General features: G+C 45.6%; 45 protein-coding genes, 1 pseudogene and 1 riboswitch (2 of these 47 running past the window's edge). Of the genes and pseudogenes, 16 read left to right on the top strand and 30 right to left on the bottom strand.

Going from position 1 to position 57671, the window contains the following annotated elements; genetic code table 11:
• From NO352_RS00780 to NO352_RS00765, 4 genes are all read right to left on the bottom strand, one after another.
• On the bottom strand, positions 1 to 320 hold the 5' end (the start) of the coding sequence (locus NO352_RS00780) for a hypothetical protein (protein WP_289354729.1). The gene continues 748 nt to the left of window position 1, outside the view; only the first 320 of its 1068 coding nucleotides appear in the window; the start codon lies at positions 318 to 320; its stop codon lies beyond the left edge, outside the window.
• A gap of 98 nt (positions 321 to 418) precedes the next feature.
• Positions 419 to 1411: a hypothetical protein gene (locus NO352_RS00775; RefSeq protein ID WP_289354728.1), complete on the bottom strand. Its 993-nt coding sequence runs from the start codon at positions 1409 to 1411 to the stop codon at positions 419 to 421.
• Positions 1412 to 1462: 51 nt separating this feature from the next.
• A complete protein-coding gene (locus NO352_RS00770) occupies positions 1463 to 2887 on the bottom strand; it encodes a DUF4179 domain-containing protein (protein ID WP_289354727.1) in 1425 nt (474 codons plus the stop codon).
• Positions 2874 to 3416, bottom strand: a complete 543-nt coding sequence (locus NO352_RS00765) for a sigma-70 family RNA polymerase sigma factor (protein ID WP_005542936.1) — start codon at positions 3414 to 3416, stop codon at positions 2874 to 2876. Before NO352_RS00765 ends, NO352_RS00770 begins: the two co-directional genes overlap by 14 nt.
• A gap of 215 nt (positions 3417 to 3631) precedes the next feature.
• On the opposite strand from NO352_RS00765, the gene NO352_RS00760 reads away from it, so the two are divergent.
• Complete coding sequence (locus tag NO352_RS00760) at positions 3632 to 4201, top strand: TetR/AcrR family transcriptional regulator (RefSeq protein ID WP_289354726.1); 570 nt, start codon at positions 3632 to 3634, stop codon at positions 4199 to 4201.
• A complete protein-coding gene (locus tag NO352_RS00755; RefSeq protein WP_289354725.1) occupies positions 4198 to 5283 on the top strand; it encodes a serine hydrolase domain-containing protein in 1086 nt (361 codons plus the stop codon). The genes NO352_RS00760 and NO352_RS00755 overlap by 4 nt, the downstream gene beginning before the upstream one ends.
• Before the next feature lie 86 nt (positions 5284 to 5369).
• Here the strand turns inward: NO352_RS00755 and htpG are convergent, their stop codons facing one another.
• Together htpG and NO352_RS00745 are read right to left on the bottom strand one after the other, a co-directional pair.
• Positions 5370 to 7247: a molecular chaperone HtpG gene (htpG, locus tag NO352_RS00750; protein ID WP_005542941.1), complete on the bottom strand. Its 1878-nt coding sequence runs from the start codon at positions 7245 to 7247 to the stop codon at positions 5370 to 5372.
• Positions 7248 to 7482: 235 nt separating this feature from the next.
• Positions 7483 to 7875 carry a hypothetical protein gene (locus tag NO352_RS00745; RefSeq protein WP_289354724.1) on the bottom strand — a complete coding sequence of 131 codons (393 nt, stop codon included), beginning with the start codon at positions 7873 to 7875 and terminating at the stop codon, positions 7483 to 7485.
• Between the two features lie 314 nt (positions 7876 to 8189).
• Here NO352_RS00745 and NO352_RS00740 point away from each other — a divergent pair, with 314 nt between their 5' ends.
• The 3 genes from NO352_RS00740 to NO352_RS00730 all read left to right on the top strand — a co-directional run bounded on the left by NO352_RS00740 (position 8190) and on the right by NO352_RS00730 (position 14667).
• Entirely contained in the window at positions 8190 to 9641 is a 1452-nt protein-coding gene (locus tag NO352_RS00740) for an esterase-like activity of phytase family protein (protein WP_289354723.1), read from the top strand.
• Positions 9642 to 9816: 175 nt separating this feature from the next.
• The gene (locus NO352_RS00735) at positions 9817 to 12156 is read left to right on the top strand and encodes a S9 family peptidase (RefSeq protein ID WP_289354722.1); all 2340 of its coding nucleotides are present in this window, start codon (positions 9817 to 9819) and stop codon (positions 12154 to 12156) included.
• A 180-nt stretch (positions 12157 to 12336) separates the two neighbouring features.
• The gene (locus NO352_RS00730; RefSeq protein WP_289354721.1) at positions 12337 to 14667 is read left to right on the top strand and encodes a S9 family peptidase; all 2331 of its coding nucleotides are present in this window, start codon (positions 12337 to 12339) and stop codon (positions 14665 to 14667) included.
• Positions 14668 to 14931: 264 nt separating this feature from the next.
• On the opposite strand, the gene NO352_RS00725 is transcribed toward NO352_RS00730, so the two are convergent.
• The 5 genes from NO352_RS00725 to NO352_RS00705 form a co-directional block, all read right to left on the bottom strand.
• Positions 14932 to 15882 (bottom strand): AraC family transcriptional regulator, encoded by a 951-nt coding sequence (locus NO352_RS00725; protein ID WP_197267344.1) that lies wholly within the window; start codon positions 15880 to 15882, stop codon positions 14932 to 14934.
• 214 nt (positions 15883 to 16096) lie between these two features.
• Entirely contained in the window at positions 16097 to 17512 is a 1416-nt protein-coding gene (locus tag NO352_RS00720) for an erythromycin esterase family protein (protein WP_289354720.1), read from the bottom strand.
• A gap of 108 nt (positions 17513 to 17620) precedes the next feature.
• Positions 17621 to 19111 carry a glycosyltransferase family 39 protein gene (locus tag NO352_RS00715; protein ID WP_268620153.1) on the bottom strand — a complete coding sequence of 497 codons (1491 nt, stop codon included), beginning with the start codon at positions 19109 to 19111 and terminating at the stop codon, positions 17621 to 17623.
• A 303-nt stretch (positions 19112 to 19414) separates the two neighbouring features.
• On the bottom strand, positions 19415 to 20161 hold the full coding sequence (locus tag NO352_RS00710) for a hypothetical protein (protein ID WP_268620079.1): 747 nt from the start codon (positions 20159 to 20161) through the stop codon (positions 19415 to 19417).
• Positions 20158 to 21471 (bottom strand): SPFH domain-containing protein, encoded by a 1314-nt coding sequence (locus NO352_RS00705; protein ID WP_005542953.1) that lies wholly within the window; start codon positions 21469 to 21471, stop codon positions 20158 to 20160. Before NO352_RS00705 ends, NO352_RS00710 begins: the two co-directional genes overlap by 4 nt.
• Before the next feature lie 797 nt (positions 21472 to 22268).
• Between NO352_RS00705 and NO352_RS00700 the strand changes: the two genes are divergently transcribed.
• Positions 22269 to 24299, top strand: a complete 2031-nt coding sequence (locus tag NO352_RS00700; RefSeq protein ID WP_289354775.1) for a glycosyl hydrolase family 18 protein — start codon at positions 22269 to 22271, stop codon at positions 24297 to 24299.
• A gap of 231 nt (positions 24300 to 24530) precedes the next feature.
• Here NO352_RS00700 and NO352_RS00695 read toward each other — a convergent pair whose 3' ends face one another.
• Entirely contained in the window at positions 24531 to 27203 is a 2673-nt protein-coding gene (locus NO352_RS00695; RefSeq protein WP_289354719.1) for a CAP-associated domain-containing protein, read from the bottom strand.
• Between the two features lie 128 nt (positions 27204 to 27331).
• A riboswitch (cyclic di-GMP riboswitch) is annotated at positions 27332 to 27421 on the bottom strand.
• 325 nt (positions 27422 to 27746) lie between these two features.
• On the opposite strand from NO352_RS00695, the gene NO352_RS00690 reads away from it, so the two are divergent.
• Positions 27747 to 27872, top strand: a complete 126-nt coding sequence (locus NO352_RS00690; RefSeq protein ID WP_262866354.1) for a hypothetical protein — start codon at positions 27747 to 27749, stop codon at positions 27870 to 27872.
• 72 nt (positions 27873 to 27944) lie between these two features.
• Positions 27945 to 28204, top strand: a pseudogene (locus tag NO352_RS00685) (endonuclease V); the annotation flags it as partial.
• 151 nt (positions 28205 to 28355) lie between these two features.
• Here the strand turns inward: NO352_RS00685 and NO352_RS00680 are convergent.
• Positions 28356 to 29267, bottom strand: a complete 912-nt coding sequence (locus tag NO352_RS00680; RefSeq protein WP_289354718.1) for a serine/threonine protein kinase — start codon at positions 29265 to 29267, stop codon at positions 28356 to 28358.
• A gap of 389 nt (positions 29268 to 29656) precedes the next feature.
• Between NO352_RS00680 and NO352_RS00675 the strand changes: the two genes are divergently transcribed.
• Positions 29657 to 30409, top strand: coding sequence for a class I SAM-dependent methyltransferase (locus tag NO352_RS00675; protein WP_289354717.1), 753 nt, complete (start codon positions 29657 to 29659; stop codon positions 30407 to 30409).
• Between the two features lie 82 nt (positions 30410 to 30491).
• Here NO352_RS00675 and NO352_RS00670 read toward each other — a convergent pair whose 3' ends face one another.
• Positions 30492 to 31199: a hypothetical protein gene (locus NO352_RS00670; RefSeq protein ID WP_289354716.1), complete on the bottom strand. Its 708-nt coding sequence runs from the start codon at positions 31197 to 31199 to the stop codon at positions 30492 to 30494.
• Positions 31200 to 31511: 312 nt separating this feature from the next.
• Here NO352_RS00670 and NO352_RS00665 point away from each other — a divergent pair, with 312 nt between their 5' ends.
• Complete coding sequence (locus tag NO352_RS00665) at positions 31512 to 32207, top strand: hypothetical protein (protein WP_289354715.1); 696 nt, start codon at positions 31512 to 31514, stop codon at positions 32205 to 32207.
• 298 nt (positions 32208 to 32505) lie between these two features.
• Here the strand turns inward: NO352_RS00665 and NO352_RS00660 are convergent, their stop codons facing one another.
• The 8 genes from NO352_RS00660 to NO352_RS00625 form a co-directional block, all read right to left on the bottom strand.
• The gene (locus tag NO352_RS00660) at positions 32506 to 34245 is read right to left on the bottom strand and encodes a response regulator transcription factor (RefSeq protein WP_268620084.1); all 1740 of its coding nucleotides are present in this window, start codon (positions 34243 to 34245) and stop codon (positions 32506 to 32508) included.
• Positions 34246 to 34259: 14 nt separating this feature from the next.
• A complete protein-coding gene (locus tag NO352_RS00655; protein WP_289354714.1) occupies positions 34260 to 35990 on the bottom strand; it encodes a sensor histidine kinase in 1731 nt (576 codons plus the stop codon).
• Between the two features lie 38 nt (positions 35991 to 36028).
• Positions 36029 to 36907, bottom strand: coding sequence for a carbohydrate ABC transporter permease (locus NO352_RS00650; RefSeq protein ID WP_005542969.1), 879 nt, complete (start codon positions 36905 to 36907; stop codon positions 36029 to 36031).
• Positions 36908 to 36926: 19 nt separating this feature from the next.
• The gene (locus tag NO352_RS00645) at positions 36927 to 37832 is read right to left on the bottom strand and encodes an ABC transporter permease (RefSeq protein WP_289354713.1); all 906 of its coding nucleotides are present in this window, start codon (positions 37830 to 37832) and stop codon (positions 36927 to 36929) included.
• A 204-nt stretch (positions 37833 to 38036) separates the two neighbouring features.
• Positions 38037 to 39716 (bottom strand): extracellular solute-binding protein, encoded by a 1680-nt coding sequence (locus NO352_RS00640; RefSeq protein ID WP_289354712.1) that lies wholly within the window; start codon positions 39714 to 39716, stop codon positions 38037 to 38039.
• Between the two features lie 118 nt (positions 39717 to 39834).
• A complete protein-coding gene (locus tag NO352_RS00635; protein WP_289354711.1) occupies positions 39835 to 40326 on the bottom strand; it encodes a GNAT family N-acetyltransferase in 492 nt (163 codons plus the stop codon).
• A gap of 184 nt (positions 40327 to 40510) precedes the next feature.
• Complete coding sequence (locus NO352_RS00630; RefSeq protein ID WP_289354710.1) at positions 40511 to 41893, bottom strand: S41 family peptidase; 1383 nt, start codon at positions 41891 to 41893, stop codon at positions 40511 to 40513.
• Between the two features lie 423 nt (positions 41894 to 42316).
• On the bottom strand, positions 42317 to 43960 hold the full coding sequence (locus NO352_RS00625) for a glycoside hydrolase family 19 protein (protein ID WP_268620088.1): 1644 nt from the start codon (positions 43958 to 43960) through the stop codon (positions 42317 to 42319).
• Positions 43961 to 44167: 207 nt separating this feature from the next.
• On the opposite strand from NO352_RS00625, the gene NO352_RS00620 reads away from it, so the two are divergent.
• Both NO352_RS00620 and NO352_RS00615 read left to right on the top strand, forming a co-directional pair.
• Positions 44168 to 45448 carry a hypothetical protein gene (locus NO352_RS00620; protein WP_289354709.1) on the top strand — a complete coding sequence of 427 codons (1281 nt, stop codon included), beginning with the start codon at positions 44168 to 44170 and terminating at the stop codon, positions 45446 to 45448.
• A gap of 157 nt (positions 45449 to 45605) precedes the next feature.
• Positions 45606 to 47000 carry a tryptophanase gene (locus NO352_RS00615; protein ID WP_289354708.1) on the top strand — a complete coding sequence of 465 codons (1395 nt, stop codon included), beginning with the start codon at positions 45606 to 45608 and terminating at the stop codon, positions 46998 to 47000.
• Between the two features lie 238 nt (positions 47001 to 47238).
• Here the strand turns inward: NO352_RS00615 and bcaP are convergent, their stop codons facing one another.
• The 6 genes from bcaP to NO352_RS00585 form a co-directional block, all read right to left on the bottom strand.
• A complete protein-coding gene (bcaP, locus tag NO352_RS00610) occupies positions 47239 to 48624 on the bottom strand; it encodes a branched-chain amino acid transporter BcaP (protein WP_268620091.1) in 1386 nt (461 codons plus the stop codon).
• Positions 48625 to 49193: 569 nt separating this feature from the next.
• The gene (locus tag NO352_RS00605) at positions 49194 to 50048 is read right to left on the bottom strand and encodes a hypothetical protein (protein WP_171415270.1); all 855 of its coding nucleotides are present in this window, start codon (positions 50046 to 50048) and stop codon (positions 49194 to 49196) included.
• Between the two features lie 119 nt (positions 50049 to 50167).
• Positions 50168 to 50764 carry a GNAT family N-acetyltransferase gene (locus NO352_RS00600; protein WP_289354774.1) on the bottom strand — a complete coding sequence of 199 codons (597 nt, stop codon included), beginning with the start codon at positions 50762 to 50764 and terminating at the stop codon, positions 50168 to 50170.
• A gap of 94 nt (positions 50765 to 50858) precedes the next feature.
• A complete protein-coding gene (locus tag NO352_RS00595; protein WP_289354707.1) occupies positions 50859 to 51740 on the bottom strand; it encodes a phosphotransferase family protein in 882 nt (293 codons plus the stop codon).
• A complete protein-coding gene (locus NO352_RS00590) occupies positions 51737 to 52702 on the bottom strand; it encodes an AraC family transcriptional regulator (RefSeq protein WP_289354706.1) in 966 nt (321 codons plus the stop codon). Before NO352_RS00590 ends, NO352_RS00595 begins: the two co-directional genes overlap by 4 nt.
• 75 nt (positions 52703 to 52777) lie before the next feature.
• Entirely contained in the window at positions 52778 to 53380 is a 603-nt protein-coding gene (locus NO352_RS00585; RefSeq protein WP_289354705.1) for a TetR/AcrR family transcriptional regulator, read from the bottom strand.
• A gap of 186 nt (positions 53381 to 53566) precedes the next feature.
• Between NO352_RS00585 and NO352_RS00580 the strand changes: the two genes are divergently transcribed.
• The 4 genes from NO352_RS00580 to NO352_RS00565 all read left to right on the top strand — a co-directional run bounded on the left by NO352_RS00580 (position 53567) and on the right by NO352_RS00565 (position 56563).
• Positions 53567 to 54136, top strand: a complete 570-nt coding sequence (locus NO352_RS00580) for a hypothetical protein (protein ID WP_289354704.1) — start codon at positions 53567 to 53569, stop codon at positions 54134 to 54136.
• Positions 54133 to 54777, top strand: a complete 645-nt coding sequence (locus tag NO352_RS00575; protein WP_289354703.1) for a GNAT family N-acetyltransferase — start codon at positions 54133 to 54135, stop codon at positions 54775 to 54777. Before NO352_RS00580 ends, NO352_RS00575 begins: the two co-directional genes overlap by 4 nt.
• Before the next feature lie 240 nt (positions 54778 to 55017).
• Positions 55018 to 56373, top strand: a complete 1356-nt coding sequence (locus NO352_RS00570) for a helix-turn-helix domain-containing protein (protein ID WP_289354702.1) — start codon at positions 55018 to 55020, stop codon at positions 56371 to 56373.
• Positions 56291 to 56563 (top strand): hypothetical protein, encoded by a 273-nt coding sequence (locus tag NO352_RS00565; protein ID WP_268620095.1) that lies wholly within the window; start codon positions 56291 to 56293, stop codon positions 56561 to 56563. The genes NO352_RS00570 and NO352_RS00565 overlap by 83 nt, the downstream gene beginning before the upstream one ends.
• A gap of 208 nt (positions 56564 to 56771) precedes the next feature.
• Here the strand turns inward: NO352_RS00565 and NO352_RS00560 are convergent, their stop codons facing one another.
• Positions 56772 to 57149: a hypothetical protein gene (locus tag NO352_RS00560; RefSeq protein WP_268599354.1), complete on the bottom strand. Its 378-nt coding sequence runs from the start codon at positions 57147 to 57149 to the stop codon at positions 56772 to 56774.
• Between the two features lie 215 nt (positions 57150 to 57364).
• Positions 57365 to 57671: the 3' portion of a hypothetical protein gene (locus NO352_RS00555; RefSeq protein WP_268599355.1), read on the bottom strand. The gene runs 719 nt beyond the window's last position; only the last 307 of its 1026 coding nucleotides appear in the window; its start codon lies off the right edge, out of view — the gene reads right to left on this strand; the stop codon is at positions 57365 to 57367.

Raw genomic sequence — 57671 nt, 5'->3', positions numbered from 1 at the left:
AATATTTTCTCCTCTCCCTTTACGGGATACGTTACGGTTCGATAGGCTTTCGAATAAAGAGTAGGCTCTTTTTTCCCATCGATTTTATACGAATACCGAACGCCCTCAAAATCGATTTCTCCATTTACGAACGGCTTCAAAGCTTCCTTCGCCTTCTCCACCAACTCCTTGTCCAAATCCTTAACGGTCTGTGTGAATCCCGGCTCGCCTTGTTGTTTGGAGTTGGCCGCTGCTGCCGCAGCGGATGTCGGTGCCGGAATAGAGGCCATAAACAGCGCCGCCGCGGTTACGGATAAAAGAAATACGTTCCATCGTTTCATGAATAAATCCTCCTATATCAACTTCCTAAATTAGTTTCACCCAAAATTTTATTCGGCGCTTTACCTTGAGCCTATATCCGGAGCTTTTCCGGCTTCCATTAGTTCCTCTTGCCATTCTCAGGTAACAGACTGATGCCGAAGCAATTCCCTTTCAAGTCCACTCTTGCTTCTATCGCAGGACTGCCTTTTTTCGTAAAGGAAAATTTATTTCCGTATTTCGACTCCTGCTTCACCCCGTACCCACTCAAGCTTATATTGAATAAAGACTTTGATTTGGCTTCTACCGCAGCTTTCACCTTCTTGATGTCTAAATCCGCATATGCTTTGTCTTTGTCAGGAACATCTATTTTCTTTAAGAGAACATCATAGATTTTGCCCGTAACAGCACCGATCTCCAGACCTACCCACTGCTCTTCATTGCCGCCGTCAATTCGCCATACGTAGGAATTCTCTTTCATTTTCGGATCTTTGTTCACGAACTTGTGCAGTTGAGCTTTCGTTAATACTGGATTTCCGCCATTCGAAAACTTCTTCAAGGCTGCTTCTGCATTTTTCCGTATCGAAGCATCTATGTTCTTATAGGCGTAGTCAATATAAGCGGTATGATCCTGATCCGTCATGGACGCGGCAAAATCCTCACCCAGCATCGAAATACGGGTTTGACCCGAGGACTTATGTATATCTACCTGTTTCGGTGCATACTTCCGTTTATGATTCAATTCATTAAGCAAGCCCAACATCTTGTTCTGCTTGGTCTTATCTAATTGAGCGAAGGTGAGGCGCAGGTTCAAAAATATAATTTCCTTCGTGTTCTTGCTCATCATCATATTCCCTAAATTGTCTTTGAAAGTAATCGTCAAGTTCGATCCTTCCATGATCACATCGGCCTCAGCGATAGACAAGCCTGACAAATCACGAACCTCTTTTTTAATTTTCTCTTGGATTTCCTTATCCAAATCTTTTAGCTTTATCGTTTTTTGCTCACTTGCCTGTGTGACCTTCTTCGTCGCATAGGATTCCGTTTCCGGTAAGGCTGTCAGCACAAGCGCTGCTGCCGCCATGCACATCCATACTTTATTCCATGATTTCATTTGAAATTGCTCCCTTCGCATTGTCTGTTTGCGTTCAGCTATTTTGTGTACCTATTCCGTTACAGGGATTGTCATTTCCAAGTCCTTGATATAATCCACGAGTGGAATATCCTCCGTCACGAATGTCAGCTTCTGATCGGGCGATACTTGGTCAAATTCCGCGACAAAGCCATAATTCTCGGGATCGACCACCCGAATTTGCTTTTTGTTGAGCAAATGCCCTTGCTCGTCTTCCACATGTAAATAACGACCGTTACCAAACGGATTGTCGCCAACCTTGTTGTAATAGACAAATAATCTGTCGCCCTTCCATTTCATGCGCGTCACTTCCAAACTTCCGGCCGCTCCTTGGCTGAGAATCAGTGGCTTATCTTCGCTTGGCATCTCGGTAACCGTAGTTTTATTCTGAGACAATGGATTCTTGGAGATTCTTATGAAATATGGCTTTACCGTAATTGATTTCGGTGGATGTTGAAACGGTGCGAAATTGAAATCCAACGTGCTGTGCATAACCTCATTAATCAGCGTCCCCGTCCCTCCGCCTCCATTAACAAGTTCAAGCTCAATTCCACGATCATCTATAATGGCAACGTGAGACTCGATGTACATCAACGACTCCTCCTTCATGAAGTGTTGTGGATATGTATATTTCAATATCACTTGAGTTGAAGCTTCCGACATCACGATTTTGTCTACTTTCATCGTCGTCTCTCCGTACTTTCTAACCATGTCAGATGTGATGGTTCGCGAAGGGACTTTTTTCACAGGAAAGCTGAATTCAAATCGCTCCTGCTCCATTCCCTCCAAGAACACAAACAGCTTCAATTCAAACTCATCGGGCAGGTTCCAGTTAGGCCTAAAATTAATGACACTGTTTACCGTCTTGCCGTCTTCCGACAGGATGCGATCCCGTAAACTGTTCGCAAAATGATCGAGTTCTCCGTCAATCGCCAGCTTTACTTGTTCAATTCTTCGCCCTGGCGCCGGCTGAACAAAGCCCACGGATAATCTCGTCCCATCGTAGATGACCTTGGATACTTTCAGCGTTTCTCCGTTAAGCGTCATGCTTTGATTGACATCTTCGACGAGCCCCTTTTCATCCGCTGCCTGCAATCCTAAATCTCCAGCAATCGTGAACACGGTATTCAGAAGTGGAATCTTCTTCAAGGTCTGCGCCATCACCGGCGACACGAACCCAGAGCCGATAATGCCCATGCCGATAAAAGACACCGCTGCCGTAATGATGGCGACTTGGCGCATGCGTCTCTTTTTTCGGCTTGCCGCATTCGATCGCAGTGCTTGAACGGACTGCTCTACACTCTGCTTTACAACATCAGGCACAGCGTCCTTCTTAGCTGCAAGCTCTCGAAGCTTCGCATAGGTAGCGTCGTATTGCTGCCGCACCACACCTGGAACCTCGCGAGGCTTATTGGCAGCCGCCTGCTTGAGCACATGCTCCATATCAACATGTTTCATAGTCGCCCTTCCTTTCAAAAGGATTGTCCATCACCTTCGCCAACGCTGCACGGGCCCGATGCAAGCGCGACTTAATCGTTCCTTCCGACGTATCAAGCAGCTCCGCTATATCTTTCACAGACATGTCCTCAAAATAATGCAGCGAAATAACGATACGATGATTATCCTCCAACCGATCAATCTCCGCGATCAGATCCAAATACTCGATATGCTCATCATCCGCAGCAGTTGCCGACTTCATTGGAAGATCAGCCATAACGACAACCCGCTTCTGCTTGTTGACTAATTGGTGACATTCATTCATCAAAATACGAAACATCCATGTCTGGAAGTAAGCAGGCTCTCGCAAGGTATGTATCGCGCGAAACGCCTTGAATATCGCCTCTTGAATCACGTCGGCGCAATCCTCATCCCGCTTCAAGATGGAACGTGCTACCCGATATAAACTGCGCTCCATCCCAGTAATAAGCCGAATAAATGCTTCGCAATCTCCCTGCTGTGCCAGCCTTACTTCGTCTACCGTTAGCACATTTATAATCCTCCTCTAGATTTGAATAAGCTTATTCTATTTCGTTAGATTGGCTATGAAGGAAGTTGGTTCCATCTACACGATATTTAATTTTGGAATCTCATTTTTTCTGAGTAATGGAAAATTCACCTGCCACATATATACTGAATATATAAATATCAATTGATATGTATCAGACGATATTTCATTGGATACCCACTGGGGAGGAACGAGCTATGCCGCCTAAGACTAAATTTTCGCGGGATACGATCATTGATGCCGCCTTCAGCATTGCCATGCGAGAAGGAATTTACAGCATTACAATCCGCAAGGTCGCGGAACATCTGGGAAGCTCAATTGCGCCTATTTATGTCAACTTCACAGATGTCGGAGAGCTCATTCAAGAGGTCGTAAAGCGTATTTTTGCTTTGAGCGACGAATATCTTCTCAGTCAGGATACGGGACAGCCTTTCCACGACATTGGTGTTGCCACTCTCCGCTTCGCTCGCGAATACCCGCTGCTGTTCCGCGATATGGTCATGAGACCGAACCCCTATTTGCAGCATGAGCCTAACGAAATGAATGGATTTATCGACAGAATGAAAACCGATCCGGAGCTTACCGATTTCACAGATGAAGAGCTTATACCTATCCTGCTTAAAATGCGAATATTCACGTTAGGTCTGTCCGTCATGACCGCAAATGGCCTGCTGCCGGAAGGCTTCAACGACATTGAGGTCATGGACAGTACATCCGCCGATATCATCGCTGCCGCCCGCATGCGGCAGAAAGGGGAACGAATATGAATCGTCAGGAAGCAATGAAACAAATTGAGCGGCAGTTTAGAGGCGTTATACAACGCAATCGCAAGCTTCACAATGCCTATTTCCTCGTGCATTGCGAGCCCTTGGGCATTCATTTGAACATTGCGGAAGGCAAGACACGAGACCAGTCAGCCCTTCCACAGCAACGCTATTATATTGCCAGCATAAGCAAGCTGTTTACCTCAGTACTTATCGCGATGCTCGCAGAAGAAGGCAAGCTCTCCTACGAAGACCCTATCCATCGTTACCTTCCCCCTGATCTGATGCACAAGCTGCATATTTACAAGGGAACTGATTACTCCAATCAAATCCAAATCAAGCATCTGCTCAGTCATACCTCCGGATTACATGATTACTTCGAGGATCGACCTAAGCAAGGCCCACGAATGCTCGATCTGTTCACCTCGGAGCCTTCGCGCCAATGGATGCCGCAAGAGGTCATCCAATGGTCCAAGGAGCATTTAAAGTCGCATTTCCCTCCCGGTCAGGGAATTCATTATTCGGACACCGGATACCACTTATTAGGCCTACTCATTGAAAGCATTACATCCACTCCGCTCCATGAGGCGTTTCGGCATTACCTCTTTGAACCGCTGCAGCTCCATCATACGCATATGGCTTTTTATTCAATGCCGGCTGAAGAAGATCCTTACCCCATAGCCGACTTATACGCCGATCAGACCGTTATCACCGATTACAAAAGCATCAGTATGGAGTACGCAGGCGGTGCCTTGATTTCGACCTCCGATAATTTGCTGACATTTATGAAGGCCCTTACGGGCGGAAAACTGATATCCGCGGACAGCTTCCAGCGGATGCAAGTATGGACGAAGTTCAGACCGGGTGTGGACTATGGCTACGGCATTGTCCGTTTTCGGACTGTCCCACTCTTTCTCCCTGCAAAGTATAATGTGTGGGGCGCATGGGGCTATTCTGGAACCTTTATGTTCTACCACCCTGCTCTTGATGCCTATCTGATTGGCAGCTTAAATCAACTGCGATCCACCGCCAAGGCAGTTCGCATCATGTTCAAAGCCATCGACGTCCTTCTGAGATGCAAATAACAAACGCAAAAACCCGCTGCCAGCGTTAAGGCCGACAGCGGGTTATCATCCATCATGTTTCATTGTTATCGAAGAAGACCTCTTCGTTACACCATAATTTTGCACATATCGTTCGTGAATTCTACCGGATCCTGCAGCGGCAAGCCTTCAATCAAGAGCGCTTGGCTGTACAGCAGGTTCGTATACAGACTCAGCTTCTCTTGATCAGATGCATGAGCGTTCTTCAGGGATTGGAATACCTCATGGTTGACGTTGATTTCGAGCACCTTGTCGGCTTTCACCGCTTGGTTGTTCGGCATTGCGTTCAACACTTTTTCCATCTCGATGGAGACTTCCCCTTCCGCAGACAGGCATACTGGATGGGACTTCAAGCGCTTGGAAGCTTTAACGCTCTTCACCTTGTCCTTCAAGATGTCCTTCATCGCCTCGAACAGTTCCTTGTTCTCGTCTTGTTCGTCAGCAGACTTGTCATCGCCATCGGACTCGATACCGAGATCGCCGCTCGATACGTTCTTGAATTCTTTCTCCTTGTACTTCATGAGCATCTTAATTGCGAACTCATCAATGTCGTCTGTGAAGTACAGAATCTCATAGCCCTTATCCAACACAAGCTCAGTTTGCGGCAGCTTCTCGATGCGTTCGATTGATTCGCCAACTGCGTAGTAAATGTATTTCTGATCTTCTGGCATTCTTGCTACGTACTCATCAAGCGATACCAGCTTCTTCTCCTTGGAGGAGTAGAACATGATCAGGTCTTGCAGCACATCCTTGTTCATGCCATACTCGCTGTACACACCATACTTTAACTGTCTGCCGAACGATTGGAAGAACTGTTCATACTTCTCTCTTTCGTCCTTCATCAAGGATTGCAACTGGCTCTTGATCTTGTTCTTGATGTTCTTCGCGATCAAGCTCAATTGACGATCATGCTGGAGCATTTCGCGCGAGATGTTCAAGGACAAATCTTCGGAGTCGACCATCCCTTTCACGAAGCTGAAATAGTCAGGAAGCAGCTCCGCACATTTGTTCATAATCAAGACACCGTTTGAGTATAGCTCCAGCCCTTTTTCATACTCCTTCGTGTAATAGTCGAATGGTGTATTTTCTGGAATGTACAAGATCGCGTTATATACAACGGCGCCGTCTGCGCTGATATGAATGTGCTTGAGCGGCTTGTCGAAGCCGTAGCGTTTCTCATTATAAAAATTCTCATAGTCCTCTGTCGTCAGTTCGTTCTTGTTTTTGCGCCAGATTGGAACCATGCTGTTGATCGTTTCTTCTTCCTGATACTCCTCAAGCTCCTTGTCATCGTCTTCCTTCGGACGATGCTTCTTCACGTCCATCTTAATCGGATAACGGATGAAGTCCGAATATTTCTTAATGATCGATCTCAGACGATATTCTTCCAAATATTCGTCGTACTGATCTTCCTCCGTGTTAGGCTTGATTTTCAAAATGATGACGGTACCCGGCTCATCCTTTTCGCTCGGCGTAATCGTGTATCCGTCCACGCCCTTCGATTCCCATTTAAACGCCTCATCGCTGCCGAACGCCTTACTAATAACGGTTACGACATCAGCAACCATGAATGCGGAATAGAAGCCTACACCGAATTGACCGATAATGTTATGGCCGTCCTTCGCTTCGTTCTCCGTCTTAAAGGCAAGGGAACCGCTCTTCGCGATGATACCAAGGTTGTTCTCCAGCTCTTCCTTCGTCATCCCGATCCCTGTATCGGCTATTGTCAACGTACGACTCTCTTTATCTACCGATACTTTGATGAAGTAATCTTCTTTATTGAATACCACACTGTCATCGGACAAGGCCTTATAGTACATTTTGTCGATCGCGTCGCTTGCGTTGGAGATAAGCTCTCTAAGGAAGATTTCGCGCTGCGTGTAGATCGAGTTAATCATCATTTCCAACAAACGCTTGGATTCTGCTTTGAATTGCTTCTTAGCCATGAATAAAAATCTCCTCTCGTATTTTCATTTCTTTGCATATTAGGCATTTGTCATAGTAGGTTATGAATTAGCACTCCACCACATAGAGTGCTAACAATATATTTAGTGTACCTAGTCTATTTTTTGCTGTCAACTATATTACGGGTGTTTTCATATCACTTTTTGCAACAGAAAGAAGACGGGCCTTTTCGTCCCGTCCTTTTTATATATTCTGCAGTGCACAATTATATCCGTTTTATTTTGTTGCTATTAATTGTAAGGTTAAATTCACGTAATAATTAGAATTATTGTGAAGTCCTTTAACCCATACATTTGAACTCCTAATATGATCCTCATACGTATAAACGGGATAAGCTCCACTTATAGAGTATGCAGCACTGATTACATTTTGTGATCCTTCAGCATAAAGTCTGCAGAGCAAGTACTCTTGTGGATTTATTCTATAATCCCAGCTGTAAAGTACAAAATTATCCCCATGTTTGTCAACACTGGCGGATCGAACTTCAAAATTAATATCTCTGTTGGGAGTAGGCAAAGGTTGTCTCTCTAACATCTGTTGTTGGTAACCACTATATTGCCAAGTTGGATATGAATAATCATGGTTGTAAGAATAATACTGACTATACATTTTACACCTCCAAAATTCAATTAATTACATTATAGATTTTCTGGGCGGTTTGGTACTTTGTCTTATATAAATTCACCATTTCCCCATTGCAATTGCCCGCGCACCGGCCGTTAAGCTGCTTTCCCTTCCTTAAAGATTTTAATAATAACTCCGAACTGATAGCATGCTCAATTATGCTGATCACAATATTTACAAACTCTCAATCTTTCCTTTATATAAGCTTAACACCTGGCTGCTATACTCTCTAAGAAAATACTCGAACGATTCGCAGGGTAATAGAAATTATGACCTACTTAGAAGGGGGATTTTTACGAATGAAAAAAAAATCGGTAATTGCCCTAACAACAGCACTTTTGCTAACTGCCGGCACCTGGATTCCATCCGTGCATGCCGCTGGCGGCACGATCGCCGACCACATCAAATATTCCAATAACGGACAAGCCGTAACTCCTGCCTCGCCTGCCATCGAAGTCGACTCTCGCTTATATATGCCTCTACGTGCACTTGGTGAAGTCACTGGAAAATATGTAGATTGGGATGAATTCAGAGGCAGTGTTGCCTTGACGGACAAGCCTGAACTGACTGGAAAATATAAGCTCAATGCAGCGAACTTGGCTGAAGGCATTAAGATGGGCATTGGCTCTTCCTTGACGCATGTGCCCGGCGATCCTGACAATGTGTTCTACTCCACTGCCGACCGTGGACCGAACGGTCAAGTCGAAGCAGGCGGCAAAACTCGCCGGACGTTCCCGTTAGCAAGCTATACGCCGAGCTTATACAAGATTCAAATCGATCAAAGTGAAATTAAAATTTTGGGGCAAATCCCGCTCAAGGTGAATGGCAAAAATCCGACGACCGGAAATGCGCATGTTACAGGACTCCCCAATATTAAAGGTCGTGATGAAGCCCCATTCGATGCAAAAGGGGAAAAAGGCCTCGCTTATGATCCTTACGGACTCGATATCGAGGGACTCGCCTATAATGCCAAGGATGACACGTTCTGGATTTCAGATGAATACGGTCCATCGATCGTGCATGTAAAGCGTGACGGTACGATTATTGAGCGCATTGTCCCGAAGGGATGGGCGGCTCAAGTATCTGCGCCGCTCGTTCCAGCTAGAGAAGTGCTGCCTGCTGTGTACAATAAGCTTCGTCAAAATCGCGGTGCTGAAGGTGTTGGCATCACGCCAGACGGCAAATATATGTTCATGTCGATGCAGAGCCCGCTTCGCAATCCAGACAAGTCTGCAGACAACTCGCGTCAACTGCGCATCATCAAGCTAGACCTAGCTACGTTACAGCCTGTTGCTGAGTATGTATACATGACGGAGGATGCCAAGCAGTTCACTGGCCTAGAGCAAGCGGACATTGTAATCTCCGACTTGGTAGCTGTCAACGAGAATACACTGTTGATTGATGAGCGTGACAAAAATGCAGGCGATAAAGCTCAATTGAAGCGCATCTATGCCGTCGATCTCACTACGGCTACAAACATTCTGGGCAAGTATGACGACGAGAAGGCTGGCGAAACGCTGGAGCAAATGTCTCTTGCCGATTTGAAGTTAAGCAATATTTTACCGCTGGCCAAGCGTACCGTGCTGGATGCTGTTGAACATAGGTACCCTTATGAAAAAATAGAAGGCGTGTCCCTTGTCAATGGAAATACGCTGGTCATCGTCAACGACAATGACTTCGGTGTAGACAGCCCAACAGCCGATAATGGTACGGAGCTGTGGACGTTCAAGCTTCCTTATACCATTCGATAATATTTCCACCAATTGCAGCACCTCGGAACCGACACTTTCGTCGATCCGGGGTGTTAATGTATATTTCACACGATTCCAAGTAAGCTACCTCTTATATGCAAATGATCCAATACTAAACAGGTAACTCTAACATATACATATATGGGTCTGTACATATAAGGAGGTTATTCAAGCAATGAGAAAGCAAATCCTATCCGCCACGCTTGCTGCACTGCTCGCTGCATCATTCCCGCTCACCGTTATCGCACAAGAGAAAACCGCTGCTGCAACATGGTACACAGAAGGGATCCAATCCCTCATCTCCAAAGACATCCTTTCCGATCAGGCAAAGCCAACATCCACCGTCCCGGTTAAGGATTTCATACGCTACGCTGCACTATCGTTCACCTACCAGCATGGAATTGATCCGCTGAAGGCAGCTGAGAATGAAGGCTGGATCACAGCTGATGAGTTCACATCCCCCGATGCTCCGATTACACGCGGAGAGCTCGCCCGTATCCTCGTGCGCGCCTATGATTCCGAGGCACAGGAACACAGCGAAAAGACATTGGCCGAATATACGCAGCGTGCGAAAGCTCTAGGCTTGCTTATCGGGTATCCGGATGGCAGCCTGCACGAAAATAAAAATGCAACGATTGGCGAGGCCGCCTCAGCACTAAGCAATCTGCGTAAGCTCCGGCTAGCTCAAATCGACAACAAGGGTGTGCCGCTCATTTCTGTTGAGGATTTCATGCGCAACCCAGGCAATTTCTCGTATCAGTTGTCCACAGACGGCAACCATATCTCCTACGCAGCGCCATGGGAGAGCCGGATGAATGTATTTGTGAAGAAGATGGATGGCTCCAGCGAGCCTACTCGTGTCACAAGCTCCAAAGACCGCGATATTGCCGGCTTCTTCTGGAAGGGCGATCACATTCTTTATTTGAAGGATAAGGGCGGAGATGAGAACTACCATTTATATTCGGCAGCCTTCAATGGCAATGCGGAAAAGGATCTGACACCATTCAATAAGGTTCGAGTCGGCATAGTCAACATACTTTCCAATGTGAAGGACGAAATTCTGATTACGATGAACAAGGATAATGCGAAAGCATTCGATGTATATAAGCTGAACGTGAAGACAGGGGCAACCAAGCTTGTAGCGAAAAACCCTGGCAACATTCAAGCCTGGATTGCCGATCATAATGACGCCATCCGTATGGCGGTAGCTTCTGACGGACTTGAAGGAGCCATACTGTATCGCGATTCTGAGGATGCTGAATTTAAACCGTTTATCAAAATCGATTCAGGGGATACGGTCAATCCGCTTGGCTTCACGAAAGACAATAAACACATTTATGCGATTACGAATAAGGGGCGCGATAAAACTGCGCTCGTCCAATACGACCTGCAAGGCAAGGAACAGCTTATCTATTCCCATCCTGAGGTTGATCTGGATCGTGCGGTGTATGACGACAAGCAGGATAAGCTGCTCATGGCTTCTTATGTGACAGACAAGACGCATCTTAACTTCTTCGATGCCGGTTTCGAAGCTCTGCACCACAAGCTCCAAACCAAATTACATGCATCGGAAAGCGAAGTTCATATTACGGATTACAACGAGGACAGAACGAAATTTATCGTCGCTGTATCCACTGACAAGGTTCAAGGCAAATACTATTACTACAATTCGACAACCGATCAACTGACCTTGCTTACGACATTAAGCGACTGGCTGAAGCCTAAAAATCTGGCCGACATGTACCCAATCTCCTATAAGAGCAGAGATGGCTTAACCATTCATGGCTATTTGACATTGCCTAAAAATAAACGCCCTGAGAATCTGCCGCTGATCGTCAATCCACACGGAGGGCCTTGGGCACGTGACAAGTGGGGCTTCAATCCGGAAGTCCAACTGCTCGCGAACCGGGGCTATGCCGTGCTTCAGATGAATTTCCGTTCGTCCACCGGCTACGGGAAAGCATTTATCGACGCAGGTGATAAGCAATGGGGACGCGATATTCAAAATGACATTACAGACGGCGTCAAATGGGCAATCAAGCAAGGCATTGCAGATCCAAACCGCGTCGGCATTTACGGCGCGTCATTCGGCGGATACGCTACACTTGCCGGCATTACCTTCACGCCTAACCTCTATGCAGCAGCCGTCGATTATGTGGGGGTGTCCAACATCTTCACTCTACTGAATACGCTGCCCCCTTATTGGGAAGCGAACCGCAATATGTTCTATGCACGGATCGGGCATCCTGAAAAGGATAAGGAGCTGCTTAAGGCTGCATCTCCTGTATTCCATGCAGATAAGATCATTACACCGCTCTTCGTCGCACAAGGAGCAAATGATCCGCGCGTGAATAAAGCTGAATCCGATCAGATTGTAGACGCACTCAAGAAAAGAGGCATCGATGTACAGTACATGGTGAAAGACAATGAAGGCCACGGCTTCCAGAATGAAGAGAACCGCATCGACTTTTACAATGCCATGATCAGGTTCTTGGATACCCATTTAAAAAAATAGTCCCCATTCATAAAAGGGCTCTTTCAAATAAGAAAGGGCCTTTTTATGAATAAATGACGATGAATAAAAACAATATCTCCTTTCTAACTGTTATATTTTACATGAATCCTGCAATCCCAATATTTACGTATATATTTGGAGTAGTTTAAATTATGAACATATACAAAGGGGTTCAGGTCATTGAAAAAGAAATGGATTGCTGCCTCACTTGCAGCTGTACTTGCTGCATCACTGCCGGCGTCTGTCATGGCGCAGAAGCCAACCGAAGCTACCATTTGGTACCAGAATGGGATTCATGCGCTTACGTCCAAAGGAATTTTGGATGAACATGCAAAGCTGACGTCTACGGTCTCCGTAGACGAATTTGTCCGCCTTGCCGTCTTGACGCTCACGTACCAACACGGCATCGAGCCGATGAAGGCTGCTAAAAATGCAGGTTTGGTAGCTGACGGGGATTTCACATCTCTTGATGCGCCGATTAAGCGCGGCGAGATTGCCCGCATTCTCGTTCGTGCGCTTGGCAAGGAGCAAGACGAGAAGAGCTTGACCGATTACGCGGAACGCGCCAAGACGCTGGGCTTACTCAAGGGATTCCCTGATGGGAAACTGCATGAGAATAACGCTGCAACGCTGCGCGAGGCTGCATCCGCACTTGAGAACGTTGTAAAGCTGAGCCGATCCGGTATCGACAATAAGGGGGTGCCGCAAATTTACGTCGAGGATTTCATGCGCAACCCTGGAAGCTTTTCCTATCAGCTTTCTCCGGACGGCAATTATATTTCCTATGCAGCGGCGTGGGAAAATCGCGCGAATGTCTTCGTACAGAAGATGGACGGTTCCAGTGAACCGGTGCGCGTAACGAGCTCCAAGGATCGCGATATTTCCGGCTTCTTCTGGAAAGGCGATCATATCCTCTACTTGAAGGATAAGGGCGGAGACGAGAACTTCCACCTGTACTCGGCGGCGTTCAACGGCAATGAAGAAAAGGATTTAACGCCATTCGATAAAGTTCGTGTCGGCGTAGTCAGCACACTGTCCGGCGTTAAGGACGAGATTCTCGTCTCTATGAACAAGGAAAACGCCAAGGCATTTGACGTGTACAAGCTGAACATCAAGACAGGCGAAACGAAGCTTGTCGCGAAAAATCCGGGCGACATTCAAGAATGGATTGCCGACCATGACGGCAAAATTCGTCTTGCCGTTGCTTCAGACGGCATCGAAGGTGTCGTATTGTACCGGGCTACAGAGGAAGAAGAATTCAAGCCATTCATTACGACATCAGGCGGCGACACCGTTAGCCCGCTCGGCTTCACCAAGGACGACAAAACGATCTATGCCGTTTCGAATAAAGGACGCGACAAATCCGCGCTCGTCAAGTACGATCTTCAGGGCAACGAGCAGTTGATCTATTCCCATCCGGACGTTGATTTGGCAGGAGCGGTGTATGACCATAAGCAGGATAAACTGCTCATGACTGCCTATATAACGGATAAAGTACATGCGAAATTCTTTGATGAATCATTCGAGGCTTTGCATAAAAAGCTGCAGCACAAGCTGCAAGCAACAGAAAGCGAAATCGGCATCAACGACTACAATGAAGACAAAACAAAGCTCATCGTCAGCCTATCCAATGATAAGGTGCAGGGCAAATACTATTACTATGATTCTACAACGGATCAATTGACGCTGCTCGCCAACCTGAGTGACTGGCTCAATCCAGAACAGATGGCGGACATGCACCCGATCTCCTATAAGAGCAGAGACGGCTTGACGATTCATGGCTACTTAACATTGCCGAAGAATAAGACGCCGGAGAATCTCCCTCTGATCGTGAATCCGCATGGCGGTCCATGGACCCGCGACATGTGGGGCTTCAATACGGAGGCTCAGCTGCTGGCTAATCGCGGATATGCCGTTCTGCAAGTCAATTTCCGCTCCTCTACGGGTTACGGAAAAGCATTCATCGACGCCGGCAACAAGCAGTGGGGCCGCAACATTCAAAATGACATCACGGATGGCGTACAATGGGCAATCAAGCAAGGCATCGCCGATCCGAAGCGCGTCGGCATTTACGGTGCATCATTCGGCGGATATGCGACATTAGCCGGCATCACGTTTACGCCAGACATGTATGCAGCCGCCGTCGATTATGTCGGGGTATCCAACATCTTCACCCTGCTCGATACATTACCGCCTTATTGGGAAGCGAACCGCAACATGTTCTATGAGCGCATCGGTCATCCGGAGAAGGACAAAGACATGCTGAAGGCCGCATCTCCTGTATTCCATGCGGACAAAATCGTGACACCGCTCTTTGTTGCGCAGGGCGCCAATGATCCGCGCGTGAACAAAGCAGAGTCCGATCAAATCGTCGAGGCCCTCAAGAAGAGAGGCGTAGACGTTGAATATATGGTGAAGGACAACGAAGGCCACGGCTTCAACAATGAGGAAAATCGCATCGAATTCTACAATGCCATGGTGAAGTTTTTGAATACACATCTGAAACCTTGATTCGTATCACCTGGACGTATTTGCCATCAATAATGTAAAAAAGATCGGGTTTCAGCAGTCAGATGTCTCTGATGCGCTGAACCCGATCTTTCTTATTTTCACTATCCATATCTCTCCATACGATGCAGCTATAGCTGCTCACTACTTACTAGGAGCTATTCCCTCCCTATTTGCTGCTCATCCCATCTATCTACTGAGGGCAAGGGTTCACAATTTTTTCTATCATTTCACATGGCATCATACACACTCTGAGTCTGAGTTCATCTACGTATGCTGCCACACAGACAAAGCGTTCTTTTTGAAATGACTCGGTGTGACTCCTGTCTTGCGCTTAAAAACTCGGGAAAAATACGGAACGTCATTAAAACCCACTTGGAAACATATATCCGTTACCGACATATCGGTATCGAGCAGCATGGCGGCCGCCTTGTGAATCCGAAAATCGACCAAATAATCATTATATGTTTTGCCAGTGAAGCGCTTAAATAAATCACAGAAGTACGTCTTCGAAATATTAAATCTGCGGCATATCAGTTCCAAGCGAAGCTCCTCATTATAATGCTCATGAATATAATGAATCGCTGCCGTCATTAATTCCTTAAATTTGCCCAACCGGTCATCTGCATCATCGGAATGGCGCTGTCGATCCATCTCTCGTACTAGCAGTGTCATCAGCTTCAGCAAGTCCGCCTTGAGCACCAGTTCATAATAACGGTTGCCCTGTTGATACTCGTCCAGCATATCATGTAAAATCTTCGATACTTCCATATCGGTTGCGCCAGACAGCGCCACCTTCGGGGTCACATGCTCCTCATCCAGCATGAACTGCTCCAGATAGGAGTAGTCGAACTTGCCCCTGCTGCCATTGTGCGGCTGGTACTGCTCATCAATGAAATGCGGGAGGAACTCAAGACCGATAATATCAATTCCCTGACCAGGCACCAATGTCACACGATGAACAGCATAAGGAGGAATAACAAAAATATTGCCCTTCACCATTCGGTACGTACGATTATTAATCGTATGCATGAACTCGCCCTTCACCACATACCAAATTTGAAAATAGTCATGCGTATGATCACGTATGCTGCCGCCAGCTTGGTTCCATCGATAAATTTTAAAAGGCAGCGGTGTTCCGATCTCGCTCTCAGCACGATAAAATTGGACTTCCTGTGGCATGGGCTTCTGCATCAACTCACGACGCTCGAGCATCATCGGTTCCCCCTCCTTCTTCAGCCTCTGCTTCATGTCCTTCCCATCCAAGTCAGACTGGAAAAGAATACTCTCCTATCATATCATGATTGGCTGAACAGGAGATAACGCAAGTGGAATGCGAAGGGAATGCGAGGGGAAATAGCAGGAAAATCCCCTTTCTCAGATTATGCAAAAAAAGGAGCTGCATCCCCTATGCAGCCCCTCATTTCCAGCCTTATTTCGCTATTCGCTGTGACGGGTGAATCGTATCAACGAATAATATACCGTCATATTGCTCACGAACGATCATCGTTTCTTCAAGCATGCCCCACGCCTTGGCAATACGAGGGGTGAACATCCATGATGTACGCGGGTCAAGCTTAACTTGCATGAGATCAAGGAACTGATAGGCATGACCTCCCGCCTTCAGCAGCTCTTCTATACTTCCTTCATTGTGAGGTTGTGAAATTCGCTCGGTTTCCTTGCTGTTCTTGCTGGAGCTTCCCTGATAAGCATACAGACCGATCACATAATTGTCCTTCCGCAGCGAGAACGGCAGCATCTCTCCCATCGTTGGATAAGGATTATTGTCGAAGCCGAAGCCATTATGCTCAGTCACCATCGTCGAGTTATGCTTCCGTACATGATAATTGTGTCCCCATACGATGATCTTCTTATCTGGATACAGTTGCTCCGCAAGCCATGCCGCATTGCTCGCCATCTGCTGATCCCGTATATAACTTGCTTCTTTCATTTGGCGCTCAGGTTCAATACCGGCGAACAGTTTCACCATTCGTCCACAGTACGTTTCCAGCATATCGATCCGGTTCTGCAACACACGTTCCGTGACTGTCACCAGCTCTGGATGCTCTGGATACACAGCCTGCAGCTTCACTTTGTTTTCCCTTAGAAACATCTGAAACAGGCGATACTTCGCAATCAGTTGAGGTTGTTCTCGATTGAAGCGATCCATGTCGTTATAAGTATGTACTTTCAAATACCAACGTTCCGTTTGCACAAACGATACCGCTTTACTCTTGTCTGCATGCGCGAACCATTTCTCCATGAAGGTAATAAACGGCTCTGTAGTACCTTGCACATCAATCCCCGTCAATATGAGCGGTCGTGTTGTCTTGCTTTGCTCTACGATATATTCAAAGAGCGGCAAGTTCTCCTCGACCTGCCATACGCCAAAAATGGAGTTCTTCATCATTTCAGCAGGTGTATGATTGCGGGCTTGTACAAATGCGGCAGTCGCCTCGCCCAGATTCGATTCAAAAGCGAGGACATCGTACCCAAGCTGCTCATGCAAAAATTGAACCAGCCGAACCTTCACCGAATTATATTCCGCTGCACCATGCGATGCTTCTCCTAAGCTGATCAGGCGTTTATGCTGCAATAGCGGCTTCAGAAATTGTAAATCCTTGAATCGTTCAGCAGCCTTCCGATCTTTATCAAAGTTTACAACGCCCCCTGCAATCGGCTTCACATGTTCCTTCACCCACTGCTTCCATTGTGCGATTGCGATTGCACTTGCCTTTCCTGCTTCTTCCGTGTCCGCACTGCTGGCTGCTGCATTGCTGCTTATAGAGGCGCCAGCAATTATGCAAGCTGCTGCTCCGATTGCGAACACTCGCTTCCATCCTATCATTCGCTCCACCTTCCGGTTAGGTCTAGTTGTTCTCACATGGACAGCATATCTCGGGAAGGTTAAATTCATGGATGGATCTCGTTTAATTCTTGTTTAAAGGAAGAAATGTTACGCTTCCTCCGCCATATTTGCTCGTGCTTCCTTCGTTCGCATCCGCAGCAGCCTATGGATTGGATAGCGTTTTTTCCAACTGGACATCACGGTAGCCAGCATATAGGCTCCATAGCCTTCAATCAGAATCATAGACGGCATAATAAAATACCGATATCGCTGCTGAACCTCAATCAGCAAATGAACTCCCATATAACCCAATATCAATATTATAAAGAACAAATATTTCTGATCCATATCCTGACGGGAGATGATAAGAAGATCGACTGAGATGAATAGGATCAACATGATTACAAAATATGTGATGTATGAATACGTATGAATCATACTGAACAGATGGCTAACACTGGCCGTATTTAAGCTCCAATACAGCGCATCGACTTCGCTCCACATGAGCCTGATCTTACTTAGAAATAGACCTGATAATTTTCCAAGATCGGATAGACGCTCCTGCACCATTTCCTTTTCAATTCGGGTTCGTTCTTCCCCAAGCGGATATTGGGTAACCTTCTTAAAGTCTTCCTCCGAGAAGGCTCCCTCTGTATCATGATTGAAGCCCAATACGAATTTCCACATCGGATCATGATTCACTAATGGAGCATGAGAGATGCCCGTGCTAACCGCCAGAAGGCTGACGAAATAGAATACCGCAAAATAGGTGGTGAAGAAAATAACGACGAACCCGATCCCTTTTTTGATGGATTGCTTCTTCAGGACGATCAAATAGATCACGACATACAGTAGGATGCTTAAAAGAATGACTGCGCCCAGCGGTCTGATCAGATTGCCGAGTGAGACGAGTACCGCCGTACAAATACTCACCTTCCAGCCCGGAGTAAGATTTTTGAGCAAATAGTAAAACGCAAGATAAAACAGAAAAGTGGCCAAATGTTGATTGGTGAGCACCGAGCTCATCACAATGCTTGGCACGAAGAAGCAGTACGTAATACTGGCGAATTTAGCCGCGAATTCATTGAAGATCATTCGCCCGATTTTATATACAAGCACCGTGATGCCCGTGCACCAAAGTACGTTTAGGATTTTCAATGGCAGCAAGCTTGTGCCGAATAATTTAATCATAAGCGCCTGATACATGGTGAAGCCCAATTGATATGTCCATGCCTGAAAATAATCGCTGTCGTTATAAGAGAAATCCCCCACCGACATTTTCACCGCCGCATCATACATAATATGAAAGTCCGACACCGGATTCGTATCAACTAGTAACACCCACATAAACCGTATACCGAATGCTATACATGCGATAAAGAAGACAAATGCCTGTTCCTCTTGCAAATGCCGATAGGCAAAATAGGCGAGCATAAATACAAAACATGTGTAGCCTGCCATGATAAACGGTACCTGAATAAGCATATCGGGACTGTATCCCATGAAGATGCCAATCATAAAAAAGAGAATGATGCACAAAAAAGAAAGCAAAATAAAAAGCAACGGTTTCTTGCAAATCCGCGCTTTACGTAACGACATCTCCAAGGATATCCCACCTGTTTCATTCAAATTGACAAAATCCATTGTACCATCATTTTTTCAAAATGATAGACCATCCATAATGTGACAACCACCACAACCAGTGCCGTGGACAGTCACCCTATACATAACAAAGCTGCACCTTAAGAAACGTATGCTTCCATTGCGCAGCTATGTCCTATTTTATTTATATATATGGAGTCGTAGACCCTCAATATTCGCAGGTTGCCGTTAAATAAGGAGATACTTTACTCTGGGCATCGCAATTCGAGCGAGTCCTACAACAAGTAGTAATACGACACTCTATTTCAAATTTGCCAACTGTTCATTGCGAAGCTTAATTCCATTCGACAACTTGCGAATCATGTCACGCAGCTCATCTGCGGAATATACCGTATTGCGTTCACGTACGACTGACTGTACGCCAGCTTCCAGACGATCCGCCTGTTCCATGAGCTGCCCTTCCTCTAACACCATAGCGGGAACAGACATCGGGTCGCTATACTTTACCTGCTCCTCCAGCTTGCGCATCAACTCTACAAGCCCATCGCGCTCAGCATCTTTCCAGCCTTCCAGCTCCAGGCGTGCTCCTTGCACGACAAGAAGTAGCCGCTTCATTGCCTGCACCCGATAGCTTTCCTCCCTCTGCAAGCGTCCGACAGATACTCGGGTAAGGCCAATTAAAAGGGCTAAAATAAACGCCGCTGCAAAGGTAATAATATGGATCCACATATACATCTTCTCCGGCACGTCCATCACAAGCCAAAAGAGTACGATATGAATCAGAACAGCGATATTATACATGAAAGCAATTGCCATTATGGATAAATTCAGCGGAACCTCATCCTTATGCTTCGAGAGATGGAATAATACATTCATGCAAAATAAGTAGCTGATCAAACCCGCCAGCATCAGTGAAGCAAGAGATAGCCACCATGAGAAGCCTCGGGAATCCGCCTCACTAAGTCCAAAAAACAGGCCGGCTGTAACTGCTGCTAGGATGAAAAAGATCGCAGTCGTTATCCACTTCAATTGTAATACCCGCTTCATGATGATCCCTCCTGCACCAGCTTATTGCCGCATTCTACGCAAAATTTTTGGCCAGGCCTAACCTCAGATCCGCACTCCTTGCAAGTAAGTGCTGTCTCCTCGCCACAGTGCGGACAGAACTTGACCTTGCTCGTCACAGGCTTGCCGCAATGGCGACAAGGAACAGGCAGCGCTTGTCCGCATTCGATACAAGCACCTTGATCCGGCGGATTGTCTGCACCGCATTCTGGGCAGGGATGATACGGATCCCCGCAGTTCGGGCAGAACTTGGTCGTACGCGGCATCTGTTCCCCGCACGCCGAGCACTTCACCAGGATTGGCTTCTCTGCTCCGCCTGATGCAGCAAGCGATGTACCGCAGCCTGTGCAGAAGGATGCATCATGCTGATTGCTCCGATGACATTTCGGGCATACCATGTCCTGCCCATCAACTCGAAGCTCGCCTGCCAGTTGAGTCATAACGCCACCCACAGCTCCGCCGACGCCATATCCCATGCCAAGCCCCATTCCAGCCCCCATCAGATCCGACTTGACGCTGCTATCATTCTTCGCCACTTGTCCAAGCGTATCGAAGGTGCGCTCCTGCTGATAGGTGAAGCCGATAATGTTCATTTCAGCGCGCTTCGCAAGTGCTTCGCGCAGCCGCAGCGTTGCTGGATCATCCTCCGGTGTATTGACGGAGTCCACATAGAAATTAAGCAGTCGAATGCCGTATTCCTCGAACACCGGTGCAACCAACTCTTGAATATGCTTGGAAATATCCGATATGTAAGCATTAATTTCTAAAATACTAATCTTGCGATGAACAAAATAGGAAGAGATCAACTGATGGATATTCATCATCAATACGCCGCGGAAATATTCGGATAACGTCTCTTGATTGAATACCGGCAGCGTGCCGACAAGCTTGCCCACAAACTTGCGCGCATCTTCGATTTGAATGCCGAACTGACCGAAGGAGCGCACCTTCACGAACAGCTGGTATTTCGGATCCTGCAGCTGAAGCGGCGTTCTTGTTCCCCATTTCACATTGAGAGAATGCACCTTATTCACATACCAGACTTCTGCCGTGAAGGGAGAATCTCCACCGAACGGTAAGTTTACAATATGATTCAAGATCGGAATATTTGCGGTACTAAGCGTATATCTGCCTGCTGTGAAGCTGTCTAGTACCTGACCGCCTTTAAACAGGATCGCTTCCTGCGATTCATTTACAATTAGCTGCGACCATGTCGCAAGCTCCTGATTTGGAAATTTCCATGCAAATACATCCGGTGAACCGTCATATTTAATAACATCAATAATTGCCATCCCGTTGTAGTACCTCCGTATATAAAGTATGGAATTCTGCCACTGCCTTTAATAATGGAGCTTATACGCCCCTCTATCCATAAACTATGAAATAAGCGCTACATTACGAGTACGAAAAAGCTCGCATAATGTATCGTTAATGAAGTCCCCATTCCTAATCTTTCTTCTATCTGCTCCCGTTTCTATTATATAAGCCAGCCGCGTGGGACACCATCCTAATGATGGAAATCCAAAAGGACCTTCCCCTGATTCATGCTTGTCGAAATTATAAAGTTCATACACCTTTCTCATTGTGCATATATTTATTTTCGTGTTAAAATGTTTAGTGTTAAAACGTTTATCTTGCTGATCGATCATTTCAATTTCCCTCAACTCAACCCAGTATTGATTACCATATTTCAAGCACAGCATTAAACGATAATTGCAAATTTGTTAAAGCGATTCGCTTTTATTCTGCCTCTCTCCTCATCTCATTCATACATGGATTCATAGGATACAACGCCTTCTTCGTTCACATGCTTCACCACACACAAAACTACTATGCCGTACCTAGTTTTTCTTCAATATATAGCCTATTTGAGCTTTACAACCCTGCCTAGCTTGTAATTTCGCATTCTGCGCCACATTGTGTCCATCTATCATTCTCAGAGGTATGAATGCGGTTACATAGATTTGTTAGTGAAAGGAGATGTTTCCCTATTCCTCAGGTTCGATGAACTAATCCAATATGAAGCGGAGTGTGATTGAAATTGAAAAGGGCCAAAAAAGTTTGTACAATCTTGCTTTTTGTCTTTATTATGGTATTCACAGCCGTACCCTTGACTTCTGCCTTCGGCGCTTCACCTTGGGCACCTAATACTGCCTATCAAGCAGATGATCTCGTCACCTATGGAACCGATACCTACCAATGTGTACAAGGACATACCTCTATTGTTGGATGGGAACCGCCAAACGTTCCGGCACTGTGGATCAAACAAACAGCTTCTCCCGATACGGAGCCGCCATCTGTCCCAACAAATGTTACAGCCAGCAATATAACAACTGAATCCGTAACCCTTGGTTGGACGGCATCTACCGACAATGCCGGTGTTACAGGCTATGACGTCTATAATGGAACGACACTCGCGGGTTCGACTGCGACGACTACGTTCGCCGTTTCAGGCTTAACGCCAAATACAACCTATACCTTCACCGTTAAAGCAAAAGACGCTGCTGGCAACCTTTCCCCAGCCAGCTCGCCTGTAAGCGCAACAACATTGGCCGTTATTCCGGATACCCAACCTCCTACAGCACCTGCTAATGTAACCGCTGCCAACGTGACCAGCAGCTCCGTTACATTAACTTGGACCGCTTCAACAGATAATGTGGGTGTTACAGGTTATGATGTATACAATGGTTCCACACTTGCCGGTTCTTCGAATACAACTTCCTACACCGTTACAGGCTTAACTGCGAACACCGCTTACACGTTTACGGCGAAAGCAAAAGATGCAGCGGGCAATGTGTCAGCCGCTAGTAATGCAATCACCGTTACTACAAATCCCCAACCTTCATCACAATACGAAATTATCGGCTACTTCCCAAGCTGGGCTGCATACGATACACCGTCCTTTACCCCTGCCAATATTGACCCGAAAAAAGTAACGGTCATCAACTATGCATTCCTTGATATTTGCTGGAACGGCAAACATGGCAATCCTTCCAAGAGCCCCGATAATCCCAATCCAAACACATGGACCTGTCAAAACGGCGATGGCACTCCAAATCAAGCACCGAACGGCTCTATCGTGATTGGAGATTCATTTACCGACGGTACAGCCGATGGCGGATACAACCAATTGGTTACGATCAGACAGCTTAAGAACACCAATCCGAATCTTAAATTATTCGCCTCTGTCGGAGGATGGACGTGGTCAAACCAGTTCTCCAACACCGCGAATGACCCTGTAACAAGAGGCAACTTCGCCACTTCCGCCGTCAATTTCTTGCGTCAATATCAATTCGATGGTATCGACATCGATTGGGAATATCCGAACAGCATTGGCGTACCTTGCGCATCAGGCCAAACCTGTCAGCGTACAGCCGACAAAGCAAACTACATCCTGCTTCTGCAAACACTTCGCCAAGCCCTTGATAAAGCCGGACAACAAGACGGCAAGCACTACTACATTACGATCGCTTCCAGCGCAAACTCCAGCTTTCTTGCCGATGCAGGCGGCACCAGCAACTGGTTGTCCAACGCAGCTCAGTATTTGGACTGGATCAACATCATGACCTACGACTACTACGGTCCATGGGATGCCACAAGCGGCATCGTATCGCCATTGTATAACGACCCAGCCAACACAAACGGCAGCAGTCAATTCAACATCAACTCCACCGTAACCAACTATTTGAATAAAGGCATTCCTGCCAATAAAATAACCATAGGCGAACCATTCTATGGATATGGTTGGAAAGGATGTAACGCAGGTCCAAATAACAACGGATTGTATCAAAGCTGTACCGGAGAAGCTGCTGGCGGTTCGAGCGGCTCGACGTATGACTTTGCCCACATGCAAAACACAGGCCTGCTGTCTGCTGATTCCACAGGTAAATATACAGTTGCCGGCCAAGGTTATACCCGCTACTGGAACAGTGCGACGCAAACTCCGTTCCTCTACAATCCGTCTACGAAAATCTTTATTTCGTATGATGACGAGCAGTCCATTCATTTGAAAAATGAGTTTATCAAAAACAAAGGATTACGCGGCGCGATGTTCTGGGAATTAAACGCGGACAGAAACCGCACCCTGCAATCCGTCGTATCCAATGACTTGCCGCATTAATCCGATCAAGATGATACTTTAGCGATGAGGATGTAAAAGGTAAGAAGTTTCACGCAATTCAAATTAGAGCTTCCCGAAAGCAGAATCTCTGCTTTTTGAGGAAACAACAATCGTAACCCTTATCCGACGGCATTACCGCTATCACGCGGTACACCCCGTAAAAGGAAAAAAAGAAGCAGAGACCCTATGTAATAATCTAGGATCTCTGCTTTTTGTGCCATGATGAATATCTTATTGCTCGTTTATCACGCGGTACAAAACGATTGCCGCCTGCGCTCGAGTGAGTGTTCCCGCCGGATCAAATTTGTTATCGGTGGTTCCTTTGATAAGTCCTTTGCTCACCGCGTACACAACGGCTGTCTTTGCATCCTGTGAGATGAGTGCTTCATCCTTAAATCCAAGCGATGCGCTTGAATGGGACAGATCAGCTTTCAATGCCCGCGTAAGCATCACGACCATTTTTTCGCGAGTAATCGGTTTACGTGCCCCAGGCTCTGCAATCCGCTGTTCCCAAGTCTTGCCGTTATTCGTCAAGCGATCAAGCAAGGTAGCGAACTCCGCTTGGGTAATAGCGTCGTTCGGCTTGAATGTGTGTATGCTGTCTTTGCCGCGCAGCAGTCCGTGAGCTGCAATGACTTCAATTTCATCCTTTGCCCAATGTGCAGTAAGATCATTGAAGGAACTTGCATGCTCTGCAATCGTGTAGGTGCCGAACTGCGTGACCTGGAAGGAAATATGCTTCTTATCAGATGCCTTCATTCCGGCCAGTTTATAGCTCCAGGCATTTGTTGTTACGCCTTGAGTTTGTGCGTACACGCCTGCCTTAAGAATATCTTTTGTAGCTCCCATCAGCTTCAAGGAGATTTCCAACAGGATATTCTTTGCTTCTTGCGGCCCACGGATCGTGATCATCGGAGATGTAAAGGTCGTCTCGCCATGATGATTGCTAAATCCTTTGTCCTTATGCTCTGCAAGAGACACCACAAGCTCGAGTCCGCTCGTTCCGATAAGTTCCACAATAGATTTATTCGGAATGGTAATATCGAATTCGGCTGCAGACAGAAGCAAATCCTTGCCTGATTCCTGCAGCAGCTTGGCGACCGATTTGTCCAGCGTAAAGGAGACTTTATTGTAATCCTTCATGCTTACATCGCTAATATCGGATTGAACCTGCTTGGCATTTTTGTCCTGCAACTGTTCTTTCACGGTATTCGCATTTATCTTGAACTCCGCATTCACTGCATGATCCTTCTTCGTCTCTGCCAGTAATCCTGCCTTCATCGTCTTACCGGCTGGAATTGCTTCTACAGAAGTCGAAGATGAAGAACTACTGGATCCTCTGGAGCCTCCAGATGAGGAAGACGAAATTGGCAGCTCTGGCTTCGGATTCGGAACAGACGGCTTGATGACTTCTACGGTAGACGAGTGAATGTAACCGATTCGGATCCGGTCATTATTTGCATTGAATAGATTCGTATTTGCAAGATTGAAGGTATATTTTCCTTCTTGGTCGCTCAAGAAAGTGATGGTTGCTATGTCGCCGTCTCCTTCATAGGCGCCTCCGTTGAGATTTACGGAGTAATTCAATTGCTTCTGGCCATCAGGTAAATCGGTTATGTTCTTTGTCGTGATAAGTGGGACACCCGGATAGTTCAACTCTTGATAGGTTGCCATCGTAACGCTTGGCTTTATATCTAAAAGAGTTAAGCGGCTGTCGTAAGTAAGACTGAATGAAGCTGAATATACTGCCTCCGACACGGAATATTCGACCTTTACATCTAATGGATCTCCTGTCAAAACCTTAGGTTTGCTGAGGCTAGGAGATACAACATCGGACTTTTTATCGTCGACGAAGTTCGGCGTGACGAAGTTCTGTGTGTAATATACATTTGATTTCCCCCCGAAGTACACACCAACCCCTAGATGAGAAAAGTCCCCCAAAATATTCGAACGATGTCCTTTCGAGTTCATCCAGTTCTCGTGAACGAAGATGGCACTCGACTGTCCAGCAGCAATGTTTTCCCCTGCCTTTTGGTATACGATTCCGTCCGCCTTCAGTCGATCGAACGGGGATTTGCCGTCCGGATTGTTATGATCGAAGAAGCTTCTCAGCCCCATATCGTCGCTATGCTTGCGAGCAGTTCCCGCAGCCTTTTCATTCCACTTCAATGGCTTCATGCCCTCGCGGACACGCACAGCATTAGCCAAATCGAGGATTTGTTGCTCAAAGCTTGTCTGCAATCGTTTGCTAGGCGTGCCAAAGTACCCCTTGAACGCCAGTTCAACATCCTGGGCAATAAACTGGACAGCCGTCACCGTATTCCGTTGATGGAGATCATAGAACACGGTTGCATACATGTCGCCGACCTTGTACAGGCTATATTGTCCGCTGTTGTCCATATTGTAAATCGTATTGCCTTTCCTAATTTGACTGAGGGAAGATCCGAAGGCTGCCTCTACCTCCTGCTTGGTTGAACCGAATCCAATGCTGCCATAAGAATCCTTCGCATTCGTATAGAGTGCAACGACCTTGTGGTCCTGAACACCAACTTGTAAGTAATGTTTATAATCCTGATTGTAAATATACCACTCGAAGCCATATTCACTTAGATCCTTGCGAACCGGCTGTCCGATTTTTTGGAATAGTTGAGCCTCGCTCATTCCTATGGTGATGCCTTGCAGTTGGTCTGCCCCTGCCTGCGGAGCATTGTTCGTTTTCGTGACAGCAATCTTGCTACCGACCAGCTTGTCCGCTGCATAAAGGGTCGGCTGATGGATAAGCATCCCGGCCAACAGCGCAGCGCTAGCTGTAATCGTCATGCGCCGCATTCTGCCTGCTTTAATGTGTTTATGCTGTTCTTGGTATATTGCGTTGTTGGTTTCTGTACAACGTGTCCGCATCATTACATCTCCTATTCTTTTACATTCTGTGATCAAATTAGATGGACACCAGGGACGCTTTACAATAGCACAAAAAAAGCGCCGCCCTAATGGCAGCGCAGCACTAAAAAAGACACACGTAATGTCGCAATTAGGGCAACCCGGCTGTCATCGCATCGTGAAATGCATTAGACCCGTGGCTTTGCGTCCCCTGCTTTCGCTAGGGTTTGCCATTATCCAAATGTTACACAGGTTATATGTCATCTATAGTAACATGTAAATGAACAGCTTGTATACAATTGTGCCTATAGGTACGTAAAATTCATCGAGTCCCCGTTCTATCAACCCAGTACGATATTTATGTTCGTCATGCACTTCTTCCATAAAGCTGCCCCATTTAAAAAAAGATCATGAAAGTGATCGATCTACTACTCTCTTATTCAGGCTACCAGCAATATCTATGCACGAAAAGACCTCGCAATGGGATTGATCTGCTTGCTCCGGGAATTCATATGTAATGTACGAGTTATCGACCACAGTACTACTTCCAAATAGAAGGATTGCATCTTGTCACAGATTCAGATCAGTCCGAAGGTAGAAGGGTTCCTGCAGAGCACAAAGAAGCTGTTCATCAATGGCGAATGGGTGGATTCCGTACATAGAAATGTCTTCTCCTGCAGAACAAGTCGCTGAGATTTATAAAAACCGCTGGCAGATCGAGCTTATCTGGTTAATCAACAGGCGTGCAGTAAAATATCTATTACAATAGTCTGTGATGGACAAGGGGTCGCTCATCCGAGACGATTCGGATTAGCAAGTCATTTGGGAGTATTGTTTAACATTCCAGCAATAGGATGCGGTAAAACCAAGTTAATTGGAGATTCCGAAGAACCTAGTCAAAAGAGTGGGAATATGCAACTCTATTTGATCAATCTGACAAAATTGATGTCGTATTAAGAACCCAGGATCATATAAATCCTATTTATGTCTCCGTAGGACACCGAATCTCATTACCTACGGTATGCCAACCAGCTCTTGTAGACCGCCAGAACTTGCTATATGACGCGCACTTGTATACACCTTGCCCAGCAGCCACTTTCTATAAATAGGCATCCTTGGCTTTCTCGTGCTCGTATTGACTGATGAGTCCTTGCATGAACAAACCGGCCAGATATTTTAGCGGATGCAGCCCACCTTTTGCGCCTCCACCTCCAGCATGACTCGTCCCTGTACTGCGACAGCAGCACTTGCCAGTAGACTCGTACTCACAGCCGCTCCGACAAATCCGCCTAATGCTGCTCCCATTGCTACTCCTACTACTGCTCCAGCTACTGCTCCTATCATCGGAATAGCGCCTTGAAACAAGCGCCTCGTCACATCATTTGGCGTGCGTCCGCTCAGGCAAAAATACATCGTAGCTGCAAAGCTGTATATGTCAGACGTGACTCCCTGCCGTGATTTTTCGGAGTAAAATTCAAGCGGCGAATATCCCGTGCTTGTAAAAATTCGATGTCCCGTCTTCTCATAGTATACGGCAGAACCGAAATCGAGCAGCTTCGGCTGGCCATCCTCTCCAATGATAATGTTCGCCGGCTTGATATCACGATGAATGATGCCACGCCCGTGAACATATTCAAGTGCAGATGCGAGCGGCAGTATCGTGTCACGCAGAAAATCGGCCACGGAAACAAGCCTTCCTTCTTCAATGAAGCGTTCAAGCGAAATACCCTTGCAATACTCCATTATCATATAATGCGTTCCGTTTTCCTGGAAATGATCCACAAGGCTAACGATATTCGGATGGCTCAATTTCTGAAGTATCTGTGTTTCCGTCAGGAAAGCTTCCTGCAGCCCATCATATTGCCGTTGAACGGAGGGCCCGCGGCACAGGACGGTTCGCTTGTCGAGGTCGCGAAGAGCTACCTGCCTCGGGTAGAACTCTTTCACGATGACCACTGTTTCATCTTCTAGTTTCTGTCCCGCATATACAATGTCCAGCTCGCTGCAAGCGATTACTTTCTTTACTTTATAGGATTGATGAAGCACAAAATTTCGTTTCAAACAAATATCAGCATAATCCGGTTTCACGGTCTCCTCCAGAGGATCTGGCCTGAACGGGGACGAGGAAAATGCAATGTCCGGCATCAGACGCGTACTATCTATTATTGTAACACGCAACCCAATATTTTCTATTCAGGATTTTTATGATATCAACATGCGATGAGACAACGATCAGAAGAGATCATGCTTTGATCTTCAATCTTTTTCCATGATATAATCTTGCCATTCTTTCCAATGAGGTGAAATGGATGTCTTTCCGCAACGTTCGAGGTATGTAGGTTCCGGGCTGGATCAAAACGCGTACCAGCTATCAAGGGGATAGTCTGCCCTTTTGAGTCCAACGGAACCTAGGAGCCACGCAGCGTAATGGAGATAGATGCTCACATTTCATATACTTGGGAAGGTGGATATACAAGATGAAAGCTTTTGATTACAAACAATTTTACGATCGGGTTGGCAAGCAGAACGGTTGGGATTTCAGCCAAGTGAAATCTATTACAGAAGGATTGAATTGGGAGTTATTCACGGAGGTTCGCGGGCTGTGCACTAAATCTGACATGCTGCTCGACATCGGCACTGGCGGCGGTGAATCTGTTCTCCCTATTGCCGATAACGTCTTGCAGCTCATCGGTATCGATGCTTCTGCAAGCATGATCCGTACGGCACGAGCGAATCTGGAAGCAGCTCAGAAGCCCAATGTGCGCTTTATACAAATGAACGCAGAGCTGCTCAAGTTCCCTGATCGTCACTTCGACATCATCACTTGCCGACATTCCGAATTCAGTGCCGCGGAAGTAGCCCGGGTGTTGACGGACGATGGCGTGTTCCTCACCCAACAAATCAGTGAGGGAAATAAGCTTAACCTGAAGCAAGCATTCGGCAGAGGCCAAGCTTATGGCGTTGAATCTGGCACCCTGCTGCGTCAATATATAGCTGAACTGCGTGAAGCTGGATTTACCCATATTCAATCTGTGCTGGTTCAACTAACCCAATACTATCAGACTTCAGATGATCTGCTGTTTATTCTTACGCACACGCCGACAATACCGGACTTTGGGCTATACGAACATGATATGCGCAGCTTCAATCAATTCGTTGCCGACAATATGACGAACAAAGGCATTCGAACGAATGAAGAACGTTTTGCTATCCTTGCTAGAAAGCATTAGATTGCGCAAAAAATAAAACAGGCTGTACCTGTCAGCAGACGTTCTGACATGGTGCAGCCTGTTGTTCATGACATAGCATCATTTACATATAGGTTACGGTAGAGCCGCAATATTCACATTTGGTTGCAGAATTTGGAGAGACACTATTTTTTGCGCCGCAGCTGGAACAGGTAATCATTTTCGGAAGCTGTGGTGGAATAGAACTGACGGATGTTGCCACTTCGGCTTCAGCTACAGCATATCGAATCGGCTGTTCGGGTACCATTTCCACTCTCTCAACAGTCTCAATATTCAACGGCATATCACGAGGCAATGGTTCCTGTTCAAAATATTCGGGATACTTCATTCGAAAGCGTTCCTGCGACTTTTTTTCCAATACGGATGCCGCCCACCATAGCAGTACCCCAGGCGTAAAGAAAAGGAGGGCAAAGAGAATCGCTAATATGAGCTTGTCTTTTTGAGTCGTCCAGTTCACGATCATACTAAAGCATACGACTGCGTATAAAAGGATTAAACATCCCCCAATAAACCGCATGAATGAATAGAGAACCATGCTTGGCGGATTAAGCCCTAGCTGCCGAAAATATTCGCGCTCCTTTGCTTTTTTCTTAATCTTACCCCCAAATCTGAACAGGATAAGACCAGGAATAAGAAATACAAAGAAACATACTCCAATAAAATCCACTCTGAACATAGACCTTTCCAACATGATTCCAATCATTCCAATTCCAAAGGCAAACAAGAATAGGCCGCCAAAAAAGCTTAAAATAGAGCCGAACCGTGCCCTCATCTCTCAACTCCCCCAATCTCTATCTATCAATCTCTATCTATCAATCTTTATCTACCAACCTTAAAGTGTCAATCCTTATGTATTCATCTTTACATACCAATCTTTATTTCAATTCTTATGTGCCAATGGGCCCGTATTATTATCGCCAGGAAAGCGACGAATTCATTACCAGAGTTAATCCCAATGGATCCACGACCAAAATCATGCACGATGAGAATGGCCTAGGAAATGAAATAAAAAAAGAAAATTTTCGTGTGCTATAATACATATAACGCGAAGTGGAATATAATGCCATGAAAGGATGCGTGACAATTGAGAAAAACATCTTTGCTTCTTTTGACTGCATTACTAAGCGCTTCCTTTATATTTAGTAATGTTGCTCCTGCTGCAGCCGCTAATCTCTCTAGTACAAGCTCAACAACATTCGCACCATTGGTTAGGCAATCAAGTAATGTCGATGTAGAAAGCTCACAAATTACTAGACTGAGTCGAGATGAATTTTATGCTCGTTACGCTGAACTTACTGGAAAAAGTATTAATCAAGTGAGAGCGGAGTTTTCCAAATCTGAGCAAAACACTCCTAAATTACTTGCAGGTGATCCGTACGAGACATTTGATGCAGAATATTCATCAAATGTTGATATTGGTGCAGGGGTTAAGGTTAAAGTTGGAGTACTTGTTCAAGTAGAGCAGTTTAGGTTTGGGAATTCCTATGGTCATCGTTTTAAAAAGGTATATGACGATACAGGGTATATAGCTCCTTATTCTGGAAGCTTTACTGTTGTTAAAAACTTTGCCAAAGGATCAATACAAGCGTCAGGTAGTCTTCAATTATCTTATAGTGGATATGCAGAAGCAAAGGTTGACACAACTACAAGTAAGTCAATGGAACTTGGTTTATCCCTTTATGAAAGGGTACAGGTAGGTTGGTCATTTAGTGAAACAAAAAGTGGTACAGATTACTATAGAAAGCACTTCAATGGATCTAAAACAGTAGCTAAGCCGTAATTAAGTGAGCCCAGAGCCCAGAAATTATTTCTGGGCTTTTTATTTTCCCTTTCGAAGTCATCCGGTTAAAATAAAAATCCCCGTGGTGTGCAGACCAACAGAGATATTATATCTTTCAGCATGTGAATCTTATTATAAATAACAATCAGAGAAGAAACCAACCTTAATAGGGGAAAATGAGTGTTCAACATTCAACACCATGCAAAAATAGACCTGCGCCAACCCTCAACGGCACAGGTCTTTCTAACAATCGTCGTTCAAATGATACGAGCCAGGAAGCCGCTATGCGGCCCTCTATTCATTGCGATAGTTCCTCTCTTGCATCATTGGTCTGCAGCTTCATTCGATACTCCAGCGGTGTCATCTGATTCTGCTTCTTAAAGAAGCGAATAAAGGCAAGCGCAGAATTATATCCAAGTGCAGATGCGATCTCATTGACCTTCTTCGAGCTATTGAGCAGCCATTCCTTGGCCTGTAAGTTGCGATAATCGTTAATGTAATCTGAGATGCCAATACCTGTCATCTGCTTATATAATCGGGATAAATACGAGGGATTCAATCCCACCTCGTTCGCTATGGCGATCAGCGATATATCCCGCGTAAGATTATTCGCAATATACCGGTGTACTCTCTTGATCAGTTCTCCTGGAACCTGTTCGTCTCGCCCTTCTTGCCGCTCGAACAAATATTCAGCCAGTTCCCAGAAATGCTTCTTCATCTCAAGCCAAGAGAGCGTTTCCCGCTTCTGGTACAAGAAACCGAGGTCGAATTTCGCGCCGGCCTCCTGCTTCAACTTGTGACTATTCCCTAAGTAGGACAAGAACAAGGCCGACAAGGAATGGTACAATGCCATCTTGCGCGCATAGCTATTCTCGTCTTCACTGTTCCAATCCTTCGTAATATGCAGGAACAATTCATAAAATTCTTTCCGATGATTGTTCTCCATACATTTCTGCAGCAGTTGAATACGATTATGCTGGAAGTAGTCCTGTGTATCGGTTCCATCGTCGCACTCTTGCATACGTAAAATATCGGAATCCGTAAGAATGACCTCATTCGGAAGTTGATAACCAGATACGAAGCAATACTTCAGCATTTGGAAGCGTTCCGCCACATTCGGCCAATCCGCCCATGTGCTGCTTAGCGCAAAAGATACCGTTACTTGCAGAAGACGCTGGCAGGTTTGCTGAATCATACCTATGACTCCGCCCAAGCGTGCCTGTGACGACCTCCATACTTCCGATTCCGTAAGCGATTCTTCATAAGAATCGTACTCGGGATAGGGGTGTATATGATGCCCATTTTGCGTCATACGCGGTTGAAGCAGCCATACTAGCTTGGAATGCTCGAACGTACAGGAGAAGCATTCCATATAGGGAGTGACATACTCCTCGACAATATTCTGAACACCGTATAACAGAAGTGATTTATCAAGTGAACTGAAGGAGTTTTTCCACGAATCCACCTTGCCAACAAGAAGGATTACAGGCTGATCCGCACGCAGAGGAATATCATATTCTTGAAAATTCCGTTCCAGCCCGCCTATCATCTCCTGCTTTCCCTCAAGAAGCTCCCATACGTACTCCTTCTGCAGCAGCGGCAGTGCCTGCCGCATTCGATAATGCGCTTGTTCCAGCCTGCGCATCTGCTCGCTTTCCTTGGCAAGCTGAGCAATAGCCCGTTCCACGGCGGCAATAATTTTATCATCGCTCTCAATTTTCAAAATATAATCGAACCCTCCAAGAACCATAGCACTCTGTACATATTGGAAGTCATTATATCCCGTTAAGAAGATCACTTTACAGTTCGGCCAATGGGACTTAATATTCTGCAACAATTCGATCCCTTCTAAGCCTGGCATCTTGATATCAGAGATTACAATATCGATCGGAAAGGCAGATCCGTGCATCATTTCGAGTGCTTCTTCACCGGAATACGCTTTCAAGATTTCGAGTTCTAGGTGCTCCATGCCCTGGAACAATTCCAGCAATCCATCTACAATAATGGGTAGATCGTCCACGATAAGCATTCGTCGCATGTCGCTCTCCTCCTTTATTCAAGCCCAAGATGTATACGTACCTTCAGTCCTCCAAGTTCAGAACGCGACAATTCCAATCCATATTCCTCTCCATAACGGAGCTGAATACGCCTGTGCACATTTATTAAGCCAGTTGTCTCATCAATATGATTAGCACAATAGACAAGGCGGCTGCAAAGCTCACTCAGCTTCCCATCGTCCAAGCTATCGCCATTGTCTTCTACACTGATGATAACGCCACCATCAACCTGTTCGCTGTGCACCCATAGTTCTCCTTCTCCGCGCATGTTGCCGAAGGCATACTTATATGCATTTTCGATAATCGGCTGCAGTACAAGACGTGGTACTCGAATAGGCAGACTCTCAATGTCAAGGTATACATGAATGCGATCCCCATAGCAAATAGATTGCATGTCTACATAGGTCGAGGAATGCTTCACTTCCATCTCTAGCGGAATTTCATCATCATCGTTCCGGGTAATGAAATGAAAATACTCGCCGATATACAAGCAGAATTGGTATGCCTTCTCTTTGTCTTCCGACTTAATTAGCCGGCACAGCACGAAAAAGCAATTGTATAGGAAATGCGGATTAATTTGCGATTGAAGCCGTTTCAACTCTGAACGCTGTGTACGAATTTGCTGCTCATAATTTTGCTCAATAAGCGTTTTAAGCGACTGCACGGTATCATTAAAAGCTTGGTATAAATAGCCGAACTCGTCATGACCGCGATCAATTGGGACAGGAGCCAGATTCAGTTGCTTCACTCTTCTGAAGGCTTGAATCAGCTTCATTAGCGGACGATACATCAGCTTCATTAAAGAATAGGAGAAAAATAACGCCGCCGCCACGGCCAACCCGCATGCCCACCAGAACCACTGCCGATACTTCTGGATCGGCCCCAGAACGGTTGATTCCGGTATGCAAGTTACAGAGTATGAGCTCCATACGGGAGAATATTTGTACACCGTCAAATATCGCTCGCCATCATACTGCACAATATCATAGCCTTCATATTGTTCTTTCTTCCACTTCTCCTGAATAAACGCTTTCATTGACTCTTGCAGCGTCGACTGCTCATTGCTTCGAATATCCCATCCATGCTCCACATTCAGCAGCATCGTTTCTCCATTCAAGGAGCCTGCGATCTGATCGAGCGATTCCTTAATCTTGCTCGTAGACAGCTCCACACCTACCATATAGACAGGGTCTTTGAATGTATTTGTAGGATATTGCAGCGTTATGAACAAGCGATTGTTCCAGTATATGAACGGCTTGCTGTAAAAAGGACTGCCATGCTGCATCGCAGCAAATTCCTCTCGATTCAGGAATGTATTGAATTGCTGGCTTAACAGCGTACGATCAATTTTCGGTACATATGCCCTTGCTTCACGAATGAAGGAACTTGTATTTTTCATCAGTTCAAGACGCTTTTGAATCATCGTTATGTTGTTAGCCCGTTCATAATCGGTTAAGTCGGTTCCCAGCGCAGCCAATTCTAACAAATCATTGTCTGTTACATAGTTGGGCAAATACCGATTGATTCGTTCCACTTCCTTATCGAGTGAATCTAAATAGAAACTGGTCGTATTCAAGGTGGAACGCGATATTTCCCGCTGAATGCTATTAGCTCCCCGCTCATTGATGAATAACGTAATCATCATGAGGGGGAGCAGCACGATTAGAAATACAGCCATGATCTTCATGAAGATGGAAGAGTCTTTTAAGCGGAATAATAGTCTCATCGTATGTTCTCCCTACATTTGGAGGATTCGGCTACTATCTATTCTTTGACACTCCCCATCACAATTCCTTTAATGAAGAATCGCTGTAAAAATGGATATATAATTAAAATTGGGAATGCTGCGACAAAGATTTGCGCAGCCTTACTCGTCCGGTCCGACAGCTTCTGCATAAGTTCAATTTCCTCTGGCTTCAGGTAACGCAAATCCATCTTAATGATGATGGACTGCAAGAACGTTTGCAGCGGATATTTCTCGGGATGGCTCATTAACAGCATGCCGTCGAACCAGCTATTCCAATGCCAGACAACCGTAAAGAGTCCTGTCGTTGCCAGTGCCGGAATAGATAAGGGCGCATATATTTTCCACAAGGTTGTGAAATGTCCCGCTCCGTCAATCTTCGAAGATTCCTCCAATTCCTTCGGCAAGTTGCGATAGAAGTTAAGCAGCAAAATAATATTGAATACTTGAACTGCATTCGGCAGTATCAAGGCCCAAATCGTGTCCACAATCCCGACCGCTTTCACAGTCATGTACCATGGAATCAAGCCGCCATTGAATAGAATCGTGAATACGAATATCCATACATATACGGTTCGCATACGGAACTGCGATGTCTCTTTCGATAACGGGTATGCGGTCATGATCGTCAAAAACATGCTGAAGGCTGTACCCAGTACGGAGCGCTCAATTGTAACCCAGAAGGCGCGCAAGTATTCTGGCTTGCCGAATACGTTCTGATACGCTGCAGTCGTGAATTCCACCGGCCAGAGCATGACCTTGCCTGCAGAAGCCGCTGACCCTGAACTGAAGGACACGGCTAATATATGAACAAGCGGCAGCAGACATAATACCGAAATGAAAGTTAGAAATACATAGTTGCAGCCTAAGAAGATTCGTCGGCCTAACGACTTTTTCATAACAATTCGTCCTCCTTGACTAGAATATGCGGTAATTGGCAAAGCGATAGGCCATCACATACGATACAGATATTAAGATGAAGGATACGGCTGACTTCAGCAGTCCAACGGCTGTAGCGAAGCCATATTGCGACTCTACGACACCCATTCGATATACGAATGTATCAATAATATCTCCGCTCTCGTATACTTGCGGGTTGTACAGGTTGAAGATCTGATCGAATCCGGCATTCAGCACGTTCCCGATGCTGAGCGTAAGCATCAGCACGATAATCGGCAGCATGCCCGGCAAGGTTACATTCAGAGTTTGCTTCCAGCGTCCGGCCCCGTCAATTTCCGCAGCTTCATACAGCACTGGATTAATGCCTGTAAGCGCCGCCAAATAAATGATTGTGCCGAAGCCGAATTCCTTCCATACGTCCGTAGCGACCATGACATATGGGAACCAACTGTTGTCTCCGAGGAAGAAGATAGGCTTCACCCCGAATAAGCCGAGAAAATGATTCACAATTCCTGTAGAAGGAGAGAGCACATCAATAACGATGCCGCTGAGCAGAACCCAAGATAAAAAGTGCGGCAAGTAAACCATTGTTTGGAATGTACGCTTTACCCACTCTTTGCGCAATTCATTCAATAGGATAGCAATCGTAATCGGCACGACCAATCCGGCAAGAATCTTCATGACCGCGATGTAAACCGTATTGAAGAAGATACGGCCGATATCCGGGTAATCCAGCAGGAACTTAAAGTTCTTCCAGCCCACGAACGGAGATCCCAGCAGTCCCTTCGTCGGGATATACTTCTGGAACGCCATTAGGATGCCTACCATCGGAATATAGCTGAATACAATAATGAAAATCAGTGCGGGAACGAGCATTACATGCAGCGGCCATTCGCGCTTCCACATCCGAGACAATCGATTCATTTCTGCTCCACCTACTTGTAGTAAATTTAAAAAGAAGGGCATGCCCTATATATGAATAAAGAACTACTTTCATTGTAGATATAGATCTAACACCATTCCATATACTGGTCTTTACTTCTATATACAACTGTTGAGCTTCGAATCTCTTTCCTTTGCGGATTAACGAAAAAAAGGAGACCGGAACAAGTCCCGATCCCCTGATCATCATTTATTTGCTGCGTACCACTCGTTTACTTCCTTCGTCATATCATCTCCGCCAAGCTTCTTCCAGTCTTCCACAAATTTGTCGAATTCATCGATAGGTGCTTGGTTCATAATGATCTTCATAAAGACTTCGTCACGCTTGCGCAGCAAGAGCTCTTGCCTTTCGACCATCGTAGGCGTTGGAGCGCCGTAGAATTTGTTCCGATGGAACAAGTTATGCTCTTTTAAATATGGCACGTTAGATACTGCTCCATTTGGACCGGAAATCAGCATTTCCCACCACATCGAAATATCTTCGCCTTTCACATATTTCATTGCGCGGGCATAGCGCGTTTTTTGATCTTTTGTCTTCAGCAGGCTCTCATCCTTCGTCTCGATTGCTTTAGGCAATACAGACCCGTTGTCGTTCGCTTGGTTGAAGGCCATCACTGGGCTAAGCTGCCAATAATTATTGCCGCTCTCCTTCATGCTCTTGCCGAATTCATATACCTTCTGCTCTTCCGTCGGGTGATTATCAATTGCGATCCATTGATTCAATAGCTTAATCATTGCCTCCGGATGCTTCGCTTTCTTCGAGACAACGTTATATTTTTCTGTACCCAGCTCAATTTGCGTGGACGCTTCTGTACCGTCAATGGAAGGAAGACGATATACTTTCCAGTCCTGAACAATCTTGCCGTCCTTGATCGCACCTTGAGCCAAATGAGCCGGAGTCCATTCTGCACCATAGAGTACGCCAATTTGGTTATTGAATATCATTTCAGAAGCCTTCATCATATCCTTAACTGCAAATTCTGGATCGATCAGACCCTTCTTGAACATATCCTGCAGTGAGCGAAGTGCTTCCTTCATTTCCGGCTGGATATCACTGTACATTAAACCGCCTTTGCCGTCATCAATCCATTGCTTCAAGTAGGCATGGTATCCATTCAGGAAGCCGATGAGACCAAGAGCGCCATCATCAAATTTCTTATTTAATGCAAGGCCATAGGATTTGCCGGTACCGCCGGGATCCTCCTCTGCAAACGTTTCCATAATTTTAATCAGGTCTTGCATCGTTTTCGGCTCAGGCAGGTTCAGCTTCTTCAGCCAGTCCGCACGCACCCATACGAATTGCGGAACAAAAGCACTTCCCGACTCTGGAATCCCCATCAGCTTGCCATCGAATGTTCCGGACTTCATCTGAAGACCGCCATCGCGCATCAAAAATTCTTTTGTTTCATCTGTTGCGTATTTATCATACACTTCAGTCAAATCTTGAATCATATCTGCCTCTATGAGTTGCTGCAGTTGGGCTGGTGTAGCTGGGAAGAAGTCAGGCAGATCGTCAGTCGCAATCGCCATCTTGAGCTTCTCTTGGAACTGCGGGCCGCTTACGACTCCGTCAACAACCCATTTATTCGTAATTTTAACGCCAACATCTTTCTCATATGCATCGTATACAGCATTCTTATCGTACGTTTCCCCTGCATCAAACTTCAAATAGGGATCCTTTGCACGAACAGTGGATGCTTCAATAACTGTATGTTCTGGTGATTCCGCTGATTTCTCTGCTGTTGTGTTCTCTGCTGGCTTATCTGATGTAGGTTGTGGTGTTTCTGCGGGCTTGCTTGTGCAAGCCGTTGCGACGAGACTCAAGATGAGCGTAAGCACCAATAACATATTCCGCACTCTTTTCACGTCTGACCCTCCTAATATGTGTAATGAAGACCCACTTCTAATTGTAGATATCGTTCAAAAGGCATTCTATATACTGGTCTTTACTTCTATATACAACTGTTGTGGTGAATCCCTATGGTCAAGTGTTGTTCTGCAATTCCTGCGCAGGGCTCTCCAGTCTGATTTCCAATAAGGGCAGTTGTCGGCCCGGGAATACTGTAGACGCGATTTCGCCAATTCTTCTTGCCCCCATCCGCATATAAAAAAGCTCCGCATTCGGATCGCTATGTACAAGCAGCGTCTGTATCCCAAGCTTCTGTGCCGCAGCGATCATGTGGTGCCACAGTGCTTGTCCATACCCTTGGCCTATTGCATTCGGATGAATGAACAAGTCGGTTACCAAGCCCTTGTCCTGTTGAAGCGCATTCTGTTCCAAGCCAATGAATCCTTGAATATGCCCCGCTTCCTCAATGACGAAAAAATGAGCGGAAGCAAGCTGCTCCTCTGTAATCGTCAAATCTTCTCGACAAGCTTCCATGAACGCTTCGCTATAGCCCCAATATGCCTTTGATTCATAGGCTAGCTCGCTTAGTTGATGTACTTCCTGCACCACGGCTGGACGTATATTCATGATCAATCCTCCCCCTTAGATGGTAAACGCTGCTAATTCCATAATTCACTTATTGTACCTGACAGGATCAATAGGCGGAAGCACGAATCTCCTAGTAACGGTTATTTACTTCTTGACTCTCTGCGACCGTTGCCGCCTAATCAAAATCCCCAGACGGCTGAAGCGCTGGGGACAGGTATACGCATTATTTCTTGTTCACGAGTTGTTCGACAAAGGCGAGCTGCTCATCCACATGTTTTGTTTTGTTGAAGGTTGAAGGTACCACATAATCAGGGATAAGTGCTGCTCCTTTGGAAGAATCCGGTCTCTCGAGTTGTTTACTTGACAAGTACATTGAATATTTACTGTTTGGCAGATCGAATTTTACGGAAGCAACGTATGCATTCGCATTTCCTCCAGGCATTTCTCCAATCACTTGTCCAATCTTATTGTCTTGCAAAATCGCCGTCATCAATGATGCTCCGCCATTTGTATATTTAGAAGTAAGTACATATAGTTTCCCTTCAAATACTAGCTCATTATGAGCATTATTGTTCTTTGTTGTTGAACGTATTCTTTCTGCCATTCCTTCTTTTTCCCCTCTACTGACCGCCTCTTTCGAGTTACGCGTTTCTGCAAAGGATTGATAGTGCCGCACATTCATATATTGGAGCAGTTTCTCGACGATAGCACTCACATTCTCACCACCGAAATTATAACGGAGGTCTAGCACGACATTGTCAATTTGATTGTGCTTAGCCGAAGAGAAGAACTTTTTTAATTCAGCGTCATACACATCATCTGACTTCAACACATTCATTTTAAATAGAGCTATGTTTTTGTCCTTATCTATGTGTTGGGAATAATTTGAGGGATATCCCACTGATATAGGCTTCACCTGTAACTTAACCGTCTGCTGCAGCTTTTCCCCATCTCTCACAATGGTATATACAACATAATCTTTATTTTCAATTAAACCTAACTTCTCCAAATACACTTCTTCAGTCAATATGCTTGACATCTCCAGCTTAGCGAGCAAAAACATCTTATTATCACTAGAGATATATTTGCTAAGGTCTTGAGCCAACTCTTCGATTGTCCTGTTGCCAATAGCAATAATCTCATCTCCAGCCTTCAAATCTCCCTCATTACTATAGTATATATACACCCCATTCTCATACCATTTATATAAAATTGGAATCTTTCGCTTTCGAAAGCTTGAACTGACTGAAAGACCTGAATTTGCATCATGCAGATGAGCAATAACGGATTGCCCCCAGAAGTAAATATCTCTGCGATATATCTGATCTTTCTTTTCTTTAATTTCCTTCAATACTTGTTCGTACTGGGCCTTCAGTTCCTCAGATACTCCATTCACGGCGGCAGGATGGGTGTCCGCAATTTTGTTATACAAAAATTCGATATCTTTTATCGCTGTTTGCTGTTCCTTCGTTAGAACCGCAGATTCGTGAAGTTGCTTCTTACTAATCGCTTTTTCAGTAACTCTATCATTCCACGTTAGTGCCGTAACAATGACAATCCCGATAATGAAAATAAATAACAGAAACCCTACTAATCGAATTTTCATTTGATATCGTTCCCCTTGCATTCGTTTATTAACGAGTTATTCATTATATGCAGTTGCTTGTCCGCACCCACTCTTTATCTGGTTATATAAGGAAAAAACAATAACAACAATATAGCATACAAGCGGATTTTTTATTTGTATTATTTGGGATTTATCTGAAAAATACAAGCCATCGTAACGACAAAAATAGCCCAAGCATACGCTTGAGCCGTGAACTTGATACAGCCATACTATCATTTCTAATTATTCAATTTCGCATTTTTTATTTCACTTATGCCCTCGAATCCCTCGACAAGAACCGCTCCATACAACTCAACCTCTTCTGCAGATTCCTTATTATAATGTGGAGACCTGCTAGAAACCTCTTTCGAATCGAACCCGTTGGACAAAATTCTCGTAAGCAAGGCTTTCTATTACGCAAGGTTAAAACGGCTGCATGCCCGCTGTATCCAGCTTCTCGCCATCAATATTCGCTCCCATGCGTGTCGTCAAGTCACGGTAATGCGCTACACGGCGGCGTACCGGGTCGGCCGTTTCCGGCAAATTCGCTTCTTGACCGCCGTTGATCACCATAATGGTCGCACCAAAGCCCGGAACGAGACCCTTCGCCAGCTGTTCTGCCGTAGGCGTCCACTGCCCCGTCATAATGTCATGATTGGAAGGCTTCGGATCCTGTGGTGTCATCCAGAAGAGCAGTGCTGTGATAAAGCCCAGCTTCCCGTCAGCCGTAATTTTGTCCGGATCGTTCAATAGAACACTAGGATCACGGTATACGATGCTACTAATTAATCCATAGTTATAGTTCCAACTGAGCTGAATCGGGCCGCGTCCATGATAGGATTTGCCCGGAACCGGCTTCCAGAACAGATTGTTCTCATCTACATAGCCGATCTTATCCGTATTCACGAAGCCCAGCTCTTCATTGAAAAACAGTGCCCAGCGCAGCTCGCCGCCCGGTGCCGTAGCCCATCCTCCGCCTGTCTCATGAGCAATGTTCGCTAGGAACCCGGCAAGCTCACGCTTGCGATTATTGTCGCTTCCTTCATTCAGGAAGCTGCCGAAATCAACGATCCGCGTCAGCTTCGGTAAGCTGGCATGGCTTGTATCATTGAAATCAGGAGCTTGAAAGAGCAGCGTTTCCGTCTTGGCCTGCTTGTCCAAGCGATAAATTTGCTTCACATTCGGATAGCCCTCGCGCATGACTTCCTTATATTTGATGTTGGCAATCTCGCGTACAGCGGATAGGAGATTATCATAGGAATAATAGTCGGTTTGATTTGGCTTATAGTAATGGTTTCCTTTTGCTTTGGCATCCCATTCCGGCGTACCGTATCGCAACGGGAACGTAGACTCATACTCCGCCTTAGGAAGTGCTGCTTGAACTGAAGCTGCAGCCGCATCCGGCAGAAAGGACGGATTTATGCCATTCCACAGCTGATTGATCTGGGCATCGGTCAGCACTCGACTTTCTCCTACACCAATATCAGTGGCTGGGCCGCCCTTCGTTGTTGCGCTTATCGCAGAACTGTCTGTATAGTTGCCCGATGTATCCACGGCGCGTATGACGTATTGATAGCCTGTATCCGCTTCCAATTCATAGTCTGAAAATATTCTAGCAATTGTACTGCCAACTTTAACGCCATTGCGGAGAACATCATAATGGGAAATGCCTGCATTGTCAGTTGAAGCTGTCCAAGTAAGTGTGATAAAGGTGGAGGATTGCTCAGTTGATTCGAGATTCGTTGGAGCAGTTGGAGGTGTAGTATCTTCGGTGTTGTCTCTGAATAATTTCCATGGCGTATCCCATTCATTCGTCGCTTTCGCATCAGGTCTGTTATTGTAGGACCACCACTTTGCTTCATAAATCTTGCCCTGATAAGATACAATATCTCCGGCAGAGTAGGCCTTGTTGGTCTGCCATGCTTGTGCCTGAGAGGAATTCGTGTTGTTTGCCGCATGAACTGTAGACAAGGTACCCATTGGCACAGACGCAACAATGGCTGCACCAAGAACAACGCTTAAACTTTTGAGCAAAAGCTTGTGCGAGAACGGAAAGTTGCGATTCATTATACGCCTCCTATTCAGTTACTGGTAACGATTCTAGTATAGGAAATTGCATCTCCCGTGCTCAATAGGTACAGCGAACCAATCCTATGTCGAATCTTGATTATATTGCACGCCTATAGCGCTATATCCCTATCGAATACTCGATCTGCCATGCTGGAAATGATACGATAAAAGCAATGAAAAACTCTTCATGGAGGAACCAACCATATGGATGAGATTAATATTCAGGAGATCATAGATGCAACGCAGCACACCTTCGGATTAGAGGATTACCAATTACATACTCACGAGTTGTATCGGGAAGTCAATCTATTCTATGAGACGGTTTACAGCCTCAGCATGGAATGGTATCCGCCGCTACAGATGATGGGGTCCGTAGAAGAAGGATTGAATCCCGAGGGTACGGCCGTCATTCAATACGACCTTGCTTCCCGGCAGTATACGAGCGTCATCTTCGTACAAGGGAAATCCTATGCGAACAGCCCGACTTACCCGAACATCGGCTTGGACGAGGTCATTAAGTGGATCGAACGGGATACCGGACTTGTGTACGACAAGCAGTTCCGGCTCACTCAGAAACAGAATAACCAATATCGATTTCACGAGTGCGTGAACGGGGGTCCGGTATCCCCCTCCGGGCAAATCGAGATTCACTTTGATGAAGACGGAAGGCTCGTACAGTATTCGAGGTATGGACTATACGCCTCTAAGTCAACCATTCAGAAAGAGGCTTTCACATTATCCCTTGAACAAGTCGATCCCCTAGCCAAGCAGCAACTGAAGCTGCTCGAATATCCAGTGCATGAAGAACAGCGACTTATTCCGCTCTACGGGATCGAAGAGGTCTATATGACGAACGACGGAGCCACTATTATTCCGTTTGAATTCATTATCCATCCGGGTTCGAAGCTGAATATGGATAAGGTTATCGAGTGGGAACAAACAAGCACGCATCCTTATGAAAAAGCGGACATCGAGTGGCAGGAAACGGTCACCCTTGAACAAGCGATTGCGCGTGAACCGCATCCCGATTCTTTTCCAATTACGGAAGTTGAACAAGAGAAATCGATCGCGGCGGTTATTGCAGGAATGAGCCAATTATACCCGAACGACTCCGGCCAATGGGTGCTTAAGACGCTGCAACGCCACAGGGGATATATTCAAGCGGTATTGCGGGTTAAGAAACCGAATAAGTGCGTGTTCCAACGCAAGCTGGTTCTGTTCATTGATACGCAGCGTCATGTAGTTGTAAATGCAGTCGACAATCTGCCTTTTCTCCACATGTTCGACGAGTTCCAGGGGGCTGGTAAGGTCCTCATCAGTCGAGATGAGGCCTATGAAATGCTGAAGGAAAAGAGCCTCATCGAATTAACGCCAGTATATGTGTATCATCCTGAACAGAAGAAATATATATTATGCGGAAAATTAGACTGTGCTTACGCTGTGAATGCTGCAAATGGTGAGATTATGGAGTTAAACAGCATATAATCAGCGAAACTCTGCCCGAATCGTGCCGTTCCTATTGATTGAAACCGTTAAATTTTCCCAGTATAATGAAATTGATTTCAAAATATTGGATATATGGGGAGACTTTCAAGCTGTACCTTTGAATGAAAATTTTTCAATGAATAACGGGGGTGTTGGAATGGCGCGATTCGCAGAGCCTTTTAAAATCAAAATGGTGGAGCCGTTGAGCATGATCTCACGGGAAGAACGGGAAAAGGCGCTTGAACGGGCGGGTTATAATCCATTTCTGCTGCGCGGGGATGAAGTGTACATCGATCTGTTGACCGACAGCGGCACAAGCGCGATGAGCGACAACCAATGGGCGGGCCTGATGCTGGGCGATGAGTCGTACGCGGGCAGCCGCAACTATTATCATCTGTGCGATGCAGTGCAACAGATTACAGGCTATCAGCATGTAATTCCCATGCATCAGGGGCGGGGCGCCGAGAAGGTGCTGTTTCCGCTGCTTATTCAAAAAGGGCAGTATGTCCTGAGCAATTGGCATTTCGATACAACGCGTGCGCATGTCGATCTGGCCGGGGGGATTGCAGTTGATCTTGTTACCGAACAAGCCTATGATACGACGACGCCTTACCCGTTCAAAGGAAACTTCGATGTGGATAAGCTGCGCCATACGCTCGTCGAAAAAGGAACAGAAAATATTGCATTTATTCTTATTACCGTGACGAACAACAGTGCCGGCGGCCAGCCCGTATCCATGGAAAATATCCGTGAGGTATCCGCCATTGCAAAGCAGAATGGGATTCGCGTTTTTTTTGATGCCGCGCGCTATGCCGAAAATGCATACTTTATTAAGAAGCGCGAGCAAGGCTATGAAGATAAAGATATTATTGATATCGTCCGTGAAATGTTCTCTTATGGCGAAGGGTTCACGATGAGCGCTAAGAAGGATGGGCTTGTCAATATCGGCGGCTTGCTGGCCTTTAAAGAGGATGAGACGTTATTTACGCAAGCGCGTTCGATGACGGTGCCGATGGAGGGCTTTCCGACCTACGGCGGCTTGACAGGCCGTGATATGGAAGCTCTTGCCCGCGGGCTGCGCGAAGGCATAGACGAGCAATATCTTGCTTATCGCATCGGCCAAATCGAATATCTCGGCAGTCGCCTTGAGGAAGGCGGAATCCCGTACCAGACGCCAACGGGTGGCCATGCCGTCTTCGTAGATGCGAAGAAGATGCTGCCGCATATTCCTGCGGCGCAATTCCCGGCACAGGTGTTGGCGAATGAGCTATACCTTGAAGCAGGAATACGGGGGGTCGAGATCGGTTCTTTTCTGCTGGGACGTGACGCTGCGACCGGTGAGCAGTTGGAGAGCAAGCTTGAATTGCTGCGCTTGACGATTCCGCGCCGTGTCTATACGAATAACCATATGGATGTCATTGCGGATGCCTTGATTGCAATCAAGGATCGGGCAAGAACACTGACAGGGTTAGAATTCACATACGAACCGCCGATATTGCGACATTTCACTGCGCGCCTTCGACCAGTCAAGATCGGTGCTCCATCCCGCTGACATATGTCGTCCAACCTGAACAGGGACGGTGACATCGAAATGCCACCGTCTGTCAAACGGGTCGCCGTCTGCCTTACGTCATGTACGCTGCTGTGAGACAGGATGAGGAGCGCGAACCCTCTCGTCCGGAGGGTTCAGCAGCTATTCTACCTGGATATCGGTAATGAAGCAGGGGGTGTCCCAAAAGTCTAAAAAGACTTGGGACACCCCCTTGTTTTCAAATATACAAAAGAACATTTTATTGATTCAGGTTACTGCGTTTGCGTGAATACATAAAGTATATGATTGTGCCGAAGCCAATCCATATCGCAAAGGAGATCCATGTCATGTACGGCAAGCTGACTGCAAGGTAAAGACAAAGCATCGCACTAATGACTGGAAGCACGGGCACAAACGGAACGCGGAATGAAGCCTGTAATTCAGGAAACTTCTTGCGCAAGACGATAATCGCGACGGAGATTAACGTAAACGCAGCCAATGTCCCCATATTCACTAAATGCGCGAGCGTGGTTAGATCAATAAAGCCTGCAATGCCTGCGGCAACAAATCCGGTTAACCATGTGTTGCCGATTGGCGTTTTGGTCTTGGCATTCACTTGCGAGAACATTTTCGGCAACAAGCCGTCACGGCTCATGGCGTACGATAAGCGGACTTGTGCATAAATCATGGCAAGGATTACGGTCGTAATGCCAAATACCGCCCCGATTGATATGATCCCCGCTATCGAGTTCTGCCCTACGGATTCCAATGCTAATGCAACCGGCGCACCGACATTAAGCTTGGTAAATGGAATCATCCCGGTCAACACCCCGGATACCGTAATATATAAAATCGTACAAATGAGCAGAGATGCGATGATCCCGATTGGCAACGCTCTTTTTGGGTTTTTCACTTCTTCCGATGCCGTAGCAATGATATCGAACCCAATATAGGCGAAAAACACGGTAGCCGCCCCCGTCATCACACCACTAAATCCAAAAGGCATGAACGGCGTCCAGTTATCAGGCTTTACATACCATATCCCGACAAAGATAAACAGCAAAATAATAGCTAATTTTACGAACACCATGACCGTGTTGAACTTAATGCTTTCCTTAACGCCTTTACTGACAAGCGCCGTGATCGCCAAAATGATGAGAACCGCCGGCAAATCAATAAGGCCTCCTTTTCCCATACTCGGAGCAGAGGATATAATGTCTGGAATCGGCAGGTTAAAGCCCGCAAGCAGAGATTGAAAGTATGCAGACCATCCCGTAGCGACTGCGGAAACCGCAATTACATATTCGAGCATGAGATCCCAACCAATAAGGAAAGCTAGCAATTCTCCCAATGTTGCATACGTAAATGTATATACGCTTCCCGAGACTGGCACTGCCGAGGAGAACTCCGCATAGCAAAATGCTGCAAGCGCGCAAGCAATACCTGCGATAACAAATGACAGCATGATCGCCGGTCCCGAAGATTCTGCCGCTACGACGCCCGTAACGACGAAAATCCCCGTCCCAATCACGCAGCCTACGCCAAGAAAAATCAAATCGATCAAAGACATCGCCCGTGCCAACTCTTTTTTCTCGCTCTGCGCAAGCATGAGGCTCAATGACTTTTTTCGGAAAAGCTTATTCAATATTATTCCCCCTATGCTTGGTACGCAAAAGCAAACGCAATCAGCCCGCAATTGATAACATTTACATCCCATACCAATTTCTATGCTATCTTTGTTTAGGTTAAGAACGATTTTAACACGTCTATCGAACACCAAGGTATAGGTAATTTTTGCTAACTTAACCAATAGATCTTCCCTGAAAAGCAACGATGCGATTTTGTACTGCAGGAGAGGAAACCAAGGCTTCATGTATTCCCTAGCAGAACAAACTTGTTAATCAATATCCAATATTATCAATTTTTATGCATTCATTACCTTTGATACCTATTACATAGTGATATAGTTTCATTTAGTTCTTAAGACCTATATAATGTTTTGGAATGGGCGGGGATTTTGTGGAGCCCCTACACAATGTCTCACAACCACAAAATATGTCGTAGGCTGAATGGGTGAATATTTGAAGGAAGAACAGGAGGAAAAACCACTTACATCACACGGCATGTTTCTGGTAACCACAAATATTTTAAGGGTTCGAGTGCTGAGACTCGAACCCTTTTGTTTCGTAACGATATTCAATTGTACACAGAACATTACCTGAAGCTGTATCCAATATTATCGTGGACATAGCCACTCGCAAGCTCTGACCAATGAAATATTTTCCCATCCGTGCTCATGGAGTCGAAGCCTTCAAATTTCACAATCGCGGAACTATTATATTGGGTCATGCTCACCCAGCTTCCGGACGTCGTCACAAGGGAAGCGTCCAAAAACTTTGCGTTATATGCATACGAGCCATTGTTCTTGTATTGATCGGGGTGATGAGCAGTCGTTACCATATTGAATTGCCGATTGAATCTTGCTCCCTTGGTTTCGGCTCCGTCTTTAAATCCCTGCTCGATCGGGATGACGGCCTGGGCCAACAAGCTGTTCGAGGCATTATAGATATCAACCTGCACGCCCGCTCCTGCATTAGCGCCATACAGTGTCACGAAATTGACGTCCAAGCGGATCGTTTGGCCAGGCTGATAGCTTAGCACAGTCGGACTATGACCGTATGTAGTGCTAGCGCAAGGACTGCCGATCGGGCAAGAATTCGAGCCATATGAGCTTGACCAAGTATTGAAGGCTGTGCCAGATCGTGCTACGCCGCCTTGGGAAGCTCCCCCGAAGTATTGAAATCTCCATCCTCCGTTCGCATATTGCAATCCGAAATCCAAGTTATAATAAGTGCCATTCGGTGCGACCGTATCGAATGTCCAAAATACCGACGGGTAGGTATCTGGTGCAACATACATGGAATCTGGCATCTTAAACCACGTTTGTGCGGCTTTATAGCCGGCACTGTTCGTAATTCTCTCCACCATCGCACCTGATGCGAATGCCGTAATCGGAACAGCGGCGAACACCAAAAACGCGAGAAATACCGTGAACATTTTCTTTTTCATACCCAATCCCTCCATTACATGAATGTTTTTCATGAAAACAAAATGGAGTTTATCAAGCTCTCTTGTGTTAGTTTTATCCATTTCAATGAAATCATAGATCAAACCTAAAACTTTGTAAATTACTTATTTTCAATAAAATTGTAAATTATTGGTGTTTGCTCTTCTTTTAACAAACCGTATATCTCTAAATCTACTATCCCTTTTCCCGACCAGAGCGATGCTTGCCGCAGCGTCCCTTCCTTGATGAAGCCATTTTTAAGCAGCACCCGCTTCGAACGTTCATTTGCAGGCATGACCTCGGCTTGAATTCGGTTTACACCCACTTCTTCGAGCAAGAATTTCACAACGATGCGCGTCGCTTCCGCAGCAATGCCTTGTCCCCACTCCGATTCCGCTAAAAAGTACCCGATCGTCACCATATTCACCTTCTGATTGAAATCGAACGCTTCCATGATGCCTACCAATCGTTCGCTGTCCTCATTGGGGAAAATCCCCCATTTGATGCGCGACCTCTTCTTGAAGTCCCTCTCAAAGTGCCCGATCATGCTTTTGACGGTCGCTTTGTTATGCTTCGGGATAATGCCGCAATATGCAAAGACGGTATCATTGCTGTAAATCTCATAGATCCCATCCAGATGATTCTCTTCAATCTTCTTCAAGATAAGCATATCTGACTTCAGCATCGGAAATTGCCCAAACACTGTGTCTAGGTTCATCGTATCACCGCTCCATATTTTCAGCTTAAGCGCATTAGTCGCATGATCGTAATACATCGCTGCTTTGACCACCCTATTCCAATCTTTTAGCCTTTTAGAAGGTTACCCCATGCAGATGTGGATTGCTTGTCAGCAACCGCTGCACCCTCTCTAGGGTATCTGGCTCCACTGGAACGCCCCCATTGCGATATAGAAGCATCCATCTTAGGCAAGCCAGCGCTTGGAATACCTCAAGTTCCTCTTGTTGAATTTCATTCATAGCTGCATAAGTATCACGGAACACTTCCGCAAAATGCTCTGGAATATAAAATTGCTGCAGCGTAAGCGACCATGCAAAATCATATCTCGGATCCCCTAGCTGCACATTGGTCCAGTCAATGACCGTTAATCGACCCTGCTGCTCTACGATATTTCCAAGATGGAAATCACCGTGGATGATCCTTTTATGCGTAGGCGAGGCCAGCTCTACCAATTGCTCTAGTAGAGGATACAAATCTGGGTACTCATGCATACCTGGGAAAAAATAATCGCGAAAATTGTATCGTGGAAGCCGTGTATGCATATCTATTTCTTCTAGAGAAATGCGATGTATGTGGTCTAATAAATTCGCAATCTCCCTCATGGTCTGAGCGTTGCCATCTCGCAACGGATCGCCGTCAAAGGTAGTCAAGAGCACACTGTGTCCGCTTGCGTTGATCCCCCATCCAATCGGCTTCGATACGGAGATACCTCGTTCATGAAGCATGTTTATCACCTGGTACTGCAATCGTATATCCGGTTTGGAATCTCTGCTCCATATTTTCAACACATAGCGGTCTGCATCGGTTGCAACCTTAACTGCCTCTGCTTCCATGCCTTGCATCAAGGGAGTTATCGCAATCGTACCCGCCTGTTGCAAAATGCGTTCAAGAAGCTCATGCTTGTCCTGCCACGCTATTGCTGCAATATCGTGCTCGTATAGCTTGTTTTCCATCATACCGCTCCTTCCGCATATGCCGCCTCTTCCCTTTTTCGAATCGGGATATGCAAATCTACTCTACACTTGCCTTCCTCATCCTGCTTAGGATCGTTCAAGCAAAATTCGAGACAAGGCCGGTCATCGGCCTCATAACCGCTGCTTGGCAGCCAGAGTCGGAACATCGTTTCGTAAGCGAGAACGAAATTAGCAACGGTATCGTAGTACGGATAGACTGCATACATGCCTCCAGGCAGGGCTCCATATAAGATGTCTTTATGTTCCTGCTTGGCGAATCCCAGTGGCAGCGTCACGCATGCATCATAATGGCAGGCGCACTCCTCGACTTCATTTCCATCGTCTAACGATACACCAATGAACGACCGTTCGCTTGCGACAAGCCCCTGCTCTTGTACCCAACTGCCTAGCTTGTCCCATGCACCGCGAGTATCCACATAACTCCCGACATGCCGTACATACGCCACTTCAACGTCTGGGAGCTCCTTGATCGCAATCATGTTATCCCACGCTTTCCGCAGTAATGGATGTCTGCGCTTTCTATTGTAGTCAAAGGTGGTAGATAACTCTTCGCGCTTCTTGCTATGTTCTGCCGATAAATTGCGATTTTCCCGGATTGGTTGCTGAAGCGTATTTCGCAGTTGGCTCCTAACCGCGCTCGGCGTGCTTCCATAGTACTTTTTGAAGACAGCATTGAAGGTGGATATCGACTCGAAGCCGCACAGGTTAGATATGTCCAGTACCGTGTGATCCGTTTCGGCCAATAAGTGTGCCGCCTTCTGCAAGCGCTCCCGATTCACAAATGCCATAGGCGTTATGCCGACATGTGCCGCAAAGATTCTCGCAAAATGATATTTGGAAAAGCTCGCAACCCCAGCAAGCTGATCGAGACTAAGCTTCTGGTGGCTGTTTTCTTGGATGTAGGAAATGACTTTCTCGATTCTAGTTTGATAGACATTGTGCATGGGAATGGGTTCCTTTATCTAAAAAAGTAGTTTTGTACTTACAGGACATTCTACTTACTACAATTAGATGCTTCCCTATTTTTGCTTCTTTGCCTGTCCAATTAAGCCGTAGAAAAATAGCTCGATGAATTGATCCATACTCTGAGTCAAGCCTTCCTGATCACCTGCTTGCCAATATCTGCCCAGCTCATTTTTGAACATCGTGAAGTACCGTATCGCAACTTCTTCTGTCTGCTCGCGGTGAATATATCCCTCCTGCTTCCCCATCGCGACAAACTTCATGAAGAAGCGCATGACCTTCTCCCCGCTATCACGTTCCATCCTTTCCGCCAATCCAGTTGACTCAGAAGATGGAACATTCAGAAATTCATCTGATAGGAGTTTTAGATTTTGTGCCTCTAACAGCATAATTTCTTTGGTCTTCTCAGGAAAGGAAAGCGGTGAATCGAGAATGCAATCGTACCGTTCCAACTGCTTGTCCATCCAATTCATCAGCATATCGACATAGAGCTGTTCTTTTGTTCCAAAGTAATTATAAATGGTTGCAGGGGACACTCTCGCCTGCTGCGCGATCTCATTCACGCTGACCTTTTGAAAACCGTGTTCCGAAAATAATCGAAATGCGATGCTGTAAATTTGCTCGATTTTTTTCTGTTTCCGTCGTTCGAAGCCATTCATGTTCTCCACCTCACATGTAGTGTAGCCCAAATTTTAGAGTAATTCAATGTAATGACTATAAAATTATTGATATTCCAATTTTGCTTCGTTATAATAATTTTGTAGTTAAATTTCACTTCTACTACAAAACTTTTTTTTAGAAACGCAACGCCCGCAAACAAACATAAAAAATGGGAGTGTACTGACATGAAGCAAATCCGGATTCCTACATTTCTGCATGATGTTTTTGGCGAGAAGCAGCCTCTTGGATTTATTCTTGCCATACTGCTGTTCGGCGGACTGTTGACCGCTGCATTATATGAGATGTTTCCCGAGCTTACGGACAATTTGCCGTTGTGGCGCAGTGCCCTAGCGTTATTATTGATTTTCGATATCTTCTCCGGCTGCATCGCGAATTTCTCGGCTTCGACCAGCAACTTTTATGCCGCACGAACAACGAACCGCATCGTATTCATTGCAATGCACGTCCATATCATACTTGTGGTGCTGCTTTTAAATACAGATATTTGGTATTCGATCGTGGTATGGGCTTATACCATCCTGGGAGCATTTATCGTGAACGCTCTAATCGGGAAACCATCGCAGCCATTCATTGCAGGCTTGCTCCTCTCCCTGGGCCTGGGCGCTATCCCCCTGCTTCCGAACATACAGCCTTACATGCTGACGATTTGCCTATTATTTATGTTGAAGGTGCTGTTTAGCTTTGCCGTCGATCATTATGGTACAGCCTTAAACAGCAACGGGAAAAAAGCATGAGTACCCCGTATCGAGTATCCAAGCTAACAAAGTCGGACAAAGCCATATTCGTCAAGCTCATGACCGGAGCGTTCGCCCACGATCCCTTATTCCTGCACCTATTCGGCGATTCGAAAGTCGACAGCAAAGCAAGCAGTAACGTGACCGCTTTTGTCTCCTTTCTGTTCGATAAAAGCTTCCTGCTTCATGAGGAGGTGTGGGGTTATTTCGAAAACGAAAACCTTCTGGGGGCTTACATCGTAGAGAAGCCGCATGCAATCATGCTGCAGAAAATGAAGGGGATACTGCTTATCTTGAGGTTATTTCCATTGTTATTTCAATTATCCGGCAGCACGTTACGCCATCTTAATTCCTATATGAGAGTCACCAGATCCGCTGCTCCTCCATGCGCGCACCACTACCTGATCATGATTGGCGTCAAACGGGAAGAGCAAGGCAAGGGAATCGGCAAAGCCCTGCTGTATCACCTGTTGAATACGGTAAGTACGGATATGAATTCGCATGGCGTCGCGCTCGATACGGAAAAGAAAGAAAACGTAAGCTTGTATCAGAAGTTTGGATTTACGTTAAACAGCGAAACGCATTCCGATCATTTGCCTGTTTATTGTATGTTTTATCAAAAACATGACTTGAATAAATGAAGGATCCAGAGTACAGGGCAGAACGTTTCTGCCCTTTTTCATTTTGAATCTACATTGAAATGATCATGAATTTCACTTTTCAAAATTCGACAAAAAAAGTATCCGAATTCAACCGGATGTCAATTCGCCATTTTCCTCATCTTCACCTATACTAAAAAACAACAAGAAATGTAAATTTTCTGTCAATTCAGGAAGGATTTCGGATTGTTGTGCTGAATTACTATATAAGGAGGACACGACATGACAAATAATCTTCATGTAGCTCCGATGGAACTCCGCCACAGGTTACAAGATGAATTGAACATAAGGGGGTGGAAACAGAAGGAGTTAGCAGAGGCATCCGGCATAGACAGTTCAACCATCAGTTATATTTTCAACAACAAGCAGTCTCTTATGCTGCCTCAACTCCATGCCATCAATCAAGCATTTGGTTTACCGGCACATGCCTACTATGAAGAATTCATAGGGGAATGCTGCAACGAACTGGGCCGATTGCGGCCAGATAAGACAAGCGATTTTATCCTCCATTGTATTGAAGTTGAAAAGTATGACCTAGTCAAACAACTGGTACAACTCCTCTATGAAGAAACCAATCGTTCCAAACTGATCGACGTCGCCTTCAAAATCGCCGAACGCATTTTCCAGTCACCCAAACGCAACTACTCACTCCCTTTCTACGACATCATCGTCCGCAATGGATACAGCCGCAGTGAGAAAATATCCATCTCCTACTACAGAAGATTTCTCATTTTGAGAGACTTGGATACGAGCGGAGCAGGCAACGAAGCCTTATGCCAACTGATTGAATACTTGCCTATTCTGCCTGATTCCCTGAGGCTCGATGCCTATTATCGCATTCTTACTTACTACAATGTCATGGAAAATTGGGCAAAGCTGCTCCAGTATGCCAAGGAACTGCGTGCGATTGCGTTTGAGGAAGGACAAGATGATTACATTGCCGAGAGCTGGTTGTACGAGTCTGTCGCATTAATGGGAATGAAAAACTTTGAAGGCGCACTGCAAGTCACTCAGCAATATGCCGTTTATGGTGATCATTACGCGTGGCTCTCCAAGCTGAATGAGCGTTATATATACATTGAAATGAAGCAAACCGAGCCAATTGAAGAGCTCATGAGCCTCTTAAAGGATCACCAGTTTCTGATTGTTTTGCCTGTTGCACTAGAAAGCTATGTCAGTAACAGCCTGTTCCAAGACGCGGCCCGATTCCTCGAGAAATACAACAATCACGTCGACGATTTATTATCCAGAAAAGACCCTTTCCACGTGAAGCACAAATTACGCCTTTCACAAGCACTGGCACATTACTATTTCAAAACATCGCAGCACGAATTCGGGTTTGACTACAATGCCTTAACATTGGAATTAGCCCTTAAACTCAAAAATATGTCGTATGTCGGGATGGCTGTACTCACCTTTCAAGAGCATGAGAAGGACGCATCAATGGAGCAGAGGGATCGATTTACCAACATCCTATTAAATGAGGTGGATTCAAATGAAAAAAGTATTAATCACGATGTCTATGGCTCTTTTCTTGTTCGGTTCTACCGTTCCGTCTTTGGCAACGAGTTCGGATAATGCCGACTCAGGTTGGCAGATCAGCAACATTGGCACGGGGTGGTCCAAAACAAGCAATGATGCGGAAGCCGGCTATCTGCTGAGCAATATTGGAACAGGCTGGTCACCGAAGAGCAATATTGGCACAGGGTGGCAAGTGAGCAACATCGGCACGGGATGGAGCCCCTCAAGCAGCGATGTAGAAGTATAGTAAAGTGTATAGATTCAAGGCAATACAGGAAAGCGACTCTTGAGTTCAAGGGTCGCTATTCTCTTTCGTTTAAGTGATCAAAGGTAATGTAGGAAAGAAAATAAACGCCTGAGGCCTTGTTATCGCGAACTGCGGCGTTTATGATAATCTCTTCATCAAACGAAGCTCCAATAACCTCTGCCACTTTGAATTACAGACAGAGAGAAACTTAAGTGGGAAAAATGACACCTAATATATAACCATCCTTCGTTTGGATAACAACTAGAAATTTATCGCCATCCTTTACCCTGAATATTTTATCGCCTTTGCGAATTTCATAGGTACGAGTGGCCTCTGGATACACCACATCTCCATCAGTTACGGGCTTCTCAACGATTTCATGAACCTCACCGATTTGTTCGCCTAAATTCTCTTTCGGGAAATTATCTCTGGTTTTAAGACTGTAGAGCCTATCGTCTATATATAAATAACCAATAACCTCATCAAATACCTTTGTAAAATCTACTCCTTCCACAGCATCTTTTTTAGAACAACTAATAAGTAATGTGCATAAAAGCATGATGATGAGAAGTTTTACTGACTTCATACATAGCCCTCCTTGATTAAATATCGAAATTCACTAAATAACTCAATTTTGGGATCTTTTATGATTTTAACAAATAGTTACATAAAACAATATCTTTCTGTTAGTTTTACTTAATTAACTCAAAACAAGCAACCCCCTCAAGCTTACGGATAAAGAGTTCAGCTTGAGAACTTTTTATCTCTATACTAAAAGAGGGGGGAAGGCTTAATTGCTTGCTATTCAATTAAAAAGTCTTTGATATCAGCAACTTCATTGTTGTAATCCATTCGAATATAATCTAGAATTTCAAACTGACCATCAATTTGTTCAACGGTAAACTTTAAGTCAATAACATCTCCTGGCTTAAATAATTGAGTCAAATCACCTTTAAACGGCCAAAAAACATTCTCGAATTTCGATGATTTAAACTCTAAATTCGTTACATCTTTCTCGGAATTATAATGAGCAGCTACTAAACTATCTTTGAAATGAACCGTATCTCCAACACCCAAGCTTTTAAATTCATACACAAAATCGCCTAGT

The organism is Paenibacillus sp. S-12, assembly GCF_030363895.1.
In the GTDB taxonomy this organism is placed as follows: Bacteria; Bacillota; Bacilli; order Paenibacillales; family Paenibacillaceae; genus Paenibacillus_B; species Paenibacillus_B alvei.
Note: the sequence above shows the minus strand (reverse complement) of the source record. Positions and strands in the feature narration are given on the sequence as shown.

Coding starts and splice junctions, on each gene's coding strand:
- NO352_RS00720 (WP_289354720.1), bottom strand. CDS start 17,512: ATGATAGGATGGAAGCGAGTGTTCGCAATCGGAGCAGCAGCTTGCATA.
- NO352_RS00605 (WP_171415270.1), bottom strand. CDS start 50,048: ATGAAAAAGAAAATGTTCACGGTATTTCTCGCGTTTTTGGTGTTCGCC.
- NO352_RS00570 (WP_289354702.1), top strand. CDS start 55,018: ATGACAAATAATCTTCATGTAGCTCCGATGGAACTCCGCCACAGGTTA.
- NO352_RS00770 (WP_289354727.1), bottom strand. CDS start 2,887: ATGAAACATGTTGATATGGAGCATGTGCTCAAGCAGGCGGCTGCCAAT.
- NO352_RS00745 (WP_289354724.1), bottom strand. CDS start 7,875: ATGTATAGTCAGTATTATTCTTACAACCATGATTATTCATATCCAACT.
- NO352_RS00670 (WP_289354716.1), bottom strand. CDS start 31,199: ATGAGGGCACGGTTCGGCTCTATTTTAAGCTTTTTTGGCGGCCTATTC.
- NO352_RS00575 (WP_289354703.1), top strand. CDS start 54,133: ATGAGTACCCCGTATCGAGTATCCAAGCTAACAAAGTCGGACAAAGCC.
- NO352_RS00675 (WP_289354717.1), top strand. CDS start 29,657: ATGAAAGCTTTTGATTACAAACAATTTTACGATCGGGTTGGCAAGCAG.
- NO352_RS00775 (WP_289354728.1), bottom strand. CDS start 1,411: ATGAAATCATGGAATAAAGTATGGATGTGCATGGCGGCAGCAGCGCTT.
- NO352_RS00645 (WP_289354713.1), bottom strand. CDS start 37,832: ATGAATCGATTGTCTCGGATGTGGAAGCGCGAATGGCCGCTGCATGTA.
- NO352_RS00755 (WP_289354725.1), top strand. CDS start 4,198: ATGAATCGTCAGGAAGCAATGAAACAAATTGAGCGGCAGTTTAGAGGC.
- NO352_RS00705 (WP_005542953.1), bottom strand. CDS start 21,471: ATGGCAATTATTGATGTTATTAAATATGACGGTTCACCGGATGTATTT.
- NO352_RS00625 (WP_268620088.1), bottom strand. CDS start 43,960: ATGAATCGCAACTTTCCGTTCTCGCACAAGCTTTTGCTCAAAAGTTTA.
- NO352_RS00725 (WP_197267344.1), bottom strand. CDS start 15,882: ATGATGCTCGAGCGTCGTGAGTTGATGCAGAAGCCCATGCCACAGGAA.
- NO352_RS00560 (WP_268599354.1), bottom strand. CDS start 57,149: ATGAAGTCAGTAAAACTTCTCATCATCATGCTTTTATGCACATTACTT.
- NO352_RS00735 (WP_289354722.1), top strand. CDS start 9,817: ATGAGAAAGCAAATCCTATCCGCCACGCTTGCTGCACTGCTCGCTGCA.
- NO352_RS00700 (WP_289354775.1), top strand. CDS start 22,269: ATGGTATTCACAGCCGTACCCTTGACTTCTGCCTTCGGCGCTTCACCT.
- NO352_RS00615 (WP_289354708.1), top strand. CDS start 45,606: ATGGCGCGATTCGCAGAGCCTTTTAAAATCAAAATGGTGGAGCCGTTG.
- NO352_RS00715 (WP_268620153.1), bottom strand. CDS start 19,111: ATGTCGTTACGTAAAGCGCGGATTTGCAAGAAACCGTTGCTTTTTATT.
- NO352_RS00580 (WP_289354704.1), top strand. CDS start 53,567: ATGAAGCAAATCCGGATTCCTACATTTCTGCATGATGTTTTTGGCGAG.
- NO352_RS00630 (WP_289354710.1), bottom strand. CDS start 41,893: ATGAAAATTCGATTAGTAGGGTTTCTGTTATTTATTTTCATTATCGGG.
- NO352_RS00620 (WP_289354709.1), top strand. CDS start 44,168: ATGGATGAGATTAATATTCAGGAGATCATAGATGCAACGCAGCACACC.
- NO352_RS00565 (WP_268620095.1), top strand. CDS start 56,291: ATGAAAAAAGTATTAATCACGATGTCTATGGCTCTTTTCTTGTTCGGT.
- NO352_RS00740 (WP_289354723.1), top strand. CDS start 8,190: ATGAAAAAAAAATCGGTAATTGCCCTAACAACAGCACTTTTGCTAACT.
- htpG (WP_005542941.1), bottom strand. CDS start 7,247: ATGGCTAAGAAGCAATTCAAAGCAGAATCCAAGCGTTTGTTGGAAATG.
- NO352_RS00650 (WP_005542969.1), bottom strand. CDS start 36,907: ATGAAAAAGTCGTTAGGCCGACGAATCTTCTTAGGCTGCAACTATGTA.
- NO352_RS00760 (WP_289354726.1), top strand. CDS start 3,632: ATGCCGCCTAAGACTAAATTTTCGCGGGATACGATCATTGATGCCGCC.
- NO352_RS00660 (WP_268620084.1), bottom strand. CDS start 34,245: ATGCGACGAATGCTTATCGTGGACGATCTACCCATTATTGTAGATGGA.
- NO352_RS00600 (WP_289354774.1), bottom strand. CDS start 50,764: ATGAACCTAGACACAGTGTTTGGGCAATTTCCGATGCTGAAGTCAGAT.
- NO352_RS00710 (WP_268620079.1), bottom strand. CDS start 20,161: ATGAAGCGGGTATTACAATTGAAGTGGATAACGACTGCGATCTTTTTC.
- NO352_RS00590 (WP_289354706.1), bottom strand. CDS start 52,702: ATGCACAATGTCTATCAAACTAGAATCGAGAAAGTCATTTCCTACATC.
- NO352_RS00695 (WP_289354719.1), bottom strand. CDS start 27,203: ATGATGCGGACACGTTGTACAGAAACCAACAACGCAATATACCAAGAA.
- NO352_RS00635 (WP_289354711.1), bottom strand. CDS start 40,326: ATGAATATACGTCCAGCCGTGGTGCAGGAAGTACATCAACTAAGCGAG.
- NO352_RS00595 (WP_289354707.1), bottom strand. CDS start 51,740: ATGATGGAAAACAAGCTATACGAGCACGATATTGCAGCAATAGCGTGG.
- NO352_RS00655 (WP_289354714.1), bottom strand. CDS start 35,990: ATGAGACTATTATTCCGCTTAAAAGACTCTTCCATCTTCATGAAGATC.
- NO352_RS00585 (WP_289354705.1), bottom strand. CDS start 53,380: ATGAATGGCTTCGAACGACGGAAACAGAAAAAAATCGAGCAAATTTAC.